This is a genomic window from Sphingomonas elodea ATCC 31461 (assembly GCF_000226955.1).
GTDB lineage: Bacteria > Pseudomonadota > Alphaproteobacteria > Sphingomonadales > Sphingomonadaceae > Sphingomonas > Sphingomonas elodea.
The window spans coordinates 114,890-157,770 of record NZ_AGFU01000034.1 but is presented as its reverse complement, the minus strand read 5'-3'; the positions used below and the strand labels follow the sequence as shown (position 1 = coordinate 157,770).

At 67.6% G+C, this 42,881-nt stretch carries 41 protein-coding genes and 1 tRNA gene (1 of these 42 cut by a window edge); 22 read left to right on the top strand and 20 right to left on the bottom strand.

The features are described from left to right. The coding region (locus tag KK7_RS23385; protein WP_237709191.1) for a hypothetical protein at positions 1 to 182 on the top strand (182 nt) is incomplete at its 5' end. Between the two features lie 98 nt (positions 183 to 280). Here KK7_RS23385 and flgH read toward each other — a convergent pair. From flgH to KK7_RS0111225, 4 genes are read right to left on the bottom strand one after another with little or no spacing between them, the layout of a single operon-like run. Continuing rightward, the gene (flgH, locus tag KK7_RS0111240) at positions 281 to 1,030 is read right to left on the bottom strand and encodes a flagellar basal body L-ring protein FlgH (protein WP_010544751.1); all 750 of its coding nucleotides are present in this window, start codon (positions 1,028 to 1,030) and stop codon (positions 281 to 283) included. A 14-nt stretch (positions 1,031 to 1,044) separates the two neighbouring features. Then, a complete protein-coding gene (gene flgA / locus KK7_RS0111235; protein WP_010544750.1) occupies positions 1,045 to 1,473 on the bottom strand; it encodes a flagellar basal body P-ring formation chaperone FlgA in 429 nt (142 codons plus the stop codon). Beyond that, complete coding sequence (flgG, locus tag KK7_RS0111230; RefSeq protein WP_010544749.1) at positions 1,473 to 2,255, bottom strand: flagellar basal-body rod protein FlgG; 783 nt, start codon at positions 2,253 to 2,255, stop codon at positions 1,473 to 1,475. The genes flgA and flgG overlap by 1 nt, the downstream gene beginning before the upstream one ends. Positions 2,256 to 2,277: 22 nt before the next feature. Next, positions 2,278 to 3,018 (bottom strand): flagellar hook-basal body complex protein, encoded by a 741-nt coding sequence (locus KK7_RS0111225; RefSeq protein ID WP_029623189.1) that lies wholly within the window; start codon positions 3,016 to 3,018, stop codon positions 2,278 to 2,280. Between the two features lie 117 nt (positions 3,019 to 3,135). On the opposite strand from KK7_RS0111225, the gene KK7_RS0111220 reads away from it, so the two are divergent. The 4 genes from KK7_RS0111220 to KK7_RS0111205 are packed head-to-tail and all read left to right on the top strand — an operon-like array spanning position 3,136 to position 5,688. Next, a complete protein-coding gene (locus KK7_RS0111220; RefSeq protein ID WP_010544747.1) occupies positions 3,136 to 3,693 on the top strand; it encodes a flagellar basal body-associated FliL family protein in 558 nt (185 codons plus the stop codon). Then, positions 3,690 to 4,706, top strand: a complete 1,017-nt coding sequence (fliM, locus tag KK7_RS0111215) for a flagellar motor switch protein FliM (protein ID WP_010544746.1) — start codon at positions 3,690 to 3,692, stop codon at positions 4,704 to 4,706. The genes KK7_RS0111220 and fliM overlap by 4 nt, the downstream gene beginning before the upstream one ends. Further along, positions 4,703 to 5,125 carry a DUF6468 domain-containing protein gene (locus KK7_RS0111210; RefSeq protein ID WP_010544745.1) on the top strand — a complete coding sequence of 141 codons (423 nt, stop codon included), beginning with the start codon at positions 4,703 to 4,705 and terminating at the stop codon, positions 5,123 to 5,125. The genes fliM and KK7_RS0111210 overlap by 4 nt, the downstream gene beginning before the upstream one ends. After that, complete coding sequence (locus KK7_RS0111205; RefSeq protein ID WP_010544744.1) at positions 5,125 to 5,688, top strand: MotE family protein; 564 nt, start codon at positions 5,125 to 5,127, stop codon at positions 5,686 to 5,688. The genes KK7_RS0111210 and KK7_RS0111205 overlap by 1 nt, the downstream gene beginning before the upstream one ends. Positions 5,689 to 5,800: 112 nt before the next feature. Here KK7_RS0111205 and KK7_RS0111200 read toward each other — a convergent pair whose 3' ends face one another. Continuing rightward, positions 5,801 to 6,217: a hypothetical protein gene (locus KK7_RS0111200; protein ID WP_010544743.1), complete on the bottom strand. Its 417-nt coding sequence runs from the start codon at positions 6,215 to 6,217 to the stop codon at positions 5,801 to 5,803. Positions 6,218 to 6,305: 88 nt separating this feature from the next. Between KK7_RS0111200 and KK7_RS0111195 the strand changes: the two genes are divergently transcribed. Further along, positions 6,306 to 6,524, top strand: coding sequence for a hypothetical protein (locus tag KK7_RS0111195; protein WP_237709190.1), 219 nt, complete (start codon positions 6,306 to 6,308; stop codon positions 6,522 to 6,524). After that, the gene (locus KK7_RS22910; RefSeq protein ID WP_010544741.1) at positions 6,524 to 8,350 is read left to right on the top strand and encodes a hypothetical protein; all 1,827 of its coding nucleotides are present in this window, start codon (positions 6,524 to 6,526) and stop codon (positions 8,348 to 8,350) included. The genes KK7_RS0111195 and KK7_RS22910 overlap by 1 nt, the downstream gene beginning before the upstream one ends. Here KK7_RS22910 and KK7_RS0111185 read toward each other — a convergent pair. The 3 genes from KK7_RS0111185 to folK form a co-directional block, all read right to left on the bottom strand. After that, entirely contained in the window at positions 8,340 to 10,550 is a 2,211-nt protein-coding gene (locus tag KK7_RS0111185; RefSeq protein WP_010544740.1) for a TonB-dependent receptor, read from the bottom strand. The two genes, KK7_RS22910 and KK7_RS0111185, sit on opposite strands and share 11 nt — an antisense overlap. A 166-nt stretch (positions 10,551 to 10,716) precedes the next feature. Beyond that, positions 10,717 to 10,792, bottom strand: a tRNA-Lys gene (locus tag KK7_RS0111180). 12 nt (positions 10,793 to 10,804) lie between these two features. Further along, on the bottom strand, positions 10,805 to 11,281 hold the full coding sequence (gene folK, locus KK7_RS0111175) for a 2-amino-4-hydroxy-6-hydroxymethyldihydropteridine diphosphokinase (protein WP_010544739.1): 477 nt from the start codon (positions 11,279 to 11,281) through the stop codon (positions 10,805 to 10,807). A 23-nt stretch (positions 11,282 to 11,304) separates the two neighbouring features. Here folK and KK7_RS0111170 point away from each other — a divergent pair, with 23 nt between their 5' ends. Continuing rightward, positions 11,305 to 11,910 (top strand): uracil-DNA glycosylase, encoded by a 606-nt coding sequence (locus tag KK7_RS0111170; protein ID WP_029623187.1) that lies wholly within the window; start codon positions 11,305 to 11,307, stop codon positions 11,908 to 11,910. Here KK7_RS0111170 and KK7_RS0111165 read toward each other — a convergent pair. The 3 genes from KK7_RS0111165 to KK7_RS0111155 are packed head-to-tail and all read right to left on the bottom strand — an operon-like array spanning position 11,897 to position 16,254. Continuing rightward, complete coding sequence (locus tag KK7_RS0111165; RefSeq protein ID WP_010544737.1) at positions 11,897 to 12,802, bottom strand: flagellin; 906 nt, start codon at positions 12,800 to 12,802, stop codon at positions 11,897 to 11,899. The genes KK7_RS0111170 and KK7_RS0111165 overlap by 14 nt on opposite strands. Positions 12,803 to 12,815: 13 nt before the next feature. Further along, entirely contained in the window at positions 12,816 to 14,921 is a 2,106-nt protein-coding gene (flgK, locus tag KK7_RS0111160) for a flagellar hook-associated protein FlgK (RefSeq protein WP_010544736.1), read from the bottom strand. Between the two features lie 31 nt (positions 14,922 to 14,952). After that, entirely contained in the window at positions 14,953 to 16,254 is a 1,302-nt protein-coding gene (locus tag KK7_RS0111155; RefSeq protein ID WP_083836079.1) for a flagellar hook protein FlgE, read from the bottom strand. Between the two features lie 197 nt (positions 16,255 to 16,451). Here KK7_RS0111155 and KK7_RS0111150 point away from each other — a divergent pair, with 197 nt between their 5' ends. The 10 genes from KK7_RS0111150 (at position 16,452) to KK7_RS0111105 (ending at position 25,260) form a co-directional block, all read left to right on the top strand. Then, positions 16,452 to 16,856, top strand: coding sequence for a flagellar biosynthesis repressor FlbT (locus tag KK7_RS0111150; RefSeq protein ID WP_010544734.1), 405 nt, complete (start codon positions 16,452 to 16,454; stop codon positions 16,854 to 16,856). A 14-nt stretch (positions 16,857 to 16,870) separates the two neighbouring features. Next, positions 16,871 to 18,232, top strand: a complete 1,362-nt coding sequence (gene fliI / locus KK7_RS0111145; RefSeq protein ID WP_010544733.1) for a flagellar protein export ATPase FliI — start codon at positions 16,871 to 16,873, stop codon at positions 18,230 to 18,232. Positions 18,233 to 18,258: 26 nt separating this feature from the next. After that, positions 18,259 to 18,660, top strand: coding sequence for a hypothetical protein (locus tag KK7_RS0111140; protein ID WP_237709189.1), 402 nt, complete (start codon positions 18,259 to 18,261; stop codon positions 18,658 to 18,660). Continuing rightward, positions 18,657 to 19,694, top strand: coding sequence for a peptidoglycan-binding protein (locus KK7_RS22905; protein WP_010544731.1), 1,038 nt, complete (start codon positions 18,657 to 18,659; stop codon positions 19,692 to 19,694). The genes KK7_RS0111140 and KK7_RS22905 overlap by 4 nt, the downstream gene beginning before the upstream one ends. A 236-nt stretch (positions 19,695 to 19,930) precedes the next feature. Continuing rightward, a complete protein-coding gene (locus KK7_RS0111130; RefSeq protein ID WP_010544730.1) occupies positions 19,931 to 20,986 on the top strand; it encodes a sigma factor-like helix-turn-helix DNA-binding protein in 1,056 nt (351 codons plus the stop codon). Positions 20,987 to 21,087: 101 nt separating this feature from the next. Further along, a complete protein-coding gene (locus tag KK7_RS0111125) occupies positions 21,088 to 21,558 on the top strand; it encodes a hypothetical protein (RefSeq protein WP_010544729.1) in 471 nt (156 codons plus the stop codon). Between the two features lie 112 nt (positions 21,559 to 21,670). Then, entirely contained in the window at positions 21,671 to 22,327 is a 657-nt protein-coding gene (locus KK7_RS0111120) for a dTMP kinase (RefSeq protein ID WP_010544728.1), read from the top strand. Positions 22,328 to 22,447: 120 nt separating this feature from the next. Further along, positions 22,448 to 23,560: a fumarylacetoacetate hydrolase family protein gene (locus KK7_RS0111115; RefSeq protein ID WP_010544727.1), complete on the top strand. Its 1,113-nt coding sequence runs from the start codon at positions 22,448 to 22,450 to the stop codon at positions 23,558 to 23,560. A gap of 7 nt (positions 23,561 to 23,567) precedes the next feature. Further along, a complete protein-coding gene (xylB, locus tag KK7_RS0111110) occupies positions 23,568 to 24,365 on the top strand; it encodes a D-xylose 1-dehydrogenase (RefSeq protein ID WP_010544726.1) in 798 nt (265 codons plus the stop codon). 1 nt (position 24,366) lies between these two features. Continuing rightward, positions 24,367 to 25,260, top strand: a complete 894-nt coding sequence (locus KK7_RS0111105) for an SMP-30/gluconolactonase/LRE family protein (RefSeq protein WP_010544725.1) — start codon at positions 24,367 to 24,369, stop codon at positions 25,258 to 25,260. Positions 25,261 to 25,301: 41 nt separating this feature from the next. On the opposite strand, the gene KK7_RS0111100 is transcribed toward KK7_RS0111105, so the two are convergent. The 4 genes from KK7_RS0111100 to KK7_RS0111085 form a co-directional block, all read right to left on the bottom strand. Then, a complete protein-coding gene (locus KK7_RS0111100) occupies positions 25,302 to 25,934 on the bottom strand; it encodes a TetR/AcrR family transcriptional regulator (RefSeq protein WP_010544724.1) in 633 nt (210 codons plus the stop codon). A 126-nt stretch (positions 25,935 to 26,060) separates the two neighbouring features. Continuing rightward, positions 26,061 to 27,836, bottom strand: coding sequence for an IlvD/Edd family dehydratase (locus KK7_RS0111095; protein WP_010544723.1), 1,776 nt, complete (start codon positions 27,834 to 27,836; stop codon positions 26,061 to 26,063). Between the two features lie 151 nt (positions 27,837 to 27,987). Then, the gene (locus KK7_RS0111090; protein ID WP_010544722.1) at positions 27,988 to 29,394 is read right to left on the bottom strand and encodes a sugar porter family MFS transporter; all 1,407 of its coding nucleotides are present in this window, start codon (positions 29,392 to 29,394) and stop codon (positions 27,988 to 27,990) included. 130 nt (positions 29,395 to 29,524) lie between these two features. After that, entirely contained in the window at positions 29,525 to 30,571 is a 1,047-nt protein-coding gene (locus KK7_RS0111085; RefSeq protein WP_010544721.1) for a LacI family DNA-binding transcriptional regulator, read from the bottom strand. Between the two features lie 167 nt (positions 30,572 to 30,738). Here KK7_RS0111085 and KK7_RS0111080 point away from each other — a divergent pair, with 167 nt between their 5' ends. Next, complete coding sequence (locus KK7_RS0111080; protein WP_010544720.1) at positions 30,739 to 33,138, top strand: glycoside hydrolase family 3 N-terminal domain-containing protein; 2,400 nt, start codon at positions 30,739 to 30,741, stop codon at positions 33,136 to 33,138. Between the two features lie 106 nt (positions 33,139 to 33,244). Here KK7_RS0111080 and KK7_RS20525 read toward each other — a convergent pair whose 3' ends face one another. From KK7_RS20525 to KK7_RS0111065, 3 genes are all read right to left on the bottom strand, one after another. Then, a complete protein-coding gene (locus KK7_RS20525; protein ID WP_138983949.1) occupies positions 33,245 to 33,481 on the bottom strand; it encodes a hypothetical protein in 237 nt (78 codons plus the stop codon). Positions 33,482 to 33,582: 101 nt separating this feature from the next. Further along, positions 33,583 to 35,415, bottom strand: coding sequence for a glycoside hydrolase family 9 protein (locus KK7_RS0111070; RefSeq protein WP_193378015.1), 1,833 nt, complete (start codon positions 35,413 to 35,415; stop codon positions 33,583 to 33,585). 27 nt (positions 35,416 to 35,442) lie between these two features. After that, positions 35,443 to 37,599, bottom strand: coding sequence for an alpha-glucuronidase family glycosyl hydrolase (locus KK7_RS0111065; protein WP_010544717.1), 2,157 nt, complete (start codon positions 37,597 to 37,599; stop codon positions 35,443 to 35,445). Between the two features lie 120 nt (positions 37,600 to 37,719). Here KK7_RS0111065 and KK7_RS0111060 point away from each other — a divergent pair, with 120 nt between their 5' ends. Then, entirely contained in the window at positions 37,720 to 38,880 is a 1,161-nt protein-coding gene (locus KK7_RS0111060; RefSeq protein WP_010544716.1) for an endo-1,4-beta-xylanase, read from the top strand. Positions 38,881 to 38,964: 84 nt separating this feature from the next. After that, complete coding sequence (locus KK7_RS0111055) at positions 38,965 to 39,972, top strand: P-loop nucleotide/nucleoside kinase family protein (RefSeq protein WP_010544715.1); 1,008 nt, start codon at positions 38,965 to 38,967, stop codon at positions 39,970 to 39,972. 19 nt (positions 39,973 to 39,991) lie between these two features. On the opposite strand, the gene KK7_RS0111050 is transcribed toward KK7_RS0111055, so the two are convergent. After that, on the bottom strand, positions 39,992 to 40,339 hold the full coding sequence (locus tag KK7_RS0111050) for an ArsR/SmtB family transcription factor (RefSeq protein WP_010544714.1): 348 nt from the start codon (positions 40,337 to 40,339) through the stop codon (positions 39,992 to 39,994). Between the two features lie 169 nt (positions 40,340 to 40,508). On the opposite strand from KK7_RS0111050, the gene KK7_RS0111045 reads away from it, so the two are divergent. Next, positions 40,509 to 41,138, top strand: a complete 630-nt coding sequence (locus tag KK7_RS0111045) for an alpha-ketoglutarate-dependent dioxygenase AlkB (protein WP_010544713.1) — start codon at positions 40,509 to 40,511, stop codon at positions 41,136 to 41,138. Between the two features lie 32 nt (positions 41,139 to 41,170). On the opposite strand, the gene KK7_RS0111040 is transcribed toward KK7_RS0111045, so the two are convergent. After that, positions 41,171 to 42,881: the 3' portion of a TonB-dependent receptor gene (locus KK7_RS0111040; RefSeq protein WP_010544712.1), read on the bottom strand. The gene runs 821 nt beyond the window's last position; the window shows 1,711 of its 2,532 coding nt (coding positions 822–2,532); its start codon lies off the right edge, out of view; it ends in the stop codon at positions 41,171 to 41,173.

Sequence of the window (42,881 nt, the reverse complement as noted above, 5' to 3'; positions counted from 1 at the left end):
AGAGCCGCCATCGCGCCGACGTTGGTGTTAACGGAGAAAGCCATGGTGATTTCCTTCTTGGAATAGAGCCGCTTCTGCGACCCGGGCCGGAAGCGCCGGCCCTCGGCATGGCGCGCGGTGCGCCCTGCACAATCATTGTGGGAAGAAAATCGAGACCACCAAAATTATCCTGCAAATTTTGATGGTTACCGGAATATTAAGATAAACGAACGGTAAATGCGAAAAGGGCTCGCCGTGAAAACGGCGAGCCCTTTGCTCGAGCGGTCGGGAATATCGGCGATCAGAACGGAAAGAGCGCGTCGTAGATCTGCTGTCCCCACCGCGCCTGCTGCGCATCGGTAAGCTGCCCCTTGCCGCCATAGATCACGCGTGCCTCGGCGATCTGGCTGTGCTGGATCGAATTGTCGCGCGCGATGTCTTCCGGTCGGATCAGCCCGGTGACGATCAGCTCGCGCATCTCGAAATTGACTCGCACTTCCTGGCGGCCGCGGATCATCAGATTGCCGTTGGGCAGCACCTGGGTGACGATGGCGGCCATCGTCATGTTGATCGTCTCCGACCGGTTGGTGGTGCCACCGCCGGCATAGTTGGAGCCCGAGCTGGTATCCACCAGCTTGGAGGGATCGCTGCCGGTGAGCTTGCGGATCGGCGTCTGCAGCCCGAGCAGACCGGCGACACCACTGGTCTCGCTGCCGCCCCGCGTCCGCGAGGTATTGTTGCCGATATCGGCCCTGTCGGCGATCGCGATGCGGATGGTGAGAATATCCCCCACCTTGCCCGCGCGCTGGTCGCGGAAAAAGGCGCCTGCGCCGGTGCGGAACAGCGACGCTGTTGGCGCGGTCACCGGCTGCTCCGGGCGGGCGCGGTTCGAGCGATCGAGCGGGGACGCGAGCGAGGGTTGCAGATCGGGGGACTCGACGGGTCCGATCGCCGTCAGCTTGGGCGCCTTGCCGACCGCCTTCAGCCGTCCGACCGCGCCGCAGCCCGAAAGCGTGGCGCCCAGCGCCACGACGAGAATGAACTTACGCATGTTACCTCAGTCCCTCAGGGAGTGGAGATCCGCACCGTGCCCGAACCGTCGACGATGCCGTCGAGCGTGCGGTTGGTGGCGGTGACGACGATCCGCACCGGATCGCCCTGGGCGCCGCCGCCCAGCGCCCGGCCTGCGGCGGTAATGACCATGGTGCCGGAGACGATCCGGGCGGTGACCGGCTCGCCGCGCTTCACCAGCTGCGGCTTGCCCACGTCGCCGCGACGGAGCAGCATGCCGGCGTTGAGGTTGCGGGTCGCTTCCATGCCGACCACCTCCTCCGCCCGCAGCGCGCCGCGCGCCGCCGCTTCCGGACGGCCTTCGGTCGCCACGTCGCCCGCCTCGATCCGTTCGCCGCGCGCGACCGGCTGCTGGAGCACCGCCACCGGCACGTCCTCGGCGGGTGCCGCCACGCGCAGCAACAGGGCCAGCAGCGCGGACATCAGCGCAGCTGGCTGGTCGTCGCCAGCATTTCGTCGGCGGTCTTCACGACGCGGCTGTTCATTTCATAGGCGCGCTGTGCGGTGATCAGCGAGGTGATTTCCGAGACCGGATTGACGTTCGAGGCTTCGATGAAACCCTGGGTCAGCGTGCCCATGCCGGTATCGCCCGGCGAGGCGACCGTCGGCTGGCCCGAGGCGGCGGTTTCCAGGAACAGGTTGCCGCCCTTCGCTTCCAGGCCGCTCTCGTTCATGAAGGTGGCAAGCTGGAGCTGGCCGAGCTGCTGCGGCTGGGTGTTGCCGGCCACCGTCACTTCGACCAGGCCGGTCTTCGAAATGGTCACGTCCAGCGCGCCCTGCGGGATGGTGACGCCCGGCTGCACCGGGTAGCCGTCCTGCGTCACCAGCTCGCCCTGGTCGGAAACCTGGAAAGAGCCGTCGCGGGTATAGGCGGTGCTGCCGTCGGGCATCGTCACCTGGAAATAGCCCTTGCCCTGGATCGCCAGGTCATAGGGATTGCCGGTCTGGGTCAGGGCCCCCTGCTCGTTGATGCGATAGACGCCGCCGGTCTTCACGCCCGAGCCGATCTGGATGCCGGCGGGCACCCTGGTATCGGCGCCGGTCGAGGAACCGGGGCGCGACACCTGCTGATAGAGCAGGTCCTGGAACTCGGCGCGCTGCTTCTTGTACGCGGTCGTGTTCATGTTGGCGATGTTGTTCGAGATCACGTCGACATTGGTCTGCTGTGCCAGCATGCCGGTCGCGGCGATGGAAAGCGTACGCATGGAGGTGTTTCCTTCGTGAAATTCAGCCGATGCGGCCAAGCTTGTCGATCGCGCTCTTGCGCATGTCCGACATCGAGTTCGAAAGGCTCTGGCTGGTCTGGTAGGCGCGGAGAATCTGGATCATGTCGGTGGTCTCGACGATCGCGTTGACGTTCGATCCCTCGACGCCGCCGCTCACCAGCTTGGTCTGTGCCGCCGGCAGTTCGCGCCCGCCGGTGCCGCTGAACATGCCGTTGCCGCGCGGATCGACCACCGCCTCGTCACCGAACACGGTCACCGCGATGCGGCCGAGCGGGCCGTTCTCGCCCATCACCGTGCCGTCGGGATTCACGCTGACCTTGCCGGCTTCCTCGGCCGGAACCTTGATCGGCTTGCCGCCTTCGCCCAGGATCACCTGGCCGCCGGCGGTGGCGAGCTCACCGCTATCCAGCACCTTCACATAGCCCGCGCGCGTATAGGCGGTGGTGCCGTCACCGGCCTGCACCGCCAGATAGCCGGGTCCGTCGATCATCACGTCGAGCGGATTGCCCGTCGGCTGGAACGCGCCGTTCGCGGCATCGTGGACCGCGCCGTAATCGAGCACGAACGACGTCTTCTCGGCGGGTTTCACCGCGCTTTCGGTGTTCTCCACATATTCGCGGAACACCGGTTGCTCGCGCTTGAATCCCACCGTGTTCATGTTGGCGAGGTTGTTCGCCACCACATCCATTCGGCGCCTGAGCGCCTGCTCCTGGCTGAGGAGCACATAGGAAGAGATGTCCACCGGACCGTCCTTCGAAAAATGGTCACTAGGCAGAAATTGCCGGGTGACGCTTCTATAATAGAGGGAAATCGGACGTGCGGACGCCGCGGCCGATATTTCGGAAGGTCCAGGGAAGCTATGTCGGCCGAGATCGTCGAGGATAAGGGTACGCCGGAGGCCCCGGCGCCCAACAAGAAGAAGAAGCTGATCATCATCGGTGCCGCGACCGCGGCCGCCCTGACGCTCGGCGGTGGTGGTGCGGCCTTCTTCATGGGCGGCAAGAGCACGGCCAAGACCGAAACGCACGGCGAGGAAGCCGCCGCCGAGGAAGGGCATGGCGAAGGCGAAGCCAAGGCCGAGGGCGAAGCCGGCCATGGCGAGGGCGAAGGCAAGGGCAAGTTCGTCGACGTGCCCACCGTCTCGGTGAACCTGCGCTCGCCCGACGGATCGGCGCGCTTCCTGAAGCTGCACCTGATGCTGGTGCCCGGCCCCAAGACGACGGACGCCGCGCTCAAGGAACAGCTGCCGGTGGTGCTCGACGCCTATCAGCCCTTCCTGCGCGAACTGCGCCCGGAGGATCTGGGCGGCTCGGCGGCGGTGTTCCGGCTGAAGGAAGAGCTGATGGTGCGCGCCACGCGGGTGCTCGGCCCCGGCATGGTCAAGGAAGTGCTCATTCAGGACCTGATCCAGCAATGATCGATCTCGACGACTTCGACCTTCCGGATCCGCCATCGGCCCCGCTTGGCGACGACATCCGCTTCGACCAGGCGGACATCGACGCGCTGTTCGGCGGCAACGAACCGGTCCTGAAGAAGAAGGGCCTGCGCGCCGTTCTGGAATCGAAGGTCATCAGCCACGAACGGCTGCCGATGCTGGAAGTGGTGTGCGACCGTGTGGTGCGCACCTTTGCCAGCTCGATGCGCAACATGACCTCGGACGCGATCGACGTGAGCCTCGAGGAAGTCACCTCCGCCCGCTTCGGCGAGTTCATGAACCGCGTGCTGCTGCCCGCGATGGTCGGCGTGTTCAAGGTCACCGAGTGGGAGAGCTACGGCCTCATCACGGTGGAATCGGGCCTGATCTATTCGGTGGTCGACGCGCTGCTCGGCGGTCGCGGCGGCAACTCGCCGACGATGATCGACGGCCGGGCCTTCACCCCGATCGAAACGTCGCTCGTCTCGCGCGTGCTGGAAACGGCGCTGCGCGATTTCGCTGATGCGTTCGAGCCGATCGAGCCGGTGAACATGAAGCTGGAGCGCATCGAGACCAACCCCCGCTTCGCGGCGATTGCCGCCACCTCGAACATCTGCGCCATCGCCACCTTCCGGGTGGACATGGACGGCCGCGGCGGCTGCTTCACCATGGTGTTCCCCTATGCCACGCTGGAGCCGGTGCGCCACAAGCTGCTCCAGCGCTTCATGGGCGAGAAGAGCGGCCGCGACAGCATCTGGGAGGCGCATATGGCCTCCGAGATCCGCAAGACCAACGTGACCGTCAACGTGCTGCTCGGCGAGAAGGCCGTGCCCCTGGCCGAGCTGGAAGAGCTGCAGGTCGGCCAGACCATCGCCTTCGACAAGAGCCCCGACGACGCACTCGACATGGCGTGTGGCGACATCAAGCTCGCCCAGGCCCAGATCGGCCAGCGCAGCGGCCGCGTCGCCGTGCGCCTGGTCAACGATGTTTCCCGCACGAGGAAGAAAGTATCATGAGTATCGCGCTTTTCGCCAATGTGCTGACGATCATCCTGTGCGTGGCCGTGCTCGTGCAGAGCATGCGCATGATGCGCAGCCTGCGCGCGGTGAAGGACGGCGCCCTTACCGATGTGGTCAAGGCGCTGGATAACGCGACCGTGCAGGCCCGTACCGTCCTGTCGGACATGAAGCAGACGCTGGGCACCGATTGCGCGCGCCATGCGCGGCTGGTGGAGCAGGCCCGCGACCTGCGCGACGAGCTTTCGGACATGATCGGCATCGCCGATTCCGCCTGTGAGCGGATCGTCTCGGCTGTCAGCCTGGCCAACGCCCTGCGCGTCGCCGGCGACGAAGCCGCAGCGGAGGAAGAGGCCGGGACCGTCGACGAGGCCGAAGCCGCCGCCGACACGGCCGCTGCCACGCGTGAGGCTGCGTGATGGCGCGCCCTTCCCTGCTCCTGCTCATGGCCGCGGCCTCCGCGATCGCCGCGGTGGCCAACGCCGCCAGCATCGCCACCGGCGACCAGGACGGCAGCACCAAGACCCGGCTCGGCAACTCGATCGAGCGCGACCTGAGCGCGCGCGACCAGGAGGCCGCCAAGCGCCAGCGTGCGCTGGACCTGCGCGAACAGGCGGCCAAGGCCGCCGAGGCGCGACTGGCGGCAGGCGTCGAGGCGCAGCAGAAGGAAGGGGTGGCCGGCGCACCGGGAGCGCCCGGAGCCCCCTCGCCCGCCGAGGCCCAGTTCGACGAGCTCGCCCGCATCTACCAGGCGATGAAGCCGGCCAAGGCCGCCGCCGTGTTCGAGCAACTCGACATGGAAGTGCAGATGAAGGTCGCGCAGCGCATGCGCCCCGCCTCGACGGCGGCAGTGCTCGCGGCGATGACGCCCAAGGGTGCCGCTTCGCTCAGCATGGCGCTGGCCCGCAAGAGCGCCGCCGCCAAGCCTGCGGCGACACCCGCCATGGCCGGGCCGGCCGGTAGCGCCCGCAAGCCGGGCTGAGCTCTTTCCCGATCGCGAAAAAGAAACACCGCATCCTCGCACAAGCGAGGATTCGGTTGCTGCGTTCGATGACGATGTGCGGTCTGGCTGGCGCCGGTGCGGCGCCGCCGCCTCAGCTCTGCGAGGCGCCGACTTCCACGATCAGCACGCGGTCCAGCTCCGGTACCACGGTCTTCAGTGCCGTGGTCAACGTCTTGTCGAGGTCCGCGGCGTTGACCGCACGCAGCGCCGAGGCATCGAGTCGCGCGAATTCCACGCCCCCGGCGATCGCCGCCATGCGCAGGTTCGGCAGCGCGGCGGTCAGCTTTTCCGCCGTCGCCGCGTCATGGGCTTCCAGCACCAGTTTGAAATTGAGCGTGCCCGCGACGCGATCGGCATCGACGATCGGCACGGCGATGGCTTCCATCGTCACCAAATGGGGCACCGCGCCTTCTCCGCCCCCGCCCGAAGCATAGGCGCGCCCCGCCGGAAGCGGCGAAAGCGCCACCGCGGTCAGTCCGAGCATTGCCAGCGTTCGCTTGCCGCGCACCAAATTTCTCCTGTCTCCGCATGGTTCGGGCCGCCGATGCAGCCACGCACGTCCTATAAATAAAGGGTAAGCACTTAACGGAATCCAAATGAGCCACGATCAACGTCCCGCCCGGATGCGCGTCGTCGCCGACGCGAACGCCAGCCGCGGCAACGCCGTCGACACCAGCGCCGAGCAGCAAGCCAAGCCGGGCCCACCGGCAGCCGCGGCGCCCGCCGGGCTGCCGGTGGTGCCTGCGCTCGTCTTCGTGATCGCGTGCGTGATCGGCGGCGGCGCCGTTACCTACCTTCTTGCCGGAGCCCATTGATGCGTCGATTGCTGATCCTGGCGCTGCTCGCCAGCACCGCCGCCGCACCGCCGAGCGACCCGGAGCACGCCCCCGCCGCGCACGACGCGGCCCCGGCCGAACATGGCGCGGAGGTTCATGCAGAATCCCCGGATGCCGGCCTTCCCGGCCGCGTCGAGCTTCCGCCCTTCGCCGCCGTGCTCGCGCAGATGCCGACGATCACCGACAGCAGTGCCTGGCCGTCGCTCACCGAGGAACAGGCCTGGGACGCGATCGTTCGCGCCAAGCCGGAGACGCGCCAGCTCGCCCGCTGGAACTATGCCGGCTCGCTGATCCACCGCGGCATGGGTGCCGAGGCGCTGAGCGTGCTCGAGACCATGGTGTCGGACGATGAGGATCTGGCGCTCGCCGCGCCCTTCCAGCTCGCCACCGGGGCGGCGATGGTAATGATCGGCCATTACAAGGATGCGGTGCAGGCGTTGTCGCTCCCCGAACTGGAGCATAATGCCGAGGCCTGTGCATGGCGTGTCCGTGCGCTCGCCGGCACCGGTGACGCGGCCGCGGCCGCTCGCCAGATCAACTGCGCGGTGCCCGCGATCAACGGGCGCAGCCCGCAGGAGCGCAAGCCCTTCACCCTCGCCGCCGCCCGCGGTGCCATCGCCATCGGCCAGGGCGCGCCCGCGCTTGCCTGGCTCAAGCTGTTCGGCGAACAGGACGCGCAGGCGAACCTGCTGCGCGGCAAGGCGCTGCTGGCGTCCGGCGATCCGGCCGAGGGGCTGTTCCGCCTTTCCCGCGCCGAGCTCAGCGGCACCCCCGACGTGCAGGCGGAAGCGAAGCTCGCCCGCATCGAGGGCGAGCTGAAGCTCCACCGCATCGATCCCAAGGAAGGGATCAAGCAGCTGGAGGCGCTACGCTATGGCTGGCGCGGGGGGCTGGTCGAGCAGGGCGCGCTCCGGCTCGAATACCAACTGGCCCAGGCCGAGAATGATCATCGCGCAGCGCTCCGCAGCGCCGCCACGCTGTTCCGATACTTCCGCCCGGACGGCGATTCCGCGGTGATGCTCAAGCAGATCCAGGGTTGGCTGGCCGAGATGCTGGCACCCGACAGCGGCACGCCGCTGCCCGAGGCGGCAGGACTCTATTGGGATTACAAGGAACTGGCCCCCGCCGGTGCCGAAGGCGACGTGCTCGCGTTGCGGCTGGCCGCACGGCTGGAGGAAGCCGGGCTCTATCCCCGCGCCGCCGAACTGCTGCAATATCAGCTGATGCAGCGCCGCCAGGACGTGGCGCAGGGCCCGCTGTCGGTGAAGGTGGCGACGCTGTTCATCCTCTCCGGCGATCCGGTGAAGGCGCTCGACACGCTCCACGCCACCGAACAGGCGAACTATTCGGACGCGATGCGCTTCGATCGCAAGCGGATCGAGGCGGTGGCGCTCTACAAGCTGGGCCGCGAGGCGGCGGCAATGGCGGCGCTGGACGGCGTTCCCGGCGGCGCCGGCGTCCGCAGCGAGATCCACTGGCGCACCCGCAACTGGGGCTCGTTCGTCACCGAGAACGAAGCCACCCTGCCCGCGCCCGGTGCACTGACCGCGCCGAACCAGGCGATCGTGCTGCGCCAGGCGGTGGCGCTCGCCATGCTGAACCAGGAGGCCAAGCTGCAGGCACTGCGCGCCCGCTACGCCGCCGCGTTCAAGCCGCTGCCGAGTGCGCAGGCCTTCGACCTGCTCACCCAGCCGGCCCAGTCGATCGATCCGGCCCGCGTCAGCAAGGCGATGGCGGCAATCCCTGCCGCCAGCCCCACCGGCGTGATCGGCGACCTGCTGGACGTGACGACGCCTACAGGCTGAAGCGCAGCGTCGCGCGCAGGTCCCGCCCTGCGAGCGGCGCATAATCCTTCAGATAGCTGGCCGCGCGGCGTGCATCGACGTCGAACAGGTTGTTCGCCGACAAGGTGAGCGTGGTGCCCGGCATCGTCGGGAAGGGCTTCAGGCTCAGCGTCGCATTGACCATGGTGTAGGGCGCGGTGCGCGTCTCGAAGCCGGCGATGCGGTTCTGCACGAAGACATGCTCGGCCTCCAGCCGTCCGGTCAGCCGGTCCGACTGCGCCTCGATGCCGCCCAGCACGCGCGGCGCGGGGATGCGCGGCGCAGGCCCCTGGTCGACGATGTTGGCGCGCACATAGTCGCCCAGCGCATCGAGGTTGACCGTGTACTGGCCGATCTGCGCCAGCCGCACCGATCCCTCCGCCTCGAACCCGTAATAGCGTGCATCGCGCTGGGTGAACTGGAAGCAGGGAAGGTCCACGGTCCGTCCGCTCGGCGCGGCGGCGGCGGCGCACACAGCCTGGTCGGTCTGCGCGTCGCTGATATAGTTGGAGAACCAGTTGTAATAGGCCGAGGCATCGAAGCTGTAGCCGTCGCCATGCGCATGGACCGTCGCTTCCAGGCCCCAGCTCTTCTCCAGCCGGAAGTCGGGGCTGCCCAGCTCATAGGCCTCGGTTCCCGCATGCGCGCCGTTGGCGAACAGTTCCTCGGCGGACGGCGCACGCTCGGTGTGCGAAAGGTTGAGTCCGATCCGCACGTCGCGGCTAACGCCATAGGACGCGCCGACCGATCCCGAAAGCGCCTCGAAATGGCGCTTGCCTCCGAAAAAGCGCGTGTCGCCCTGCACCGGATCGGAGGACAGATCGGTAAATTCGTACCGCAACCCCGCCTCGGCCTTCAACGCGCCGAGGTCCACCTGCTGCAGGGTAAACAGGCCCACCTGCTCGGTCTTGTTCTTCGGCAGGAAAGCCTCGTCGCCCTGCACGTCGAAGTCGCGGGCGAGATACTGGACGCCGCTCGCCCCCCGCCAGGCGCCCCGATCGGCCTGCACCAGCTCGAGACGTCCCTCCAGCCCCTTGTTGTAGAAGGCCGTGCCGACGCCGCCATCCGGCTCCAGCTCGAAGTGGCGATAGGCGGCATAGCCCGCGCGCAGCCGCACCTTCTGGAGGAACCCACCGCCCGTTTCCGCTTCGGCGCGCAGGTCCAGCCGGTTCTGCACCACGCTCAGTCGCGGCGCTTCCTGGCCCGAGCCCTGCTCGGTCGCGAAGCGGATCGGCACGCCATAGAGGCTGTCATAGTGGCTGTAGGCAAGGCCCAGCATGCCGGTTTCGGTGATGATCGACGCCCCCGCCCCGGCCGTCCAGGTCTCGGCGGCGGTGTTGGGCAGCCGGTTCTTCACCGCGGCGTTGGCAGCGAAGTCGATCGGCTCCTCCGCGTCCGGATCTGCCGGCAGCATCGCGCTGGCCAGCGCCTGACGCCGTTTCGCCGGGGTCAGCGCATAGCCACCGATCTTGAGATCGTCCGACTTCGAGTACGAACCGTCCGCATGCAGCACCAGATGACTGCCCACCGCCACGTCGCCGGCCCCGCCCACCGAACGCTCGTTCGCCGCGGAGCCATAGGTGCCGATGGAGCTGAAGCGATAGCCCTTCTCCGGCACGCTGCGCGGGATGCGGCTGTCGATCACGTTGACCACGCCGCCCATTGCCGAGGACCCGAACAGCAGCGCCGACGGGCCGCGCAGCACCTCGACGCGCTCGGCGAGCAGCGGATCGATGATCACCGCATGATCCGCCGAGGTGTTGGACACGTCGATCGAGCCGATGCCCTCGGTCAGGATTCGCACGCGCTCGCCCTGGAAACCGCGCAGGATCGGGCGCGAGGCGCTCGGGCCGAACGAGCTCGCCGACACGCCGGGCTGGCGGGCCAGCGTCTCGCCGATCGTCGGGCGCAGGTTGCGGGTCAGCTCCTCGCCGGTGACGACCGACGTACCGGAAAGCACATCGGTCTCGCTCTGCCGATAGGGCGCCGAGACGATGATGTTCGCGCCTTGCTGTGCCGAAGCCTGGGCCTGGGCCTGGGCCTGCGCCTGCGCGTCTGCCTCGGCTTCGCGCTTCGCCGCTTCGGTCTCGTTCGGCGCCGGCGCGGCCGGCTGCGGATCGGCCCATGCCGACAGGGGCAGCAGAACGAGCGAGCAGGAGGCAAGGAGCACGCGACGCGACATCAGATTTCCGCTTTCATTAAGGGAGAATGGCGCGAACATGTATCGGGGATGTTATATAGTATCAAGAAAAATCATGCTGCGATGCGGTGCATAGTCGCACGGCCAAACCAAGCATTTTCAGGAAGATCCCGGCGCCGTCCTCACGGACTGGCCTGGCGAGAGGCGGTGGTGGGTCCGCCGGGATTCGAACCCGGGACCTCTCGATTAAAAGTCGCTTGCTCTACCGACTGAGCTACGGACCCACAGGCCGGCACCTAGGCGCAGGGGCGCCTTCGGTCAACCGCGTGCAACAACATACGTGTCCTGCGACCGGTCACCGGATCGCGCCAGCCGGCCGCAATCTCGGCCAGCGGCGCGAGCACGAACCGGCGGGTGCGATAGTGGAGATGGGGCACGATCAGGTCCGGCCCCCGCCAGCAGCCGCCCGACCAGAGCACGATGTCGAGATCGATCACCCGCGCGCCCCAGCGCTGGCCGCGCCGGCGGCCGAAGGCACGCTCGATTCGCTTCAGCCGCCGGAGCAGCGCATCGGGCGTCTCGTCGCTGTCGATCCAGGCGACCGCGTTGGCGAAGCGCCGGATCGAGGGGCCCAGCGGGGCGGTTTCGTGGATACGCGACGTCGCGCGCACGCCGCCGATCGCGGCCAGGGCCGCCTGCACTTCGCAGCACGGGCTGCCATGGCGACCGCGGCGGTTCGAGCCCAGGGCGAGGATGTAGCTTGTGACCGGCACGCTCCCGCGCCTATCCCAGCGCCATGTCCGCGCCAAGCCCAGAACCCGATCGCGATTGCCCGCTCTGCCCCCGTCTCGTCGGCTTGCGCAGCCTGTTGCGCGCCGAACAACCGGACTGGTGGAACGCGCCGGTGCCGGCCTATGGCGATCCGGAGGCGCCGATCGCGATCGTCGGGCTCGCGCCCGGGCGGCTGGGAGCGAACCGCACCGGGCTGGCCTTTACCGGCGACGATTCGGGCACGCTCCTGTTCGCGGTGCTGGAAAAGCTGGGCCTTGCCGAAGCCGGGGTGCCGCGCGGGGTGGTGATCCTCAACGCGGTGCGCTGCCTGCCGCCGGAGAACAAGCCGACGCCGGCCGAAATCCACGCCTGCCGACCGTTCCTGGCTGGCGAGCTGCGCGCACCGATTGTCGTCGCATTGGGAGAAATCGCCCACCAGTCGGCGGTGAAGGCGCTCGGCGGCAAGCTGCCCAAAGCCCGTTTCGCCCACGGCGCCGAGCACCGCCTGCCCAAGGGACAGGTGGTGCTCGATAGCTATCATGTGTCGCGCTACAACCAGAATACAGGCCGGTTGACCGAGCCGATGCTGGCGGCGGTATTCGAACGCGCGGTGGCGCTCAGAGATATTTGACGAGACTCAGGCTGCTCAGCTGCGAAAACACCGAATAGCTCGCCTCGAGCACGGTCTTCTGCTGGGCGAGGTCGACGGCGACCTGGCCCAGATCGGCGTCCTCATTGTCCTCGATCACCTTCTGCAGCAGCAGCGAACGATCCTCGCCGCGCTTGCTCAGCTCGTCGACCTGGTTCTGCTTGCGGCCGTTGTCGGCATTGACGGCGCTCACCTGATCGAGCCCGCCGTTCAGCTTGGAGATCGCCTCCCTGAGCGCGGTCCTCTGCGCATCGGTGATCGTCGAGCCGATCGTGCCGGCCTGGGCGAGCGTGCGGAACGCCTCGTACAGCCCGGTGCCGATCGAACTGGCATTGACGCCGTAGGTCACGTCGACACCGTCGCCTACGCGCGCGCTCGACAGCACATTGTCGTCATGGAACGCCTGGGAGACCGGCGTCGTCGCGGCATCGGCCAGGCTGTTGACCGAAAACGGCGTCTGGTCCGTCTGCGAACCGGCGAACAGCGGCGTGCCGCCTTCGCTGGCGTTGAGCGATGCGCGGACCTGCGCGAACGAGCTTTCGATCGCTTCCTGCAGACCGGAGCTCTGGCCGGTGCCGATCGCAGTCATGATCTGCTGGCGCAGGCTCGTCGCGGTCGCCTGGATGCCCTCGATATGCCCCTGGTACAGCGACATGGTGGTGCCTACCCGCTTGGCCACGGCCGATTGCGCCTTCTGCTGCTCGAGGAGGCTGTGCGCGGAAAGGTTGCGCACGGCTTCCGTGCCCAGCGAAGCGAAGTCGGACGCCTTCTTGCCGGTAGACAGCCGCTTCTGGGTCACGGCCAGCTTTTCCTGCGCGGTCGAGATCGCGCTCGCCATGGTGCGCTGGAGCGGGATGGTAGCAACACGAGACATCAGGTCGGCTCCCTTAACGGACCATCTGGAGAAGGGTATCGTACATCTGCGACGCGGTGGTCATCACGCGCGCAGCGGCCGAATAGCTGTTCTGGAGGACGACCATCTGCGAGAGTTCCTCGTCGATGTTGACGCCCGAATAGCTGTCGCGGCGGTTGACCGCATCGGATTTGCGGGCGTCGGCATCCTCGAGCCGGCTCTGCGCCTGGCTCGCCTCCAGTCCCGCGCGGCCGAGCAGCTGCGTCGAGAAGCGCCCCACGGTCGTCACGCCGTCCTTGCCGAGATCCAGCGTGCCGGCCAGCTTGTTCACGAACGCCGTCGCACCGCGGGTGTCCCCGGAGCCCAGTGCCTTGGTGCCGACGGCGGCGGTGGTGTCCAGCCGGGCCAGCGGCAGCTGCGAGGGATTGGCGGCGATGTCGTTGCGGACCTCGGCGACATCCAGGCCGCTGTTGAGGCCGCTCAGGCCGGAAAGCGACGAAAAGGTCCGGCCGCTGCCGGCGCGATCGGTGGAATCGGCGGCGACGGAGAGCACCGCGCCGGACATCCCGCTCACCGGCTCGAAGCGCATCCGTCCGCGCGAATCCAGCGAGAAGCTGCCGAAATGGCCCAGCGGGCTGCTGTTCAGCGTGGTGACGAGATCGCCCATCGTGCCGCCGGTCGTCGGCTGCAGCGTGTAGCTGGTGAGCGCCAGGCCCGATGCGTCGCGCAGCACGATCTGCGCGCTCTGGCCGGTGGTGAAACCGTGCGGATCGGCGGCGTTGAAGCCGGTCGGCACCAGGCTGCTGCTGTCGCTCCGGATCACGTCGTTCATGCCGAAATATTGGGACACGCCCACCCCGGCCCGCTGGCTTGGGGTGCTGGTCGACTGCGCGATCGCCACGCCGTTCCCGCCGGCGGCCGCGGCGAAGCGCAGCACGCCGTTGGTGAAGCTGGCGGTCGCGGCGCTGCCCAGCCCGGTGTTGATGGCGCTCACCAGGTCGGCGACGGTAGCCGCCGGGCCGAGTGCATCGAAATCCACTTCGGTCTTGGCGACCAGCGTGCCGTCCGCCTGGGTGACCGCGAAGGTGGCCTTGCCGGTGAACCCCAGCCGATCGGTCGCGGTCAGCCCGGTCTGGCGGCCGGTGAGGCTGGCGGGCGGCGGGACCGAGGTCCCTTCGTTGGAGACCGCGTTCAACGCCTCGGCAAGACCGCTGAACACGGTGCCGAGCTGTTCGGAAAAGGCGGGCAGCGCACGGTCGCGCAGGTCCAGCAGGCCGCCCAGCTTGCCGCCGATCGCGGCCGAGTCCAGCTTCTCGCCGGTCAGCGCGCCCATCGCGCCGTCCTTGCTGGCGAAGCGGATGCTGATGTCGGGATAGGTGGTCTGCGAGCTGCCGGTGCCGTTGCCCTTGTTCGGGTAGTCGACCTGGCGCAGGCGCGTGTCGAGCAGCATCTGGCCGGAGGTCGTCTCGATGAACACGCGCCCGTCGGGCTGGTCGCGGACGTTGACGGAGAGCAGGCCGCTCAGTTCCTCGATCGCGTTCATGCGCTGATCGGCGGCACCGCTGGAGCTTCGGCCCTGCCCGGTCGCCTGCGCAACCGTGCCGTTGAGGTCGTTGATGCGCTGGAGCAACGTGTTGATCTTGTCGATCGAATAGCCGACTTCGGATTCCACGTCGGCGCGCAGGCCGTCCACGTCGCGGGTGGTCTGCTGCATCGAGGCGAGCGCATCGGCGACATTGCCGGTGAACACCGCCTTGGTCTGCGCCGAGGATTGCGATCCCGTCATCGCCGTGGCCGATGCGGTGATCGCGTTCAGCCGCGCCGGCAGGCCGGAAGAGGCCCCGGGCTCGCCGAGCAGCGACTGCAACCGGCCGAGATAGCTCGACGTCACGTCGGCCCGGCCATAGTCGCCCGCGCGCCGATAGACGGTCGCCTCCAGGAAGCGATCGGCGATGCGCTCGGGCTCGCCCACGTTCACGCCGCTCACCTGACCGTTGATGACCGAGGTCGAAAGCGCGACCCGTTCGCGGGCATAGCCGGTGACGCCGACATTGGCGATGTTGTTCGATACCGCGCGCAAGCCGGCCTGGGCTGCCGCCAGGCCCGAAACTGCGGTTCCAAGGATATCGTTCAGTGCCATGTCCAGCGTCCCCCGGCCTCCGTCTTCGTCTTCAGCGCTTCAGATCGCTGACTTCGCGCAGCATGTCGTCGACGGTCGTGATGATCTTCGACGAGGCGCTGTAGGCGCGCTGGAAACGGATCATGTTGGTGAACTCGCCCGCCAGGTCGACGGTCGATGCCTCCAGCGTGTTCGACAGGAGCTTGCCCGCACCCAGCTGGCCCGGCGCGTTCATCGTCATCGTGCCCGACGAGCGGTTGCCGGTATAGGCGTTGCCGGAGATGCGGGTCAGGCCGTTCGGGTTCGGGAAGGTGGCGACGGGCAGCTGGAAGACCTTGCGGGTCGAGCCGTCGTCGAAGATCGCGCTCACCACGCCGTCCGGCGAGATGTCCGTCGCCGCGATGTTGCCGAGGATGCCGCCATCGGCACCGCCGCGGATCATCGAGGAGGGCTGGCCGAAGGAGGTGAGACCATTGATACCGCCATTGTCACCCAATTGCAGGTTGATCGGCACCGAGGTCGCACCGTTGGTGTAGGTGATGTTGAGCGGGTTGAAGAGCGCGGCGGTCGAGCCGGTCCGGTTCAGGCTGCCGTCGCCGTTGAACGCCACCGTGCCGCTGGTCAGCAGGCCGCCGGGTGCGGTGGTGTCGCTTGCCGGCACCATATAGGTTTCCATCTTCCAGCTGTTCGCGCCGGTCTTCAGGAACGACATGTTGAGCTGATGGCTGCCGCCCTGCGAGTCATACACCGTGAAGGGGCGCGTGAAGGTCGGCGTCACCGTGCCGGAGGCCATGTCCCCGGCGGTGTAGGCGCCCGCATAGGTGGTCGCATCGGACTGCAGGTTGATGCGCGCCTCCAGCTTGGTGCTGGGCGCGGCGGTGCCGACGAGATCGCTCAGCCGCACCGGCGACAGCGTGTCCAGGCTGCCCGTGTTGGTATAGCTGCCGGTCGCGTCGAGGCGCCAGCCATAGAGGTACATGCCCGACGAGTTGCGCATGAAGCCCTGCTCGTCCGGCTTGAACGAGCCCGCGCGGGTATAGGCGACGGGGTCGTTGCCCGAGGTCCCGGTGCGTGTGATGAAGAAGCCGTCGCCGTTGATCGCGAGGTCGGTGCTGCTGCCGGTTGCCTGGGGCAGGCCCTGCTTGGTGACCTGCGTGATGGGGGTCGCCGCGACACCACCAGCCGAATAGCTCGACGCCGTGCGCCCATCGGTCACGAGCGTGCGGAACTGGGCCTCGACGCCCTTATAGGCGACGGTGTTGATGTTCGTGATGTTGTCGGCAACCGTGGCCATGGCACTCGACTGCGCGCTCAGCCCGGAAACGCCAGCGTAAAGAGCGGAATAGAGGCTCAAGTTCAAAACTCCTCGAGATGCCCGCGCGATCCCCACGCCGGCGACGTCTTCATTGTAGAGGGGGAAACGCGGCACCCAAATCGATAGGGCGAATTTGCCTGTTGCGACGCGGGAGGCGGCAAATTTTGCCGGGTGTTCGCGTCGCCGGCCGCAAACGCGACTATAAGTTTAGGAACGCTTATCGAAAGGCCAGTTCCATGCTTCGCATCACGCTCCGCGACGGTGAAAAGGCGATCGTCAACGGCGCGGTGCTGCGCGCGGTCGGTCGCACGCAGATAGCCGTCGAGAATAAGGTATCGATCCTGCGCGGCCGCGAAGTGATGCGGCCCGAGGAGGCGACCAGCCCTGCCCGCCAGCTCTATTTCGCGACCATGCTCGCCTATATCGATCCGGCCGGCCGCGACGCGCACCACGATGCCGTGGTCCAGCTAATCAGCCTGCTGATCACCAGCCTCGGCACGCCGCAGGCAAGCGAGCTGTGCATCCGCTTCGCCAACGATCTGGCGCAGGGCGAGTACTACAAGGCGCTCGCCGTCGCCCGCGACGTGATCGCACTGGAAGACGCCGCAGCCGCCGACCAGAGCGCCACCCAGGCCGCCTGAAGGACGCCGCCGCGATGCAGACGCTCGCCAGTGCCGCCCGTGCGATCCGAGAGATGGTCCCCGACCGTCGCTTCGGTCGCGTGGTGGCGGTGCGCGGCGCGCTCATCGAAGTGGAGGGCCTGGCCGGCGTCGCCCAGATCGGCAGCCGCGTCGAGATCCAGTCCCCCGGCGGCAAGGTGGAAGCCGAAGTCACCGCGCTCGACCGCGGCGTCGCCTTGTGCCTGCCCTTCGTCGATCCCCAAGGCGTGGGCCTGGGCGCGATCGCCGAGCTGGGCGCCGGCCAGTTCACCGTCCGCCCCTCCAAGGCGTGGCTTGGCCGCATGATCAACGGCCTGGGGCGCCCGGTCGACGGCCTCGGCCCGCTGGTCAACGGCGCCGATCCGCAACCGATCAAGGCCTCGCCCCCCGCCGCCGCCGGCCGCTCGCGCGTGGCCGAGCGGATCGAGACCGGGGTACGCTGCCTCGATACCTTCGTGCCCTTGTGCCGCGGCCAGCGGCTCGGCCTGTTCGCCGGATCGGGCGTCGGCAAGTCGGTCCTCCTCTCGATGCTCGCGCGCTGGACGCAGTGCGACGTCGCGGTGATCGGCCTGATCGGCGAACGCGGCCGCGAAGTGCAGGAATTCATCGAGGACGATCTGGGGCCCGAAGGCATGGCCCGATCGGTCGTCGTCGTCGCCACCTCGGACGAGCCGGCGCTGATGCGCCGGCAGGCCGCCTGGACCACCCTCGCCGTTGCCGAACATTTCCGCGACCAGGGGCTGAACGTGCTGTGCCTGATGGACTCGGTCACCCGCTTCGCGATGGCGCAGCGCGAGATCGGCCTCGCCTCGGGCGAGCCGCCGGCGACCAAGGGCTATACCCCCACCGTGTTCGCCGAGCTGCCGCGTTTGCTGGAGCGCGCCGGCCCGGGCGCCCCCGGCCAGGGCATGATCACCGGCCTGTTCACCGTGCTCGTCGACGGCGACGACCATAACGAGCCGGTGGCGGACGCGGTGCGCGGCATCCTAGACGGCCATGTGGTGATGCGCCGCGCGATCGCCGAGCGCGGCCGCTATCCGGCGATCGACGTGCTCAAATCGGTCTCGCGGACCCTGCCCCATTGCCTGGAAGCCGAGCAGAACGACGTCCGCCTCGCCGCGCGCAAGCTGCTGTCCACCTATGCCGACATGGAAGAGATGGTGCGGCTGGGCGCATACAAGGCGGGTTCCTCGCCCGAGGTCGATCGCGCCGTGGCACTGGCGCCGCGCATCGAGGCGCTGCTCAACCAGGGCAAGAACGACCAGGGCCATGCCGAGGCGGCGTTCGCCGAACTGGCGGCGATCCTTTCCGGCGCGGCCACCGGCGATCCCGGCCATGACGTGGGTCTCGCCGCGTGAGGACGCCGTTCGATACCGCCCTGCGCATGCAGCAGCGTACCGTCGACGACCTGAAGGTCGCGATCGGCGCCTCGATCGAACGCATCGCCGCGCTGGAGCAGCAGGCGCGCGAGCTGACCGATCGGATGCGCGAGGAGCGGATGCTCGCCCACGCCCTGCCCTTCGCCTCCGACGCGTGGCTGGCCACCGCCAAGCACGCCCAGACGCGGCTCGGCGCCGAAACCGAGGCGGAACGCGCCCGGCTGGTGGCGCTGCGGGAGCAAGCGCGCGAAGCCTATGGGACGTTTCGCGCGATCGAAAGCGCCGCCGAGCGATTCCGCACCGAGGCCGAGCGCGAAGCCGAGGCCGCCGAGCAGGCGGCGATTGATGACATTGCCGCGGCGCGGTTCCTGCGGGAACGCAAGCGGATGCCGGTGAAGGCAGCATGATCCACCGTACCGACCTCGCCGCGCTGACGCCGGCCCAGCGCGCCAATGTGATCTACGCGCAGGCGCAGTCCGAGCTTTCCAACCGGCTGTGGCGCGCCGCGATCGGTGACAGCGACCGGGACGGCGCGAACAAGAGCCGCTCGCCGCTGGGGCCGGGTTCGGACATGCAGATGGATTCGCTGCTCGAACTGCTCGGCACCAAGGCACCGCGCTCAACCAAGGGGCGCTGCGCCTGCCAGTGCAGCTGTTCCTGCCATGACGATCCCGACGATATCGCCGCGGCCCCCACGGGGCCGATGACGCCGGAGCGCGCCCGCACCATCGCCGAACGCCCCGCCGCCATGGCCTCCGCCCCCGCGACGGGCGCGACCGGCGCCGCCGCCTCCGCCGGGCTCGCGCTGGGCGCCAACAGCCGCTACGCCGACGCCCTCGCCGCCGCGGAGGCGCGCAGCGGCGTGCCGGCCTCCGCGCTCGCCGCGATCGTCAACGCCGAAGCGGGCAAGGGGCAGGACGGCAGCTGGAACCCCCTGTCGCGCAATCCGCGATCGAGTGCCGCGGGGCTCGGGCAGTTCCTCAGCGGCACCTGGCAGACGCTTGCCGAACAGGGCGGCACCTGGCTCAACGAAGTCGCCAAGGCGCGCGGCTGGCTGAAGGAAAACGGCAAGATCGACCCCAGCCGCCGCAGCGAACTGCTGGCGCTGCGCTACGATCCGCAGGCATCGATTCTCACCGTGGCAGATATGGCCCGCAACAATCTGCAAAAACTCGAATCGTCTGGCCTGAATGTGCGGGCCGATTCGGAGACTTTGGCCAAGGCGGCCTATCTCGGCCACCATCTGGGCCTGGGCGATGCGAGAAAATTTCTCGCCGGCGGGATCGAAGCCGGGCGGGCCCGGCATCTGCTGGCCGCCCAGGTCGGCGGATCGGCGGCGGAACAGCGCATCGCCAGCGCCGGCGATGCCACCCGCGCGCACCGGCAATGGTTACTGGAATATATCGACCGACACATCCAGCCGGAAAAATTTTCCTCGTAAATCCGTCATTTCCGGCATTTCGGCGACCGTTAGCAGCGATGTTGAACGGCGATTAACCATCATTTTTTCAGGCACTTGGCTCGCCATGCGAATCGCTCCTGCTATAAAGACCGGGGGCCCTTTTGCGGAAAACTACCTAAGGGCCCGATTAGCACTCCTTTAAAGGTTTCAGGCGAAATCTGCCCCTGTCGACGGCGCCGGAACGATCGGACCGGCGCTGAACCAGGGGAATAGGAATGTCGAAGATCACGATCGCTCTCGAGGCCGCCGTCCAAACCGTCATCGAGAATTCGCCCAAGGACAGCAAGCAGACTGCCCGCCAGCGCGCCGAAGTCGATCGGGCCTTCGCCCGCATTCTGAAGCTCATCGCTCCCCGCATCCGCCACTTCATCCGCCAGTACGGCCTGACCGCCCATTGGGACGATGCCGAGCAGTGCTGCGCGATCGCCGTGCACCGCGCCATCCAGGCCTATGAGCCGGAAAAGGCGCAGTTCACCACCTTCGTGAACTGGCAGATCCGCGGCGAGCTGCAGAGCCTGCGCTTCCGCCTGATGACCGACCAGCGCCCGTCGGCCAAGAAGGTCGAGGCCACCACCGTTTCGCTCAGCGCGATGGTCAGCTCGGCCGATGGCGACGAGATGTCGCCCGAGGCGATGATCGAGGACGAGGATGCGCTGGAGCGCACCGAGAGCGCCGCATCGGAGTATCTCGCCGATGGCGCGATCTCCTCGCTGATCGAGGCCTATGTCGACCATCTCCGCAAGGTGGGCATCGAGCAGCTCCGCCGCCGCCCGCGCCCGAAGCGGGAGGAGGCAGCGCTGCGCCGCGAAGGCCCGCGTCTGCGCACCGCCACCCACGGCATCGATCCGGCCGAGCTGGAGAAGCTGGAAGCCAAGCTGGAGCGGGACCGCGAGATCGTTGCCCGCCGCGTGTTCCAGACCGCCACGCTCGACGACCTTTCGCTCGAGACCGGCGTGACCAAGGAGCGCGTCCGCCAGATCACCAAGCGCGCCGCCAAGGTGATCGCCGAGATCGCCGCCGCCGATCCGCGCTTCTCGGTGATGGCCGAATATGGCGCGCCGGCCCCGACCAAGCGCCGCCAGCCGGCCCCGGCGCGCAGCGTCACGCCGATCCTGCCGGACGCCAGCCAGCCGCACAACCTGCTCTCCAGCGTCGTCGCGATCGAGCCGGCGAGCATCGAGGCCGTCGTCGCCGCCGACGCGAACCGCGAGACCATCGAGACCGTGGCGATCGCCGCCGCGCAAGTTCCGAGCAGCGCCGCACTGCACTGATGCCCGCTCGGGGCACAACCGTTCTATAATGGGGGGATAACCCTTTCGCGGAACGATCGATGCCCCGAGATTCCCAGACCAACGGCCGAGGCGCACCCCAGATGATGCCGCGGCCCAATTACAAGCTGACCGAACTGGCCGAGGAAATGGTGCGCTGTGCGCAGCCGCTGCTCCCGGCCGGCGGTCGGCTTTTTCTGGGTCTGCAGCAGGAGAGCGACGGGTCGCTGCGGATGATCTGGTGGCGCGGCGACGATTTCCGCCTGATCGCCGAGATCGACGCATCCCCCGAAGGCTTTTGCGACGAGGATACCGATGAAGGCGCGCTGCAGGATGCGGCCAGCGCCTGTCTCACCTATCTCGCCGGTCGCTGGCCCAGCCCGCCGCGCCGCCTGGGCGTGATCACCGACGGCACCGGCGTCGCCTTTTCCCCCAACCGTCCCGCCGTCGCCGAGCCGGGCTGGCTGCTCGACCATGCCGGCGGCCTCGCGACGCTCACCACCATCCTGCCACTGGACGGCGAAGGCCCTTGCGCGCTCCTGTGCACGCCGATCGAGGCGGCATCCTATCATTGATGGGCGCTCCTCCCCTGCAAGGAGGAGCGGCCCACGGGCATGACGGCGGGGTGTCTCCACTGGGGCCTTCCCCTCATCGTGACAATTCGCCTCACCCTGCTATGGCACCCGAATGGGTCAACTGATCGCGATCGAGGGCGCCGACGGCGTCGGCAAGAACACCGCCGCCAAGGGGCTGTGCGCGGCGCTGCAGGCCTCCGGGCGCACTGCCACCGTACTCGGCTTCCCGCGCTATGGCGAGACGGTCGCCGGCGTCACCATCGGCAAGATGCTCGCGGGCGAACTCCCCGTCCCCGTCACCCCGCATGCCGCCGCCGTGCTCTATGCGCTCGATCGCTTCGAATGGCGCGATGCGCTGCTGGAGGCGCAGGCGACCCACGACGTGGTGGTGCTCGATCGCTACATCGCCTCGAACATGGCCTACCAAGGCGCAAAACTGGGCGGCGAGGAAGGCCGGGCGCTGATGGACTGGATCCTCGCGCTGGAAACCGGGCAGTTCGCCCTGCCCCGCCCGCGCCTGTCGATCTATCTCGACACGCCGTGGGACCTCGCCCGCGAGTTGATCCTGCAAAAGGCGCAGCGCAGCTACACGACCCGCAGCTTCGACGAATATGAGGCGGATATCGCCCTCCAGCAGCGAGTCCGCGGAAATTACGAGGCGATCGTGGCAGCGGACCTGCTGGGCCCGTGGCGCATCGTCCATGCCAGCGAAGCCGGCGCGATGCGGGCGCCGGAAGCCATCGTCGCCGAAATAATTTCCCACATTTGAACCGCCCGAAAAGGCGCCTATCTCCCGCGCTTGACATTTGCTTCGCGGGAGCGGCAATGGTAGCGCTATCACAATTTGAAACCGGTTTTGGTGAGAGGTCCCTTGGAAGCGCTTCGTGACATGCTGCCTGCCGATCATGCGCAGGCGATTCTGGTCGGCCGTGTGCAGACCCCGGCGGGCCCGAGCCCCGTTCTCCTCCGCGATGGCCAGGTGATCGACGTTTCGGCGATCGCGCCGACCGTCGCCGACCTGCTGGAACGCGACGACATCGCGACGCTGAGCGGCACGGTGCTGTGCAGCGTCGACGCGCTCGGCACCGAGTCGGCGCCGCAGGTGCTGGCTCCGGTCGACCTGCAGTGCGTGAAGGCCGCCGGCGTCACCTTCGCCGTCTCGGCGCTGGAGCGCGTGATCGAGGAACGCGCCCGCGGCGATTCCGCCAAGGCCGCCGAGATTCGCGGCGACCTCGAAGCCAAGGTGGGTTCGGGCATCCGCTCGGTCGTCCCCGGTACCGCCGAGGCCGCGGCGCTCAAGGCCGCGCTGATCGAGGCGGGCATGTGGTCGCAATATCTCGAAGTGGCGATCGGGCCGGACGCGGAGGTGTTCACCAAGGCGCCGGTTCTGTCGGCGATGGGCTGGGGCGCCGAGATCGGCATCCGCTCGGACAGCGACTGGAACAATCCGGAGCCGGAAGTGGTGCTGGTGGTCGACCGGAATGGTGCGATCAAGGGCGCGACGCTCGGCAACGACGTCAACCTGCGCGACTTCGAGGGCCGCAGCGCGCTGCTGCTGGGCAAGGCGAAGGACAACAATGCCTCTACCGCGATCGGCCCGTTCATCCGCCTGTTCGATGACGGCTTCACGATGGACGACGTGCGTAGCGCGGTGGTCGACCTCACCATCGACGGGCCGGAGGGCTATCGCCTCTCGGGCACCAACAAGATGAGCGAGATCAGCCGAGATCCGACCGAGCTCGTGCGCCAGACGCTGAGCGAGCACCAGTATCCGGACGGCTTCGCGCTGTTCCTCGGCACGCTGTTCGCGCCGGTGCAGGATCGCGACCATCCCGGCCGCGGCTTCACTCACAAGCCCGGCGATATTGTCCGCATTTCCACGCCGAAGCTCGGCACGCTCGTCAACCGCGTCACCACGTCCAAGGCCGCCGCGCCCTGGACGTTCGGCATCCGCGATCTGATGCGCAATCTCGCCGCCCGCGGCCTTCTCTCGCATTCCTAAGGTGTCCATGTCGCAAGCCGATCTCCAGCAGGGGCCGATTCCGGCCGCCCAGCGCGCCGTCTATCCGAGCCTGAAGGGCAAGCGGGTCCTGATAACCGGCGGTGGTTCGGGCATCGGCGCCGGGTTGGTCGAAGGCTTCGTCCGCCAGGGCGCGGACGTGACCTTCTTCGACATCGCCGAGGCGGATTCGCAGGCGCTGGTCGCCAGCCTGACCGACGCGGCGATCGCGCCGCGCTTCTATCGTGTCGATCTCACCGACATTCCCGCCGCGCAGGCGCAGGTGCAGGCGCTGATCGAGGCCGAGGGCGGCTTCGACGTGCTGCTGAACAACGCCGCCAATGACGATCGCCACACGATCGAGCAGGTGACCCCGGAATATTGGGACAACCGCCTCAACGTGAACCTGCGCCACCAGTTCTTCCTGGCGCAGGCGGTGATTCCGGCGATGAAGGCCAAGCGCGCCGGCGTGATCATCAACCTCGGCTCGATCTCGTGGCACCTCGCCCTGGAGGAGCTGACGCTCTACCAGACCGCCAAGGCGGCGATCGAGGGCCTGACCCGCAGCCTGGCGCGCGAGCTGGGCCCGGACGGCATCCGCTCGGTCTGCATCGTCCCCGGCAACGTCAAGACGCCGCGCCAGATGAAGTGGTACACGCCCGAGGGCGAGGCCGAGATCGTCAAGGCGCAGTGCCTGCCCGGCCGCCTGGTGCCGGACGACATCGCCGCGCTGGCGCTGTTCCTTGCATCCGACGATGCCCGGCTGATAACGAGCCACGAATTCTTCGTGGATGCAGGCTGGAGATAAGATGACCGACAAGGTGGTGGTTTCGGCGCCGGAGAGCGTGTGGGGGCTCAGCGCCCCGCTTCTCGAAGGCCCGGTATGGGTGGAGCGCGATGCCGCGCTTTGGTTCGTCGACATCAAGAGCCACAAGATCCACCGCTATGATCCCGCCACCGGCGACAAGGCGAGCTGGGACGCGCCGGCGCAGGTGGGCTTCGCGCTGCCGGCGGCGAGCGGCGGCTTCGTCGCGGGGCTGCAGACCGGGCTCGCCAGGTTCGATCCGACGGACGGCAGCTTCGTGCCCCTGGTCGATCCCGAACCCGAACTGCCCGGCAACCGGCTGAACGACGGCACCGTCGATTCGGAAGGCCGCCTGTGGTTCGGCACGATGGACGACGGCGAGAGCGCGGCCACCGGCACCATCTATCGCCTGGCAGCGGACGGCAGCTGCGTGCCCTCCAGCCCCAAGGTATCGATCACCAACGGCCCGGCGGTCTCGCCCGACGGCAAGACGCTCTACCATGTCGATACGCTCGGCGCGGTGGTCTATGCCTGCGACATCGATCCGGACGGCGCGCTGGTGAACCGCCGCGAGTTCGTGCGCATCGCCGAGGGCGAAGGCTTCCCGGACGGCCCGTGCGTCGACAGCGAGGGCTATGTGTGGGTGAGCCTGTACGTCGGCTCGGAGGTGCGTCGCTACTCGCCTGCGGGCGAGCTGGTCGAGACGGTGCCCTTCCCCGTCGATGCGATCACCAAGATCGCGTTCGGCGGCCCGGACCTGAAGACGGTCTTCGCCACCACCGCGAACAAGCACCTTTCGGCCGAAGACAAGGCCGCACGGCCGAGTTCGGGCGACCTGTTCCGCTTCCGCGTGACGGTGGCCGGTCAGCCGACCGCGATGATCCGCATCGGGGCCTGAGCCCAAATCCCTCCCCCGGCTAAGCTGGGGGAGGATCTTCCCTACTGGTACATCGCCCTGGTCAGCCCGGCGATACCGCCGCGCACCCGCTCCCACCCCGCTTCTTCGGACAGGTCGAGCCCGAGGAACCGCCCGCTGGTCGCGCCGGAGAGCACCAGCTGCTGGATCGAGGCGATCAGCAGCGCATTCAGCATCGGCGCGTCGATGCCCGCCGGGCGCTGCAGCGTACCACGCTCCCGCGCGATCCAGGCGCTCAGCGCCTTGCCCCGAGCCTCGGTAAAGGCGCTGGCGAGCATGGAGGGTGCGGAAAGCTCCCAGGCGAGGATCTTCTGGGCCAGCGGATCGCTGCGCAGCGCATCGAGCAGCGCTACCGCCACCCGCGCCATCATCTCGGCGTAGCTGGCCGGCGGCGGCACATTGTCGGGCCGCACCAGCGCGGTTTCCATCCAGGCGGAGACGTCGGCTGCGATCGCTTCGGCAAGGCCGTCCATCCCGCCGAAATACCGGTAGATCAGTTGCTTGTCGTAACCCGAGGCGCGCGCGATCGCATTGACGCCCCAGCGGGCAAAGCCCTGTTCGGCCAGCAGCCGCTTGGCCGCTTCCAATATCACGCCGCGCGTATTGGCCGCATTGCGCGGACGTTTCGCCGGTGCCCCTTCGCTCACGCTGCCCATCCCCTATTGTTGGCGATGGTTAACTATCACTGACGAGTGACACTTGCCATATCCGGAATGGGCCGGAGGTGGGGAATCGGCCCCGAAAGAAGAAGGGGCGGGAACGCTGTCCCCACCCCTTCCCGGTCAATGGTTGTGACGCGGCACCTTGAGGCCAGTCCCGCGATACTTGGTCGCGAACTCGAGCACGCCGCCCTCGTGGAGTTGGCCCGATTTCTCGCGGTACAGCTCTTCCCAGGGCGTGTTGCTCGGCGGGATCGGCGGGGCGGGCTCGCCCTTGCGGCGGGCGATCTCGTCCGCCTCGACCAGCGCATCGACGCGGCCCTGGTTGAGATCTATGCGGATCATGTCGCCGGTGCGCAGCCACGAAAGCCCGCCGCCCGCCGCGCTTTCGGGCGAGGCGTTAAGGATCGAGGGACTGTCCGACGTGCCCGACTGGCGGCCGTCGCCCAGCGTCGGCAGGCTCTGGATGCCCTTCTGGAGCAGCGCATCGGGCGGCTGCATGTTGACCACCTCGGCCGAGCCGGGCCAGCCCAGCACGCCCGCACCGCGGATCACCAGGATGCAATTGTCATCGATGGCGAGCGCCGGATCGTTGATCCGGTGGTGATAATCGTCCGACCCGTCGAACACCACCGCGCGCACCTCGAACACGCCCTCCTGCCCCGGCGTCGAGAGATAGCGCGCACGGAACGCATCGGAGATCACGCTGGTCTTCATGATCGCCATGTCGAACAGGTTGCCGGTGAGCACCAGGAACCCGGCCTTCTCCATCAGCGGCTTGTCGAGGGGCAAGATCACCTCGGGATCGAGCACCCGCGCCTCGGCAACATTCTCCGCCATGGTGCGGCCGGTGCAGGTGGCGACGCTGCCGTCGAGGATGCCGGCATCGACCAGCAGCTTGAGCACCGCCGGAATGCCGCCGGCGCGGTGGAAGCGCTCGGAGAGATATTGCCCCGCCGGCTGCATGTTGACGATCAGCGGCAGGTCATAGCCGGTCTGCCAGTCCTCGGGGGTGATGGTGATGCCGGCATGCGCGGCCATCGCGTTGAGGTGCGGCTGGGCGTTGGTCGAGCCGCCGATCGCGGTGAGCAGCTTGATCGCATTGAGGAAGCTCTGCCTGGTCAGGATCTTCGACGGGCGGAGGTCCTCGTACGCCATCTCGACGATGCGCTTGCCGGTCTCGTAGGCGATCTGGCCGCGCTCGCGGTACGGCGCCGGGATCATCGCGCAGCCGGGCAGGCTCATGCCCAGCCCCTCGGCCAGGCTGTTCATCGTCGAGGCGGTGCCCATGGTGTTGCAATGCCCCGAGGACGGCGCGCTTTCCATCGCGCGGCGCAGGAACTCGGCCTCGTCGATCTCGCCCGCCGCCATCTTGCGGCGCGAGCGCCAGATCACCGTGCCGGAGCCGACCAGTTCGCCTTCGTGCCAGCCGTCGAGCATCGGCCCGCCCGACAGGACGATCGCCGGGATGTCGACCGTGGAGGCGGCCATCAGCGACGAGGGCGTGGTCTTGTCGCAGCCGGTGGTGAGGATCACCGCGTCGATCGGATAGCCGTTGAGGATTTCGACCAGGCCGAGATAGGCGAGGTTGCGGTCGAGCGCGGCAGTCGGGCGCCGGCAATTCTCGAAGATCGGGTGGAGCGGGAATTCCATCGGGATGCCGCCGGCTGCCAGGATGCCTTCGCGGGCGCGCTTCACCGTCTCCAGATGGATGCGGTTACACGGCGCGATGTCGCTGCCCGACTGGGCGATGCCGATGATCGGCTTGCCCGAGGTCAACTCCGCTGGCGTGATGCCGTAGTTCATGAAGCGCTCGAGATAGAGCGCGGCCATGTCGGCGCGGCCGGGGGCGGCGAACCATTCGCGCGATCGGAACGGACGGGCAGGCGTGCGGGTCATTGATACCTCACAATCCTCCCCGGTACGGGGAGGGGGACCAGCCGCAGGCTGGTGGAGGGGGCCAGCCACAAGCGACATCCTTTGGGGCGATCCCCCTCCACCATCGCCTTCGGCGATGGTCCCCCTCCCCGTTCCGGGGAGGATCTTGAACTTAGCCCTCCATCGCCTCGAGTTCCTTGCCCTTGGTTTCCTTGATGAACTTCAGGACGAGGAAGAAGCTGACCGCCGCGCAGACGGCATAGAAGGTGTAGCTGGCGGCAAGGCCGAGCTTCGATGCCATCACCGGGAAGCTCTGCGCGATCAGATAGTTGGCGAACCACTGGGCGAAGCCGCACACGGCCAGCGCCGAGCCGCGGATCTGGTTCGGGAACATCTCGCCGAGCATCACCCACATCACCGGGCCCCAGCTGACGTTGAAGAAGATCACATACAGGTTGGCGGCGATCACCGCGGTCTTGCCGAGGTCCGGCGAGAGGACCAGCTTGCCGGCGGCGTCGAGCGAGCCGTGGCCGAAGGCATAGACCAGCACGAACAGCGTGACCGCCATGCCCGCGGAACCGATCAGCAGCAGCGGCTTGCGGCCGATCTTGTCGACCAGGCCGATGGTGACGAGGCAGGCGGCGATCGAAACCGCGCCCGAGACGATGTTGATCAGCAGCGAGTCCGCCTCGGTGAAACCGGCGAGCTGCCACAGCGTCGAGCCATAGTAGAAGATCACGTTGATGCCGACGAGCTGCTGGAACACCGCGATCACCAGGCCCGCCCACAGGATCGAGCGGATGCCGCCGGTGCGCGGGTCGATCAGGTCGCGGAAGCTCGGGCGGTGGTCGGCGCTGAAGCTCGCGCGGATTTCCTCCAGCTTGGTGCGCGCAGTCTGCGGGCCGAACAGGTCGGTCAGCACCTTGGTCGCTTCCTCGATGCGGCCCTTGGCGACCAGGAAGCGCGGGCTTTCCGGAATGAAGAACAGCGCGACCAGGAATACCGCAGCGGGGATCGCCTGCATCAGGTACATCCAGCGCCACGCTTCGAGCCCGGCCCAGAAGGCGTTGGTCGAGGCGCCGGCGGCAGCCGCGAGATAATAGTTGACCACGAACGCGGCGGTGAGGCCGGAGATGATCATGATCTGCTGCACCGTCGTCATCCGGCCGCGAATGTTCGCGGGCGCGACTTCGGAGATATAGGCAGGCGACAGCACCGAGGCGGCGCCCACCGCGATGCCGCCGGCGATCCGGGCGACCACGAACACGCCGTGGAGGTGCGCGAAGCCCTGCGCCAGCGCGCCGACGAGGAAGATGAAGGCGGCGAGCCGCATCACGTTGCGGCGGCCGATCGCGTCTGCCAGCGTGCCGGCGAAGAAGGCGCCGATGAAGCAGCCGATCAGCAGCGAACCGACGGTGAAGCCGAGCCCGGCCTCGTCGAGCGCGAACGCCGCCTGCAGGCCCGGCTGGGTGCCGTTCACCGCGCCGCTGTCATATCCGAAAAGCAATCCGCCGATCGTGGCGACCGCCACGATGGCGCCGATCAGGCCGATATTGGCCCGCTCCGCTGTCTGGTTCATCCAATCCCTCTCCTGACGCCCCGAACTGTCGGCGCGATTTGTTAGCGGTAACGCTGGCCCGTGCAACCGAGAAAAGCAAGTCGGCAGATGCGGATTCGCAATTTTCTGCCAACGTTGTCGTGCGATCCCCTTACGCCGCGGGCGGCGGCGCGCAGGATTCGCGCACGATCAGCTGGTGCGCAAGCACTTGTTCGGCGTGCTCCGTGCGGACGTCGGCACGCAGTTCCTCGAGCAGCATGGTCAGCGCCGCCTCCGCCATCGCCGCGATGGGCTGGCGGACGGTGGTGAGCTCCGGCCACATCGTCGTGGCAAGCGCCGTATCGTCGAAGCCGACCACGCTCAGGTCCTGGGGCACGTGCAGGCCCCGACGATGCGCAACGCCGACGGCTGCGGCGGCCATGTCGTCGTTGCTGGCGAAGATTGCGGTGGGCGGCTTGGGCAGATCGAGCATCGCCTCGCTCGCGACAATGCCGGAACGGAACGTGAAATACCCTTGCTCCACCGGCATGGCGGCAAGGTCCAGCCCCGCTTCCTCGATCGCCGCGCAGAAGCCCCGATACCGCTCGGCACTGGATGTCTGGTTGGGGTTGCCGCGAATGAAGCCGATATGCCGGTGCCCCATGTCGAGCAGATGGCGGGTCATCGCCGACGCAGCCGCGAAATCGTCGATGCGCACGTTCAGGCTGCCTTCCGGCGGCAGCCCCATCGCTACGGACACCCAGGGAATGCCCGCCGCTTCCAACTCGGCGCGCACCGGCCCCGATTCGGAAAGCGGCGGCGGCAGGATCACGCCCTGCACATGCGTCTGCACGAAGCCGCGGGTCGCCTCGGCCTGTTCCTCGGCGCGCTCGCCCTCGCAGGCCTCGAGCACCAGATGGCAGCCGGCCCGCCGCGCAGCGGCCAGCGCGCCGATCAGGAATTGCGAGAGATAGGCCGCCGAGGGGTTCGAATACAGCAACCCGATTTGGGTCGCTTCACCAGCGGCGAGACTGCGCGCAGCACTGTTGGGCGAATAGTTGAGCTTGGCGATCGCGGCGAGCACGGCTTCCCGAGTCGCCTCGCGCACGTTGGTGCCGCCGTTGACGACGCGTGACACGGTCATGGCGGAAACCCCCGCTTCGCGTGCCACGTCCTGTACGGTGATGCTGCCCCGGCTGCGCCGGCTAGGTTTGCTCATCCCCCCTCCTGCAGGAACGCATAAGTTCGCGCTACCATCTTTGCAATCGTTGGCGAACCGAAGCGCACACCGTTGACCGGCGTCGTTGCGCGCAACTATAGATGATAACGCTACCATCATGGCAAGAGGCGATAGCAGAATCATCGCCGGCCTTCAGGGAGAGGAACATGCGTCATTTTCGCCGCGCCGCCGCGCTCGCCATCGCCGCGAGCGCTCTGACGCCCTTCGTCGCGGCCCAGCCTGCCGCAGCGCAGACCGCCCGCGCCGACAAGCCGCTCTACAAGGACGCGACCCAACCCGTCGATGCGCGCGTCGACGATCTGCTCGCGCGGATGACGCTGGAGGAAAAGGTCCAGCAGCTGCAGGCGCTGTGGCTCAACAAGGGCCTGGTGCAGGATGCCAAGGGCGAGTTCGATCCCGTCAAGGCCAGCGCCAGCTTCCCCAACGGCCTGGGCATGATCTCCCGCCCCTATGACCGCCGCGGCGTCGCCGCCGCTCAGACGACGGCGGCGGGCGCCAATGCCGGCGACGTCAACCGCAGCCCCGAGGAAACGGCGCGCTACGTCTATGCCGCGCAGAAATGGGCGGTGGAGAAGACGCGGCTCGGCATCCCGATGCTGATGCACGAGGAAGCGCTGCACGGCCTTGTCGCGCCGGGTGCCACCAGCTTCCCGCAGTCGATCGCGCTGGCGAGCAGCTTCGATCCCAAGCTCGTCGAGAACATCTTCTCGATGGCCGCGAAGGAAGCGCGCGCCCGCGGCGCCAACCTCGTCCTCGCCCCTGTGGTCGACGTGGCGCGCGATCCGCGCTGGGGCCGCATCGAGGAGACGTACGGCGAGGACCCGTATCTCGTCACCCAGATGGGCCTGGCGGCGATCCGCGGCTTCCAGGGCACCACGATGCCGCTCAAGTCCGACAAGGTGTTCATCACCCTCAAGCACATGACCGGCCATGGCCAGCCCGAGAACGGCACCAATGTCGGCCCCGCCTCGCTCGGCGAGCGGACGCTGCGCGAGGATTTCTTCCCGCCGTTCGAAGCGGCGGTGAAGACGCTGCCGGTGATGTCGGTGATGGCGAGCTATAACGAGATCGACGGCATCCCCAGCCATGCCAACAAATGGCTGCTCACCGACGTGCTGCGCGGCGAATGGGGCTTTCAGGGCGCCGTGGTCAGCGACTATTTCGCGATCCGCGAGCTGATCACCCGCCACCACCTGTTCAAGGACCCCAAGGACGCCGCCCAGCGCGCGCTCGACGCGGGCGTCGACGTCGAAACGCCGGACGGCGAGGCGTACACCCATCTCGTCCAGCTGGTGAAGCAAGGCCGGGTCAGCCAGGGCGAGATCGACAATGCCGTGCGCCGCGTACTGCGGATGAAGTTCGAGGGCGGGCTGTTCGAGAACCCCTATCCCGAGGTGAAGCTGGCCGCCGCGCGTACCAACACGCCCGAAGCGATCGCCCTCTCCCGCCAGGCGGCGCGCGAATCGATCGTGCTGCTGAAGAACGCACAAGGCCTGCTGCCGCTCGACGCCAGGGGCATCAAGCGCATGGCGGTGATCGGCACCCACGCCAAGGATACGCCGATCGGCGGCTATTCGGACCTGCCCAACCATGTCGTCAGCGTGCTCGAAGGCATGCAGGCCGAGGGCAAGGGCAAGTTCGCGGTCGACTATGCCGAGGGCATCCGCATCACCAACCACCGCGAATGGTCAAAGGATGCGGTGGCGCAGGTGCCGGCTTCGGTGAACGACCAGCTCCGCGCCCAGGCGCTGGAGACAGCCAAGAACGCCGATGTCGTCGTGCTGGTGCTCGGCGGCAACGAGGCGGTGAGCCGCGAGGCCTGGGCCGACAACCATCTCGGCGACAGCGAGACGCTCGACCTGCCCGGGCCGCAGGACCAGCTGGCGAAGGAACTGATCGCGCTGGGCAAGCCGGTCGTGGTGATCCTGCTCAACGGCCGCCCCTATGCGGTGAACTATCTTGCGGAAAAGGCGCCGGCGCTGATCGAAGGCTGGTATCTCGGCGAGCAGACCGGCAACGCGATCGCCGACGTGGTGTTCGGCCGGTACAATCCGGGCGGCAAGCTGCCGGTGTCAGTGGCCCGGAGTGTCGGCCAGCTGCCGATCTACTACAACAAGAAGCCGAGCGCGCGGCGCGGCTATCTGTTCGGCGACACCAGCCCGCTCTACCCCTTCGGCTATGGTCTGAGCTACACGACGTTCGACATCTCGGCTCCGCGCCTGGGCACGCCGACGATCGGCATTGCCGACAAGGCTAGCGTCGAGGTGGACGTGACCAACACCGGCAAGGTTGCCGGCGACGAGGTCGTCCAGCTCTTCGTCCATGACGACGAGGCATCGGTCACCCGGCCGGTGATCGAGCTCAAGCGCTTCGAGCGGGTGACGCTCAAGCCGGGCGAGAAGAAGACGGTGCGCTTCGAACTGACGCCGGACGATCTGGCGCTGTGGAACAGCCAGATGCGCCATGTCGTGGAGCCGGGGACGTTCACGATCTCGTCCGGCCCGGATTCGGCGACGCTGAAGAGTGCTACGCTGACTGTAAGGTGAAGATCAGCGGGGAGGCTGCTGACCGCCGCAGTCTCCCCGCTCGACTGCGGGGGCCGTTTGGCGGTGCCGCGGGCCTGCGCTGAAAGGAGATGTCCGATCTTGGTGGTTAGCTGCCTTTGCGACGCGACGGTGCGTGTCGTTCGCAAAGCCACATCGCCAGAGCCCATCCACCGATCAGCGGCACGGCAAAGAGCGAAGGTGCGTACCGGTCAGCTACGAAGCAAAGCATGAGGCTGACCGCAATCACTGCAGCCATGTAGGCGACGCCCTTCCAGTGTGCGGGCATATAACTCCACACAATCCGTTCGAACCAAATCTCGCGCCCTTGGTCATTCAGCTTCATCACGCGCATCCCTTAGCGCCCCACATTGGCTTGCGTGGCGTATGTCCGCAACTGGGCGAAAGCAGACTCGCTGCTTCCTGACCCCACGAACCGCCGCCGCCTCAATCATCCACCCACGCCGCCACCCAGAACAGCGGCGCGTTCCAGTTGATCGCGACTTCGTTCAGCGCATAGGCATGGATGTCGTCCGCCCAGCAGGTCTGGGCGACGCACTTGCCCTTCAGCTGCATCGCCACCGCATCGGCCATCGCGGTGTCGTTCGGTCCGCCCGAGAGCACGCCCGGCGGCGGCCCCGGCAGCTTGGCGTCGAGCGAATGCGCCCAGAAGCGGTGGTGCGGGTTGCGGAGCGATCGCGTGCCATAGCCGCTCACATAGGACGTCCCCATCGGATTGCGGCCCAGCAGATAGTCGAGCGCCGAGACGATGCCCGCGCGGTACTTCGGCGCGCCGGTAAGATCGCTCGCCACGCCGAGCAGCATCGCCTGGTTCATCAGGTCGCCGTTCGAGCCCCAGGGATAGCCGATCGGCCGATAGGGGATGGCATATCCGTTCTGGCGGCGCTGCTCGAGAATGCCGTCCGCCGCTACGATCAGCGTGGCGCGCAGCTTCTGCACCTCGGCGTCGCCGAGGCCTGTCTTCACCGTCGCCAGCGTGATCGTGCCGAGCGGGGCGGTGAAGCTCCAGCCGGGCGCGCGGACCGCTTCGCCGAAATGCGGCGAGCCGGTCACCGCCTTGCGGAACACCTCCTCGCCGGTGGTCGCGTAGAGCTCGGCGGCGGCCCAGTAGAATTCGTCGCTCAGGCTCGAATCGCCATAGCCGCCGCTGCCGGTGAAGCTGCTGGTGGCGTAGACCTGCGGGTTGCGCTGCGCCGCCGCCCAGGCCCGCCGCGCGGCGGTGAGGCAGCGGGCGGCGAAGGCATCGTCCACCCCGCGCCACAGCCGGGCGCACTGCGCCGCCGTCGCCGCCAGGTTGAGCGTTGCGCCGGTCGTGGGCGGATAGAGCAGGCGCTCCTCGCGATCGTTCTGCGGCGGCATCGGCATCGCGGTCCAGTTGCGGTCGGCGACCTTCTGGTGCGCCATGCCGCCGGCGTCGATCTCGGCGAAGGGCGGGAAGCTCGGCTCCCAGGCGGGTCGGCCGGGCTTGGGCGCGCCGAGCGGGCCCGAGGGCAGCCGCGTGCGCACGCCGTCCGCGATCTGCATGCGCAACAGGAAGTCCATTTCCCAGCGCGCTTCGTCGAGCAGGTCGCTCACGCCGTTGCCGCTTTCGGGGATGCGCAGCGATCCGTCGGGGAAGGCCTTGGGGCGGCGCTCATAGGCGTTGAGCAGCGTCCACAGCGAAATGCCGCCGTTGACCAGGTATTTGCCGTGGTCGCCGGCATCGTACCAGCCGCCGGTCACGTCGAGCTTGTAGCCGCAGCCCGGCCAAACCATCCCGCGCTGGTCGGCCCCCGCAAAGCAGCCGGCCACTTCATGCCCATGTCCCGCCGGGCGCGCCCAGGCGGCACCGGCGAACTTCGCGTCGATCGGCGTGCCGGCGCGCTGCTGGTAGAAGAAATTGGCAACGTCGCGCGCCAGCGGGCGATAGAGCGAAGGCGCGATGGCAAAGGGATCGCTGGTCACCCCGGCGACCGACAGCCGATAGCCCTTCCCTTCCCGCCGGAATCCGGAAAAATCGATCCGCTGGACCACCGCGCCCGAGCTCGCATCGGGGCCATAAACATAGGTGTCGCCCTTGCCGACAGCGTTGCCATCCGCGTCCAGCAAGAGCCAGGGAAGCGCGGCCGTCCCGGCTCCCCGCACCACGGCAAGCTTTACGTCGCCAGGCTCGAAGCCGATCTGGTTGAGGTCGATCGCTGGCCGTTGCTGCTGCTGTGCTGCCGCCGGGCTCGCCAGCATCGCGCTCGCGAGCATCGCGCTCGCGAGCAAGCACGCCATTTCCTTCCGCATCCTGCTCCCCCGTTTCTATTTCCCATTGCCGGGCGCGTGCGGCGTCCGGATGGCTTCATAATAGCTTAGTGGATGCGGCGGAGCCAGATGCCCGCCCGGCAGCGGGCGCTGCGACAGCGACTGCCAATAGGCGATCGAGGCATCGCGCCACCACTGCGCTTCCCCGCGCTGGATGGCGAGGAAATCGCGCACCTCGGCCCAGCGCCGGGCGTCGACCTTACCCTCCAGCCCGGCCCAGCGGCGCTGCATGTCCTCCACCGTGGCGATGCCGGTGTCATACTGCGCGACCAGGCTGTTCCACAGCGTTTCGCCCGAGCCCATCCGATAGTCCCAGGGGACGTGGTGGAACCAGAGCAGCAGGCTGTCCGGCACCGTCTTCAGGTTGCCCCAGCGCTTGGCCACCTCGGGCGCATATTGGCCGAGCGCGTTGGTGCCGGTCGGCGTGCGATCGAAGCCGATGCCCGTAGCATCGGCGCGATGATAATAGGTCGGGTTCCATTCCGGCCGGGCGAGGTTCGACACCCAGGGGCCCGGGCCGTAATGGTGGCCGGTCGCCATCACATGGCCGAGGCCGAGCGGCGTCATGTAGTTCACCACCGCCTCGCGCGATTCGAGCATCATCGCGACGATCGGGTCGACCACCGCCGGATCGGGGCTCCAGGTCAGCCGCGCCCAGTCGCGGGCGATGTCCGCCGCCCTCGCCTCCGGATCCCAGGCGAGCCGGCCATAGGCGTACCAGTTGGCCTGATCGAACTGCGACCCGCTCCAGTTGATGTCGCTGCCGATATTGGCGACGCCCGCCATGCCGGTGAGCGCTTTGGGGGCGACCGGCGTCTCCAGGACCTTGGCGACGGTGCTGCCCGCGCGCGGACGGAAGGTGTCGCTTTGCAGCACCTCCTCCCACATCGTCCCCAGATAGGCGAGGTGGGTGGCGAAGCCGAGATACTCCTTGGTGATCTGCACCTCGAGCATCAGCGGCGTCTTCGGCATGGCACCGAACAGCGGATGGAAGGGTTCGCGCGGCTGGAAGTCGATCGCGCCGTTCTTCACCTGGAGGAGGACGTTGTCGCGGAACATGCCATCGAGCGGCACGAACTCGTCGTTGGCCTGTTTGTGGCGATCGGCGTCGTTATGCTCGGAATAGACGAACGCCCGCCACATCACCACCCCGCCATGCGGAGCCAGCGCGTCAGCAAGCATGTTGGCGCCCTCGGCATGGCTGCGCTTATAGTCGGAGGGGCCGGGCTGGCCCTCGGAATTGGCCTTGACCAGAAAGCCGCCGAAATCCGGGATCACCGCATAGATCTCGTCCGCCTTGGCCTTCCACCAGGCGCGCACTGCGGGGTCGAGCGGATCGGCGGTCTTGAGCCCACCGATCTCGATCGGGGCGGAGAAGCGCGCGGTCAGGTAGATGCGGATGCCATAGGGCCGGAAGACCTCGGCCAGCGCCTTCACTTTCTGAAGATAGGGCGCGGTGAGGATATCGGCATTGGCGTTGACGTTGTTCGGCACCACCGCATTGATGCCGATCGAGGCATTGGCACGGGCGTAATCGGTATAGCGCGGGTCCTTGTAGCCGGGCAGCTTCTGCCAGTCCCACAGCGACTGTCCGGCATAGCCGCGCTCCACATAGCGATCGAGATTGTCCCAGTGATCGAGCGCGCGGAGTTGCAGCTTCGGTGCGTCGCGCACATCCAGCGCATCGAGAGACTCGCGCAACTGCGCCAGCTTGAGCAGGCGAAAGCTGCCATAGAGCAGCCCGACATCGCTGTTGGCGGCGATCAGCGTCACGCGTGCGCCGGCGATGGTCGTCGAGCGGATCAGAAAGCCTTCGCGTCCGAGCGCGGCCAGCGGGAGGTTGAGCCCGGCGAGAACCGGCGAGCCCGCGGTGGCAAGCATCACCCCACCCTCGCCCCGCATCGCCGTCGCGTGTGCCGGTGCCGTACCGATCAGCCCGGCCAGCCCGCGATCCAGTTCGTCGACGGCGGCGCGGATCGTCGGACGGCTGGTGTCTGCCACCACGTAGCGCAGCCGCGGGGCAATGCGCTGCACGGTGGCGGCGTCGAGCGGATGGTAGCGCAGCCACAGATCATATCCGGTCTCGGCATGTGCCTGATTCGCCAGCACAAGCGCGCAGAAAACCGTGAACAGGGCCTGGAAAATCCGCCGCATCGCATCCTCTCTCGTTCGCGATCGCTCGCCATCGTTGACAAGCGTGTAGCAGCCCGAGCATGGTACCGCTACCAAGCATGAACACCCGGGGACGGGGGTAGCCAGGAGAGGAGCCACCCGATGCAGGTCGATGCCGTCGTTCTCAATCGCCGCAGCCTGCTTGGCGGTGTCGCCGCTGTCGCCGCCGCACTGCCGCTCGATGCACGGGCGACCAGCGTCCCGCCGGGCCTCAATGCGCTCGCCTCGGAAAAGCAGATGCGGATCGGATCGGCCTTCGCCTGGAGCCGGCCCGGTGCCGATGCGGGTTCGTTCGCCAACCCCGCCTATGCGCGGCTGCTCATCCGCGACTGCGGCCTGCTGGTGCCGGAGAACCAGCTGAAATGGCAGGCAACCCGCCCTGCCCCGGACAGGTTCGATTTCACCCAGTTCGACGCGATGCTCGATTGGGCAGAGGCGAACCGCATGGCGATGCGCGGCCACACCCTGCTCTGGCACAAGACCCAATATTTCCCGCGCTGGCTGAACGACTACGACTTCGGCGCGCGCCCCGTGCGCGAGGCCGAACGGCTGCTCACCATGCATATCGACACGGTGTGCAAGCGCTACGGCACCCGGATCGGCAGCTACGACGTGGTCAACGAGACCGTCGACGAAGGCAGCGGTGGCCTGCGCGAGACCAGCCTGTCGCGTGCGTTCGGCGGCACCGAAGCGATGCTGGACCGCGCCTTCCACACCGCCCGCGCCGCCGCGCCGCACGCTCAGCTGGTGTACAACGACTATATGAGCTGGGAGCCGGGCGGCGAAAAGCATCGCGACGGCGTGCTCCGGCTGCTCGAAGGCTTCCGCAAGCGCGGCGTACCCGTCGATGCGTTAGGGGTGCAATCGCATATCGAGCCGGCGAGCGATGCCCCGGCAGGCGTGCTCGCCGCCCGGCAGGAAAAGCCATGGCGTGCCTTTCTCGATGCGGTGACGGGCATGGGCTATCAGCTGTTGATCACCGAATTCGACGTCGCCGACCAGCATCTGCCCGGCGACTCGGCGACGCGGCGACGGCAGGTGGCGGACTATGCGGGCGTCTATCTCGACGTGATGTTCGGCTACCCCCAGCTGCGCGACGTGCTGTTCTGGGGGATGTGCGATAAATATAGCTGGCTCAACGGCTTCAAGCCGCGCAAGGACGGCGCACGGCCCAGCTGCACCGCCTATGACGACGGCTTTCGCCCGAACCCACTGCGCGATATGGTCGCCGACAAGCTGCGAAAGACGACAGCGCGCCGCTGAACTTCGGTACACTCCCGTTCAGATTTGGCAGGTATAGAGAGTCGCAGGACCGGCAGATCGGCCGGGGCTCCAGGGAGCAAGACGATGGCGGCAGCGGCCGCGAGGCGAGAAGGTCCGGGCGGGGACGGCATCCTCCCCAGCAGCATCGACGTAGCGGCGCTCCACGCGCGCGCCGAAGCGATGGTACGGCTGCACGGTCAGGCGACCGTCACGCCCGCCGGCGCCGCGTTTCGGCAGCGGCTGATGGAGCTCGCGCGCACCGGCGCCCAGCGCGGCATGATCGCGCTGCAGGGGGCGGATATCGAGCGCCGCGCCCGCGCCGGCCGCGTACGTCTGATCGAGGACGGCGCGCCTGCCGACATCCTGTTCGATCTCGCCAGTACGCTGGTCGCGCTGATCGAGCAGGGCCGCGGGGCCGAGGCGAATGTGCTCGCAAACCGTTATCTCGATCTCTCGCCGCAGGGCGCCACCGGCTGGGCGCTGCTGCCGCTAATGGTGTCGCTGCAGACCACCGATGCCGCCGCGGCCGATGTCCTGTTGCGGCCGGCGCCGCCGCAGCTGATCGCGGTGGGCGGGCTGTCGGGCACGGGCAAGTCCAGCCTGTCGCGGCTGCTCGGCGGGCTCTATGGCCGCCGCCCGGGCGCGCGTGTGCTGCAGTCTGACGTGTTCCGAAAGCGGCTGGCCGGGCTGCCACCGGAGACGCGCTTGCCGCCATCGCACTACACCCGTCGCAACGACGCGCAGACCTATGAAGCGATGTTCGAATCCGCCGACGATCATCTGTCCTGTGAGTCTACCGTTATCCTGGACGCGGTGTTCCTCAACCGCAGCGAACGGGAAGTGGCCGAGGCGCTGGCCCAGCAGGCACGGGTCCCGTTCACCGGGATCTGGCTGGAGGCTCCCGATCGCGACCGGATCGCACGGGTCGACGCGCGCACGGGAGATGCCTCCGATGCGACGGGGGAGGTGGCGCGCGAGCAGTCGCGGCGTCCGGTGGGCGATCTGTTCGGATGGCATCGCATGCGCAGCAACCGCGCCATGGAGCTGATCCTGCCCGCCGTCCGCGCGGCGATCGAACGACCGCGCCGCTGAACCTGCGGCGCGGGGTCGATCAGACCGTCTCGGGCTCGTTCCGCAGGAGCAGGCCGCTGCTGCCGTCCTTGGCACTGAACAGGTCGTTCAGCGCCTCCAGCATGCGGCGCGCTTCCGGGCTTGCCAGCGAATAGAAGATCATCTGGCCAGCGCGACGCGCCGAAACCATGCCTTCGCGGCGAAGCAGAGCAAGCTGCTGCGAAACCGCGGTGTCCCGCGCGCCGGTAAGGCGGGCGAGTTCGCCGACAGACTTCTCGCCATCGGCAAGATGGCAGAGGAGCAGCAGGCGGCTGCGACCGGACAGCGCCTTCAAAAATTGCGACGCGTGGTCGATAACGTCGAGCATATCGTTCTTCACAGCGACCATGGTACCGACTCTATCGTTAGGCGCGCAACCCGTCACGCACTGAAAAACCCTAGTATTTTCATAAACCTGGATCAATATGACACATCGCAAATACGCAAATGCGTAGCTTTGCAGAACGCTGGACAGGTCGCCCTGCTACCATATTTCCACTTCAAACGTTCCCTCCGCAATGATCCCGAGCCAGCACGATCTGTTCGGACTGCCAGGACCCGAAGGCCTGCGGGCAGAAAGCGAGTTCCTCGACACCGAGGAGGAATCGCGGGCCATCACTGCGATCAATGCCGCCCCGCTCGCGCCGTTCCGCTTTCAGGGGTGGCAGGGCAATCGACGAACCCACAGCTATGGCTGGCACTATGACTTCGAGGACGCCCGGTTCGCGCCCGCGGAGCCCCTACCCGCCTGGCTGGAAACGCTGCGCGTCCGCGCGGAGGCCTTTGCCGGGCTGGCACCGGGCACGCTCGTCCAGGCGCTGCTGATTCATTATCCGATCGGCGCGGGGATCGGCTGGCACCGCGATCGCCCGGTATTCGAGCAGGTGGTGGGCATCTCGCTGGGCGCACCCGCGGTACTCAGGCTGCGACGCCGCACCGCCGAAGGCCGCTTCGAGCGTGCCGAGCTGCTGCTGCCACCCCGCTCGATCTATCTGCTCTCGGGCGCCGCACGACATGATTGGGAGCACAGCATCACGCCGATGGCGACACCGCGCTGGTCGATCACCTTCCGCGCGCTCTCCGCCCGCGGCTTGCGCCAGATGCAGCACGGCCCGGACGAGGATTCCCGTCCGGGCCGTGTCGGCTAGTCTGCGCCGCCGCGCATGCGGCGGGCGGTGCCTTAGAACTTCACCGCCACTTCGCCGCCGAAGGTACGCGGCGCGTTGAAGTTGCCGTAATCGCCGAGGATGTTGTTGATGTTGCCGTTCGTGACGCTGGTCGTCGGCGAAGCCGGCAGGCTGTTCGACGGGTCACGACGGAAGATATACTGCTCGTTCAGCAGGTTGCGGCCCCACACGCTGAACGTTACATTCTGCATCGCGCCGATGTTGATGTTGGCGAGCGCGATGCGGCCGTTGAAGATCAGCGAAGCCTCGTTCTTGGTGGCGAACTGGTCGAAGGCCTGGGTGGCCTGCGAATAGTTGCCGTCCAGATGGAACCGCAGGTCGGCGCCCTTCAACGGCAGCTCATAATCGATCGAGCCGCTGGCCGCGTTGCGCGGCGTGAACACGATGTAGAAGTTCTGCAGCACACTGGTCGACACGCCGTTCGCCGTGGCGGTGATCAGCACCGGCGGGATGCGGGTGTAGGTATAGGCATAGGACGCGTTCAGCGTCAGGCCCTGCACCGGCTTCACCGTCAGGTCCGCCTCGATGCCGCGAATCTTGGTGGTGCCCGGCGCGTTGATGGTCACCAGATTGTTGAAGCTGCCGGTCGCGGTGGTCTGGATCGAGCTGATGTCGACCTGGCTGTCCTTGCGATCCATCACATAGGCTGCGAGGTTCAGGCGCGCCTTGCGATCCCAGAAGTCGCTCTTCAGGCCGATTTCATAGGACTTCACGTCCTCCGGGTTGAACGGCTGGTAGTTCGAGGTGCGCGAGCTTGCGCCGCCCGCGCGGTAGCCGGTGGCGTACTTGGCATAGGCATGCACCGTGTCGCTCACGTCATAGGCGAGCGTGACCATCGGGTTGAAGCGGTCCCAGCTCTTGTCGAGCGGCTTGTAGCCGTTGGCCGCCGCGCGCACCGTGTCGACATCGTAGTTGATGTTGCGCGAGTAGCGCAGCACGCCGCGCTTCTTGTCGTGGGTGTAGCGGCCGCCCACCGTCAGGTGCAGCGCGTCGGTCGCATTCCAGGTCACCTGGCCATAGGCGGCATAGCTCTTCGACCAGACTTCGGAGGCCCGGTCGATAGAGCGGCAGCCAGGCTGCGAACCGAAACCGCCGGAGCCGGTGCACGGATCGAGGATCACATAGTTGTACCCGGTGACCTGGCCCGCCGCGTTGGTCTGCGCCACGATGCCGTTCGAGTTCGGCGTAGCCGCGTCGTCGCTGACATGCTCGTTGAAATAGAAGAGGCCGGCGACGTAATCGAACCGGTCGATCGAGCCTACCGCCTGGAACTCCTGGCTGAACTGGGTCTGCCGCAGATTGGCCAGGCTGTAGCGGCTGAATCCGCACGGCGCGGCGGCGGTGCAGCTGGTCGTCACGGTGCCGATCGCGGGGACGTTGACCACCGGCACGCGGTGCGCGCCGCCCGAATTGTCCCACTGGGTAGCGGTCACGCCGCGCCATGCGGTAATCGAGCGAAGTTCGATCTCCGGGCTCAGCTTGTACTTCAGGCTGTTGGTGAAGCCATGGGTCTTGTCGATGCTCGGCTGCTGCGGCACGCCGATATCGGCAGTCTTCATGCGGCTCGAGCCGTTGACGACGACGCCCGGCAGCAGCGGCTTCACCGTGCCGGTGAGCGTCGCATAGGCGGTGCCGGGCAGGAAGCAATTGGGCACGGCCGACTGGGCGCCGGCGACGCAGCCATTGGGATTGTAGTTCAGCAGC

What these genes read in the sequence shown, in the direction of transcription:
- flgH (WP_010544751.1), bottom strand. Translation starts at nt 1,030, where the DNA reads ATGCGTAAGTTCATTCTCGTCGTGGCGCTGGGCGCCACGCTTTCGGGC.
- flgA (WP_010544750.1), bottom strand. Translation starts at nt 1,473, where the DNA reads ATGTCCGCGCTGCTGGCCCTGTTGCTGCGCGTGGCGGCACCCGCCGAG.
- flgG (WP_010544749.1), bottom strand. Translation starts at nt 2,255, where the DNA reads ATGCGTACGCTTTCCATCGCCGCGACCGGCATGCTGGCACAGCAGACC.
- KK7_RS0111220 (WP_010544747.1), top strand. Translation starts at nt 3,136, where the DNA reads ATGTCGGCCGAGATCGTCGAGGATAAGGGTACGCCGGAGGCCCCGGCG.
- fliM (WP_010544746.1), top strand. Translation starts at nt 3,690, where the DNA reads ATGATCGATCTCGACGACTTCGACCTTCCGGATCCGCCATCGGCCCCG.
- KK7_RS0111210 (WP_010544745.1), top strand. Translation starts at nt 4,703, where the DNA reads ATGAGTATCGCGCTTTTCGCCAATGTGCTGACGATCATCCTGTGCGTG.
- KK7_RS0111205 (WP_010544744.1), top strand. Translation starts at nt 5,125, where the DNA reads ATGGCGCGCCCTTCCCTGCTCCTGCTCATGGCCGCGGCCTCCGCGATC.
- KK7_RS0111195 (WP_237709190.1), top strand. Translation starts at nt 6,306, where the DNA reads ATGAGCCACGATCAACGTCCCGCCCGGATGCGCGTCGTCGCCGACGCG.
- KK7_RS22910 (WP_010544741.1), top strand. Translation starts at nt 6,524, where the DNA reads ATGCGTCGATTGCTGATCCTGGCGCTGCTCGCCAGCACCGCCGCCGCA.
- KK7_RS0111185 (WP_010544740.1), bottom strand. Translation starts at nt 10,550, where the DNA reads ATGTCGCGTCGCGTGCTCCTTGCCTCCTGCTCGCTCGTTCTGCTGCCC.
- KK7_RS0111170 (WP_029623187.1), top strand. Translation starts at nt 11,305, where the DNA reads ATGTCCGCGCCAAGCCCAGAACCCGATCGCGATTGCCCGCTCTGCCCC.
- KK7_RS0111165 (WP_010544737.1), bottom strand. Translation starts at nt 12,802, where the DNA reads ATGTCTCGTGTTGCTACCATCCCGCTCCAGCGCACCATGGCGAGCGCG.
- flgK (WP_010544736.1), bottom strand. Translation starts at nt 14,921, where the DNA reads ATGGCACTGAACGATATCCTTGGAACCGCAGTTTCGGGCCTGGCGGCA.
- KK7_RS0111150 (WP_010544734.1), top strand. Translation starts at nt 16,452, where the DNA reads ATGCTTCGCATCACGCTCCGCGACGGTGAAAAGGCGATCGTCAACGGC.
- fliI (WP_010544733.1), top strand. Translation starts at nt 16,871, where the DNA reads ATGCAGACGCTCGCCAGTGCCGCCCGTGCGATCCGAGAGATGGTCCCC.
- KK7_RS0111140 (WP_237709189.1), top strand. Translation starts at nt 18,259, where the DNA reads ATGCAGCAGCGTACCGTCGACGACCTGAAGGTCGCGATCGGCGCCTCG.
- KK7_RS22905 (WP_010544731.1), top strand. Translation starts at nt 18,657, where the DNA reads ATGATCCACCGTACCGACCTCGCCGCGCTGACGCCGGCCCAGCGCGCC.
- KK7_RS0111130 (WP_010544730.1), top strand. Translation starts at nt 19,931, where the DNA reads ATGTCGAAGATCACGATCGCTCTCGAGGCCGCCGTCCAAACCGTCATC.
- KK7_RS0111125 (WP_010544729.1), top strand. Translation starts at nt 21,088, where the DNA reads ATGATGCCGCGGCCCAATTACAAGCTGACCGAACTGGCCGAGGAAATG.
- KK7_RS0111120 (WP_010544728.1), top strand. Translation starts at nt 21,671, where the DNA reads ATGGGTCAACTGATCGCGATCGAGGGCGCCGACGGCGTCGGCAAGAAC.
- KK7_RS0111115 (WP_010544727.1), top strand. Translation starts at nt 22,448, where the DNA reads ATGCTGCCTGCCGATCATGCGCAGGCGATTCTGGTCGGCCGTGTGCAG.
- xylB (WP_010544726.1), top strand. Translation starts at nt 23,568, where the DNA reads ATGTCGCAAGCCGATCTCCAGCAGGGGCCGATTCCGGCCGCCCAGCGC.
- KK7_RS0111105 (WP_010544725.1), top strand. Translation starts at nt 24,367, where the DNA reads ATGACCGACAAGGTGGTGGTTTCGGCGCCGGAGAGCGTGTGGGGGCTC.
- KK7_RS0111100 (WP_010544724.1), bottom strand. Translation starts at nt 25,934, where the DNA reads ATGGGCAGCGTGAGCGAAGGGGCACCGGCGAAACGTCCGCGCAATGCG.
- KK7_RS0111095 (WP_010544723.1), bottom strand. Translation starts at nt 27,836, where the DNA reads ATGACCCGCACGCCTGCCCGTCCGTTCCGATCGCGCGAATGGTTCGCC.
- KK7_RS0111090 (WP_010544722.1), bottom strand. Translation starts at nt 29,394, where the DNA reads ATGAACCAGACAGCGGAGCGGGCCAATATCGGCCTGATCGGCGCCATC.
- KK7_RS0111085 (WP_010544721.1), bottom strand. Translation starts at nt 30,571, where the DNA reads ATGAGCAAACCTAGCCGGCGCAGCCGGGGCAGCATCACCGTACAGGAC.
- KK7_RS0111080 (WP_010544720.1), top strand. Translation starts at nt 30,739, where the DNA reads ATGCGTCATTTTCGCCGCGCCGCCGCGCTCGCCATCGCCGCGAGCGCT.
- KK7_RS20525 (WP_138983949.1), bottom strand. Translation starts at nt 33,481, where the DNA reads ATGAAGCTGAATGACCAAGGGCGCGAGATTTGGTTCGAACGGATTGTG.
- KK7_RS0111070 (WP_193378015.1), bottom strand. Translation starts at nt 35,415, where the DNA reads ATGGCGTGCTTGCTCGCGAGCGCGATGCTCGCGAGCGCGATGCTGGCG.
- KK7_RS0111065 (WP_010544717.1), bottom strand. Translation starts at nt 37,599, where the DNA reads ATGCGGCGGATTTTCCAGGCCCTGTTCACGGTTTTCTGCGCGCTTGTG.
- KK7_RS0111060 (WP_010544716.1), top strand. Translation starts at nt 37,720, where the DNA reads ATGCAGGTCGATGCCGTCGTTCTCAATCGCCGCAGCCTGCTTGGCGGT.
- KK7_RS0111055 (WP_010544715.1), top strand. Translation starts at nt 38,965, where the DNA reads ATGGCGGCAGCGGCCGCGAGGCGAGAAGGTCCGGGCGGGGACGGCATC.
- KK7_RS0111050 (WP_010544714.1), bottom strand. Translation starts at nt 40,339, where the DNA reads ATGGTCGCTGTGAAGAACGATATGCTCGACGTTATCGACCACGCGTCG.
- KK7_RS0111045 (WP_010544713.1), top strand. Translation starts at nt 40,509, where the DNA reads ATGATCCCGAGCCAGCACGATCTGTTCGGACTGCCAGGACCCGAAGGC.